Below are 56,639 nucleotides of genomic sequence, written 5' to 3' on the forward strand. Positions count from 1 at the left end.
CCCGATGTGTTCAGTTCGTATGAGGGTGGCACATTCATCCGCGATAGTCCGCCGCACCTGCTGCGAGAAGCGCGCAAGGCGATGCTGAACCAGGACCCACCCGAACACGCGACGATGCGGCGGATCGTGGGCAAGGCGTTCACTCCCAGGGTGGTGCGCGACATGGCCGCGTCGATGGAGACACACGCCCGGAATATCGTGGAGTCGCTTGAGCCCGACCGCGAGTTCGATCTCGTCGACCGGTTCTCGGCCGAGATGCCGATCTTGGTACTGGCCGATTTACTCGGTGTGCCGTCCAGTGATCGCCGGCTGCTGTACGAGTGGACAAACCAGATGGTCGGCGGCGGTGACCCGGCAGCGATCACCAATCCGGCGTCGTACGCCAAAGCGTTTGTTGAACTGTTCGCCTACGCGGAGGAGTTGACTGCACAGAAACGCGCCAATCCTGGCGAGGACCTGTGGAGCACTGTGGTCAACGCGGAGGTCGACGGTGAACGCCTCGATGATGAGTCACTGCGCAGGTTCTTCCAGCTGCTCGTGATCGCCGGCAACGAGACGACACGGAATCTGCTGACGGGTTTTGTCCTGCTCATGGCCCAGCACCCCGATCAACTTCGGTTGCTGCGGGAGGATAAAGAGCTGTGGCCCAACGCAATTGAAGAAGTGTTGCGGTACCACTCACCGGTGACACAATTCCGCCGTACGGCCATTGCCGATTTCGAGCTCAGCGGCCGGCAGATCAAGGCCGGTGACAAAGTCGTTCTGAGCTTCGCCTCGGCGAACCGTGACGAGGACGTCTTTGAGGACGCGCAAAAGTTCGATATCACCCGTGCCGATAATCCGCATCTGGCATTCGGTGCGGGCCAACATTTCTGTCTTGGCAATGCGGTCGCGCGTGCTGAAGCGAGGACGATCTTGCCGGTGCTGTACCAGCGCTTCGGACAGATTCAGATCACGGGCGAGCCCGTACTACAGCGTTCCAGCTTCATCAACGGCATCGAGGCTTTGCCTGTACAGGTTTCGGTCAATGCAGAGGTATCTGCATAGCGCCCTGGACCACCGCAGAGCGATGCCGCACATCGCCGCCGCCGGAGAATCGGAGCGGATCGAACGCCAGATCAGCTCCGCCCGTGCAGCATTCGGGTGTACTGGGATACTGCTTCGGCTCGGTTGGCGGCTTTGAGCTTTCGCAAGACCTGGCGTACATGAGCTTTGACGGTGCCTTCGGAAACGATGAGGCGATCAGCGATCTGCTTGTTTGTGTCCCCGTGTGCCATCAGTTCGATGATCTCGATTTCGCGGCGAGTGAGCAGCTCGTGGATCGCTGAGAGTGGTGCGGCGAAAGTGGCCACTCGGGGTACCCGGGCAGTCGATAGTTCGCCGCCGTAAGCGCTGATGATCTGCAGGTCCGCCTCGCGCAACTGTTCGAGGACGGCGTCAGTGGAGCGCATGAGCTCGCGCATTCGCTCGCCATGTTCGTAGAGACGTTCCACCAGGATGGTACGTTCCAGCGCGTACCCGTAGCCCTCGGCAAAGGCCCACAGAATGTCACGGTCGACGATGTCCACGGTGGATCCATGTGAGGCGTGCAGAAACCCGATGACCCTGCCTTCGGGCATGATCGGTGCTGCGACATACGAGGGAGCACCGGCCATCCGCAAGTGCTCGCTGGTGACCCGTGGGTCGTTGTACGCGTCGTGCACGATCAATGCCGAGCGGCGCCGCACCATCTCGGTCTCGATGAGTGACGCGTCCAGGTGCACGGGCATGCTGTTGAGCATGATGTCTTTGAATGTTTGTTCCCAGTCCGGTTTTTCGGCGTGGAAGCCACTTACCGGCAGAACTCTGCCGCCTTCGTCGACTCTCATCAGCGTGGCGATCTTGAAGCCGCATTGTTCGCAAAGCGTGCGAGGTGCGCGTGCCATCATCTCGTCTGTCGACCGCACCGCACGCAACTTGCCGAGTGCGAGTTGGACATTGCTCAGTCCGTTGAGTCGGCGGTCAAGGGTTCCGGTGACCATTTCCTGGCGGATCTCGGAAAGCTCGAAGGCTCGCAGCGCGAGTCCGCCGACGTCGTCGGAGGGCTGCCGCTCGGCCAGTGCATCCCGCAGCAGGTTCAGGGTGTCATCGACAAGCTGCTCGACAACGGCGTCGTCCAACTCTCCGTTGGGCAGCTCGACTGCTGCATCCAGCTCGCGGTGGGCGGCTGTGATTGCAGTGATCGCCCTGCCTGTGATGGTTCTGGCTCTCTGGTGCTGAGCATTCACTGCGGTGCCTTTCATGGTCGCCACGCCTCATTGAGCGATCCGTGCCCGGTGCTTGCAGAAGCAGGATGCAACAAAAGGGGATCGAGCGTGTCCGATATGTCTAATCGCCTCTGTCGTTCGGCCAATCATGGCGCTGGCGACCTTGGCTGGGTGAGGGTTGTCGTCGCACACTTGGGAGCGTGAACGTCGGCTGGTCTCACGTCATGGGCAACGATTCCATATCTCGTTCGCGCAAGGCAATTTCTGGTCTGGTGCAATGCGATTGAGTTGCCTTACATGAGTAGACGACCCGCGCATGCCGGCAAGGTTTCTGACATCGGATCCTGGACGTGGCGGATCATTGGTTGGCGCAACACCGCGATGAAGTTTGGAATCGGAATCCGTTGTGCGACTCACGATATGTTGGCGGCGACCGGTGTCAAGGAGCTGGAGACCGAGGTATGGCCCATTGCGAGCCTGCGGGAATTCGTCGGGAGACTCGGTCGGCCTGACCACGTGCGCGAGATTCCAGCCCGGGTGAGCTTGGATCTCGAGGCAAATCTCCCGGTCAAACGTGGCTGTCTACCTGCGGCCGGGTGTCGGGGCGGTCCCCGCAGTTGGGCCGCAGGCCTGCTCGGAACCTGTGTGGGTCCGGGGCCGAACAACACACGACGTCACACTTGATACGAAACGAAAGGGCGCTATGGACGCCGATGAAGTTCTTGTAGAACATCCTTGTGACGGCGTGGCCGTCATCAAGTTCAACCGTCCCGAACGATTGAACGCTGTTCGCCCGTCGACGGTTTCGGCTTTTGCTGAGACCGTGGCTCGCATCGCTGCCGATACGTCGATCCGAGCGGTGATTCTCACAGGTGCCGGACGTGGATTCTGTTCGGGCGTGGACTTGTCCGCCACGGCGGAATTCCCACCGCAGGATGTTCTTGTCGCGACGGAATGGATGCGGGAGCTGTTTGCCGGCGCGCTCGCTTGGAGCCGCCTACCGCAGCCCACAATCGCCGTGGTCAACGGTCCCGCGATCGGCGGCGGCTTCGGCTTCGCCATGGCCTGTGACATCCGTATCGCGTCGCCGCAGGCGCGATTCGCCGCGACCTTCGTCAATATCGCGATGGGCGCTGATGCCGGCTTGTCGCATACTCTGCCGCTCATCGTCGGTCACGCCACAGCGCTGGAGCTCTTGCTCACCGCTCAAACGGTGGACGCCGACGAAGCGCTACAGCTGGGCATGGTGTCCCAGGTTACTGACGATCCGATGACCATGGCGATCGCGTTGGCGCAGCGCTTCGCCGCTGTGCCGGGACACCTGAGCCGCGGAATAAAGGCCACACTTCAGCGATCGGCAGAGGTGGACCTGCCTACTGCGATTTCCGACGTTGAAGTGCGCGCGCAGGCCGAATTCTTCTGTCACCCTGACTTTTTCGCCAATGCAGCACGCTGGCTCAACGCCCACGCCTAGGAGGCACGTTACCGTTTGAATCATGGGGCGACGGCGTTGATCACGCTATCGCGCCCGCGGCTGGCGCGCCGGGTGCCGCGTTCAACGACGTTGCGGCCCTTGCCTGGCAGCCCAAACGAGTCCCTCAAACCGGCGACCAGACCGCCTTAGCTTGGATCGCTCTCGCGTACCGCCGTCGCGGCAGCCCAACGATAGTCGGGTTTGCCGTTGGCGTGCCGACGCACAGCGTCGACCTCGATGAACTGCTTGGGCACCTTGTAGCCGGCCAGGCTCACTCGGCACAGCGCCTTCAGGTCTGCAGACTCGACGTTGTCGGCCGTCTGCACGAGTGCGACGACTTCTTGCCCCCAGACGTCGCTGTGCCGACCGACAACCAGGGCGTCGAGCACTCCTGGTAACGAGCGGACGACGGCTTCGACTTCGTCGGCGTAGACCTTTTCGCCGCCGGTATTGATCGTCGTGGCGTCACGACCCAGAAACTCGATGTCACCGTCGGGTAGGAGTCGAGCCCGGTCTCCAGGAACCGAGTAGCGCTTACCGTCCACGGTGACAAAGGTGCCTGCGGTCTTTTCTGCGTCATCGAGATACCCCAGGGGAATCGCACCGCCCGATGCCAGCCAGCCGATCTCATCGTTTCCGGGCGCCAACAGATGGGTCCGATCTTCCGACAACACGACCGCTCCGCGACCCGAACCGATTCGAGTGCCTGTGTCGCCGCCTTTGCTGCCAACCATGCCTTCGGAGGACGCCACCAGATCAGTGACGCGCACCTGAGGCACCAGCTCGCGTAGCCGGTCTTTGAGCTGTGGACGAAGTGCGGCACCGGCGCTCACGATCAGCTGCAAATCCGGCAGGTTGACGCCACGTTCTTCGAGATCGGCGACGATCGGAGCAGCGAACGCGTCGCCGACGATGCACAGCGACGTTACGCGTTGGCACGCAAGGGTATCCACCAATACGCGGGCATTGAACCGTTCCGGCTCAGGCTGAATGACCACAGTCGCTCCGCCTAGCCAGCCTCCCATAGCCACTGCCATGCCGGCACCGTGCATCAGGGGCGGCGCGGGAAGGACTCGACCGCGAAGCGTCTTGGCCCTCGCGACCGCGTCAGCCAGATTCAGCGGACGTCCGTCTTTGGCTCGAACGCCGAACGGTCCGCTCACCATGTCGCCGCTGCGCCAGATCACGCCTTTGGGCTTGCCGGTGGTCCCACCTGTGTAGAGCAGGTTCCGATCATCCGGTGACGGGGCGAATACTTCCGGTTCCGTGGTTTCGATCGCCGCCGTGTAATCGAGAGCGCCATCGAGCAGTTTGCCGCCGACTTGCACCAACAGCGGTCGGTGAGAAAGCGAAGGCAGGACCTCCGCGACGATCGGGGCGAAGTCAGCTCCATATATGAGTGCCTTCGGGTTCGCGTCGCGGAGCAGGTAGGTCAATTCGTCTGCTGTGTACCGGTAGTTGATATTGAACGGCACTGCCGATGCCTTGAACGCGCCGAGAAGTGACTCCAGATACTCAGTGCTGTTGTACAGGAGGATCCCGACGTGGTCCTGCCCCGTTTGCCATGGCGGACAGGGCGACGAGGCGCGCGGCCCTCCAATGCCGTTGTTGCGCAATACAGCAGCTAAACGGCGGGTGCGATCGGTCGTTTGTTCCCAGGTCCAAGTGCGGTCGGCGATGATGCACGGAGCGTCGGCGAACTCGGCAGCGAGGCCTTCGTGCAGCGTGGCGATGTCCAGTTGTATCGTCATGCCGCGCCATCGAGTGGGTAGCGGCGGTCAGATTCGAGCGCACCGACCGGACAATCGTGGTGAGCTGCCCGGTTGTCATCGACGTTGTCGCCGGTGTGCGTACCGGTCGCGCTTGCGTTCATCAGGTCTAGCTGAACAAGGTCGCCTCCCGAGATCAATGTTCAAGAGCGACCGATGGCCAAACGGCCTAGATGATGTGGCAGGTCGGACATCACCAACAAGGCGATGGTAGTCACGCCGCCGAGGGTATCGATCTCCTTCGGGGAGCCGCCATTTTCATGCCGATTGCACGGATGTCGGCGCCGTCGACCGCCCTAGGCGGCACAGGCCCGGTCTGGACAGCCGGCAGCCACAAGTCGAAGACTATGGATATCGGCACAAGGCGCAACAATCGACCAGGGAGTGATGATGACGAGATACACCAGCGCATCCAGAACTTGGGATGGCGGTTGCGCCGAAGCTGAACGTGCGGGCGATCGGATGGGACCGGCCGTTTCTGCGTTTCCCGATAGCGACCTGGACGTACCGGTTCCGGCCAATCGATGAGGCGACGACCGCGGTCAGTGAGACCTGGGCGGTTGGCCCCCGGCCACGACCGGTAGTCGATGCAGTCAATCACTGGTCGGCGAACGGCCTGACGGGAGCTGAGATTCAGAGCAGGAACTTGGCCATCACATTGCGGAATCTGAAACAGCGACTCGAAGCCGACGACTAGATCTCGTTGTCCGGTTAGCCTGACGCCATGACCGTCAACTCGAAGGTTTCGCGCTCCTGGCAGCTCGTCAATCCGTCCCGCGAGCCCGATCTCGGGGCGCTCCTGTCGACGACGAAATCCGACGAGGTGATCCTCGATCTCGAGGACGCCGTCGCGCCCGACGAGAAAGAAGCGGCCCGGGACCGGGTCGTCGAATTCCTGAACTCCGGTGCCCAGACGTGGGTCCGGGTCAATGACGCGTCGAGTGATTTCTGGTCTGCCGACTGCCGCGCCCTGGCAGAGTGCCGCGGGCTCAAGGGCGTCGTGCTGGCCAAGACCGAGGGCGGAAATCACATGTGGGATACCGCGAACCGGCTCGGTGGCGAATCGCCGGTTATCGCGTTGATCGAAACCGCGCGCGGGCTGGCGCGTGTGCATGACATCGCCGCGGCGCGCCCGTGCTTCCGCATCGCGTTCGGCGTCAATGACTACACGCTGGACATCGGCGTCGAGCAGGACCCGTTGGCTCTGGCCTACAGCCGTTCCCAGCTGGTCGTCGCGTCGCGCGCAGCGCACATCCCGGGTCCGATCGACGGGCCCACCCGCGACCCGGATCAGCTCGCCGAGGGCGTTGCGCTCACCCGGCAGATGGGTATGACGGGCAAGCTCGCGCTGCGTTCGTCCGACGCCGACGTCATCAATTCCGGGCTGAGCCCGTCCGAATCGGACATCAGCTGGGCACGCGAGTTCGTCGAGCAGTTCAACGCCCGGGGCGGAAAACCCAAGGACGGCAGCGACTTACCCCGATTGAACCGCGCCAGGATCATCCTCGAGAGGGCACGCCAACTGCGGCTGATACCGAGCTGAACGTCAGGTCAGTGGTACCCATCCCCGCGGGTCGACGTCCGTGGGAACGGCACGGACGTAGAAGCAGTTGCTGAACCCGAGCGCACCTTCGCAATGGTTGAAGATGCCGTTGCCGTCGGCTTGCCCGTCGCAGTATCCACCCCAGGGGGTGTTGAAGCACTGTCCTGGTGTGGCGTTGGCTGCGCCGATGGGGCTGAGTGCGAGCGCCGCGGCGGCGACTGCGAATGCGAGTGCGATTTTCATCAGCCCATCCCTCCTTCTGCCATGAGGTTTGATCTGTCGCGAGGCGCTGGTCCGTTGCCGTCACCAGGCCCATATAGATTCCGATGGTAGGCCGACTTCCGGAGCGCTGGCACCGTTATGTGTGCAGGCGAACAGCCATCCCCAGCGGACTTCCGAGACGGGTGTGACACGTGAGGTCTATGGGGATTTTGTGAGTGCGCCAGCGAGCAATTGTTGGCGGCACCAACAGGTTTCGATGCGGCGGCATCTGCCGCACCATCCGCGGAGAGCTTGGGTCACGTCGCCCGCCAAGACCTACGCGGAACCCGTTCCGACGGGGTCGCGTACGTTCTTAGCGAAGAAGAATCCGTCAGCATTCAACGAAAGTGATCATGTCCGAGGACCAGAACACAGACGTTCCACCGAATCACCTCTCGATCGACCCGCGCAGCCCCTACTTCAACGAAGAGGCGCTCCTGCGCGACGTGGGTATCCGCTTCAATGGCGTCGAGCGAACCAACGTCGTCGAATACAACGTGGCCGAGGGCTGGGTGCGTGTGGAAGTTCCCACCGCCAAGGACCGCCGCGGAAACCCGATGGTCGTCAAGCAGAGCGGCACGGTTGAACCGTATTTCCGCATAGCGAAGTAGCGGACGCCCGTGGACACCACCGGCGCGCCCACGATCACCGCAGCGGTGCCGGGGTCCTTCGAGTGGGATGTGTTCCATGAGCGCCATCCGAAACTGATTCGGCAGGTACTGGACACCACGCCCTACACCTCGGCCGAGGAGGCGATGCTGCAGCGGCTCCTCGTCGAGAGCACCACCGGCGTCCTGGAGCCGTTGCCCGAGCATGCTCATGACCGCGACGATTGGCTCGCCTGGGGCGAGCACCTCTACGGACGGCCCTGGGGTGAAGTGCCGTTCCTCTGGAGCGAAAGCTACTTCTACCGCCGGCTGCTCGAGGCCGTCGGCTACTTCGGGGTCGGTGCCTGGCGCGGAGTCGACCCGTTCGCTCCGGTCAAGAACGCCGAGCTGACGGGGCCGGAGGTCGACGAAGAACTGAGCGCGTTCGCCGACCTGGCGGACGCGTTAGAGGAGCAGCAGCGCAAGGCGCTGCTGGTCGCCGCAGTTTGGGGCAACCGCGCCGATCTCAGCTTCCAGCTCCAAAAGAGCGCGGGCGCCGCGGACATGGGCTCGGAGGGCATCCTCGTCGACGACAGCGCCATGCTGTGGTCCGCGCTCCGATCGCAGGACAATCCGACCGTCTGCCTCGTCGCCGACAATGCCGGACGCGAGTTGCTGGCGGATCTTGTCCTGGCCGACAGCCTGCTCACCCAGCACCTCGCGGCCGAGATCGTGCTGTACGTCAAGCCGTATCCCTACTACGTGTCGGATGCGACGACGGTCGACGTCCTGGCCGTCATCCGACGCTTGCGGACCGACACCCGTCCGGAGATCGGGAAGATCGGTGACCGGCTTTGGGACGCGGTGCGCGGCGGCCGGCTCGCGGTCCGCACCCACCGGTTCTTCTGTGCCCCGCTGTCGTTCCATGACATGCCCGACGATCTCGCGGCCGAATTCGCCACCGCCACAATGACTGTGATGAAGGGCGACCTCAACTACCGGCGCTTGGTCGGCGACCGGTACTGGCCCGCCACAACACCGTTCGACCAGACCGTCGACTACTTTCCGTCTTCGGTCACGGCACTGCGGACCCTCAAATCGGAAGTTGTCGTCGGCCTGACGTCCGAGCAGCTTGCCGAACTCGATGCCACTGGACGGCGATGGCGGACCAGCGGTGGGTACGCGGTGATCCAAGCCCGGGTGGAGTAAGGGATTCAGACGACCACCGGACTGGGCTGAGGAGCCAGTACGGATCCGCTGATGAGTCGGTCCCGCATCCACCGCGTGCCGCCCTCGAGCTCGAACGGCGCATAGTGCGGGTTCGGGTTACTGGCCAGGAACACCGCGCCGCTGATCATCGCCTCGATAACGGCGAACGCCTCGCTGAAGGGCGCATGGAGCGTGAACGCGATCTGCCCCGCGAGCGAGAACGGGTTGCTGATCCAGTCGTTCATCACCGCCTCGTAAACGGCGGCTTTGACCGCGCTCGCCTGGTCGTCGCTGTTCTCGGCGAAAATGTCGCCTTCGCGGTAGACGTCCATCCAGTTGTCGGGCTTGGCGGGGAAACCGGGTAGCCCGAACCGCCGAATCGGGTCCAGGCCATGGGTGCCGGTCGCTGTCACCCGGGGTGTGGCCCACGGCGCGATGGAATCGGTCTGCCGGCACGGGTTGGCATATGCCAGAACGCCTTTGAGGTCAGGTGTGCGCCAGGCCAGTGGTTGCCCGGGCTGCAGGTACCGGAAGTAGAAGTACGAACCCACGATCGCGCCCTGCGAGTAGATGCCGAGCGACCATGGCGTGCCCTCCGGGAACGGCACGCCGTTGTCCATCTGAGTGGCGCCGAGCAGACGGGCGAGCTCGTTGATCCCGCTCTCGTTGTCGAACGGGAGTGCTCCGTTGTTGTAGCCGACGGGCTGGTGGTGGCAAAGGCCTGCGTTCTCAAGGATTGTTGCCGTGTCTGCCGCCGGTCCGCGGAACATGTCCGACAGGTGGCCCTCGACCGTGAACATGATGGGGCGCAGGTTCCGTGGCGGCGGCACGTAGTGGGCCGCCTGGGCGGTCACGTCGTCGAAGATGCCGGTCTGCGGCAGCCCGAGGCGCCGTTGCATCTCGGTGACGGCGGCGACGTCACTGTCGCCGTAAACCCGGTCTTTTGCGGGCGCGTACGCGCGGTACACGCGCTGGAACCAGGCTTGCCAGTATTCGATTTCTGTTCAGTGGGCTCCGGGCCCGTATGGTAGTGGCATTGGTGTGCTCCCTCCAGAAGCTTGACGGCTCGTTTGCCATGAAAATGGTTGACAGACAACGTGATTCAGAAGGCGCGAGATACGCCCTGTGATCATCTCGACAACGGACGGCTCGCGGACCGCGCCCTTAGAGCCCGTGGTGTGGCGAGCGATACGTGGAAGCGCCGAACCGATTCCGGTGCAGGACACGCGTCATCGTTGCGCGTGAGCGGGTCGGCGACACGGGCGAGTGACGGTCTGCTGGAGTGCTGCCACATTCCCAGAGCAATGAGATATGCGCCTGTCCCGCCGGCGACTAACAGACCCAACAGTCCCACGAGGATCGAGCCCTGCAGCGCGGTTGCCGCGCTGACAATGAGAAGTATTGCGCCGAGAGTGAGAAGCGATGCGCCGAGAATGATGATCCGGTGCGCGTCGCCTTTGGCCCACCATACGGCGCGATACGCACCCACGGTCATCATCCGTGTGACGTTCAGTGGTGGCTTGAGAACGCCTGGTAGCTGTTCGACGGAACCGGCCGCCGCGGTCACGGTGGCCACGGCTTTGGCGATGGTGCACGACATGAGTGGGGAGCCACCATCAGTGGCGAATGTCTCCGCGGCAATGGGATTTTCGGGCAGCAATCCGTATTTGGTAGATGCCGAGGCGGCCCGGACCGATTCGGCCCAGCCGAGAGTCGTTTCGGGGCTCCAGTCCGGGGGTTCTCCCGCTCGCGGGTCGAGTACGGCATCAGCGAGCGCATCCAGTTCCTCGTCGAGGACACTTCTCTGCCACGACTGCGCCAGCCACATGGATGTGTGGGGAAGGCTGGTCGGCATCGGCTGGTCTGGGTTGTCGAGGAATCGGAGTTCTGTGAGGACCGCGGCAGGCGCCGAGTTCGCGCTCGGAATGTCGGGCGCCCCGATCGCTCCGAGCTTGTCCACGAACCACTGCGCCCGGCTGACTGCCCCGTTGGCTTCGGGTGTTGGAACGATCCACTGCACGCGTCGTGGGTCGAGAAGGGCGTGTACCAGCCATCCCGCGCCGTCGAGCCGACCCCACATCCAGTCGTTGGCACGCCATGACCGTTTGTAGAAGGCGCCGAAGTGGTGGAACTGCATGCCGGTGAGTTTCTCGGTGGCCGTCTGAAAATCGGGCGCGAGTTGACAGCGGGTATCGGCGCTGACCTGGATCAGTTCCAGCGACTGCTCGACGTCCGCGTCGGTGGGGAGCATCGCCCGCTGGGTCGCGGCGAGGTTGAACAGCTTGGTGGCCACGGTTCCCGATGTGGATTCCTCCCCAAGATAGGTGAGATAGGTCTTCAGCTGGTTGAGGTGCTGACTATCAGGCGGGCGGACGGCGTCGGCTGCCCGCCTGATAGTCAGTGACTGCTTGGCAATGTCGTCCAGAGTGTTCCGTCCGTCAGCGATGGCGGAACCCATTTGCGCCCAGGCTGTTTCGTCGATTTCGAGGTGTTCGAGATAGGCCTTGGCGATTTCCTTGGCTGCCTCGTCCAGTGATCGGTTCCGGGTCTGTGTGTTGGTGCAGACCCTGGTGATGAGGTCGCCGAGGTCGAACGGTTCGGGCGGCGGGCACGCGTTGGAGATGCCGGCGGCGATTGTTGAGATGGCGGCCATTTCCTCTGGGGTCGTCGCGAGCTGGTAGGCGGCCCGGACGATGACGATGGCGCACGCCTTGGCAAGGTCGAAGGCCGGCCGCCCGTACCGTGCGAGTTCGGCTGTGCTGGTCGGAAGCGATCCGCCAGGGGACAACCAATGAGCCTTGATGGACTCGGTGATCGTTGTGCGGCAGAGGTTTTCGGCGTCGCCCCCGATCTTCAGATTTGCTTCCCAGCTCATGGGGATGCTCTGCGGTGAGCCGTTCGCCGCGGGCCACGTGCTGAGCTGGCGAAGCAGGGCGGCGGTGACGGCCTGCGCGTGTCGGGTGGCTTCTTGCTGCGCGTAGTCCGTCAGCAGCCGCGGGGTCAGCAGCGGCCTGTCGGACCCCAGATTGATGGCGAGCTGTGCGAGATGCAGTCTTGTGTTGGCGCGCGCGTGCATCCGGTCTTGGTGGGTGCGGATGGCACGGAGGTCGACGGAGATCGATTGCGACGTCATTGCGGTGAGGTCTTTGAGGAGCGCGTCGACGAGTCCGAGAGGTTCGTCGAGTCGATCTTGCGGAGCTTCCTCCACGGTTGGTGTCGGTCCCGAGGACGGCACGACGAACAGGAGGACCCGGCGGACCGGTCGTTGGGCGGGCCGATCGAAGATTCGTTGCAGCACAACGTCAATGGGCTGGTTGTCCAGCAATCCACCATCGGCGACCCAGTGCGGCCGGGTGAAGTTGGTGAAGCGTGCCATCGGCGGTCGGGCGGGCACGTCTCCCGACCTGACGGTTCCTTCTGTGAAGGGGATGAAGGAGGGCTCGAACGCGGCGGGGAACGAGGCGCTGCTGCGCGCGGCCAACGCGAGTGCAGACGCGGCATTGCCATTCGTGAGGTTCTGCTCGGTGAAGGTAAAGACGCCGCGCCGGTCGACGTCTTGGACCTGAGTACCGAAGGAGTCGGTGAACCTGCTGGTCTCGCCGTTGAGCAGTGTCGTCGTGATGTAGAGCGTCGTAGACGGCAGATCACCACTGCTTTGGGTCTGGAACGGCCCGTGCGTGAATGTCGGAATCTCGGCGTCGAGGCTCTTGAACATGCGTTCGTCGCCGTAGAGGAGCGACGGCGTGCTGGCATCTGTGGGATCGCGTAAAAGGTCGGTCAGCGCACCCAGGTCGAGCCAGAGTTCGCGGAGATTGCCCAGGTCGGCGCCTTTGACTCGGGACCAGGCGAGGAATGCTGCATTGATGCCGCCGGCGCTGGTTCCCGACAGAATGTCGACGTCGGCAACGACGTCGAGCAGATCGATCAGCTCGGCGTAGAGCTTGAGGGATGTTTCCGCCGCCGTGGTCAGCGTCGAGGCGGGAAGGTCACCGCCCCTCAGTCGCCACTCCGACGCCTGGGCAAGCAGATTGATCTCACGTGTCACCCCGGCCATCCAGATCGCGAGGCTGACACCGCCGGTCATCGTCGTCGCGAGGCGTAGTTCCTGGGTGGACTCCGACGCCTTGGACGGACTCTGAAACGCCATCGCGCACCTCCCTTTTGCTGGATTCGAAGCTAATGACGGTGGCGGGTGGCTGTATCGAGTAGTCGACTACTCGAATATGCGAATTCAGATGTCAGGGCTCGGAATTCGCTACCGGGACGGCGGCATTACCCGTGCCCAGGAACGGTGTGAGGATCGTCATCATCAGTGCTCCGCCGACGGCAAGCGTGCCGGACAGCATCGTGAACGCGCCGTCGGGCACACTGTATTGCAGTGGTGACCCGGGCACTGTCAATCCGTATACGGCCATCGACAACATGGCTGCCGCGATCGGCAGGTACGGCGGGCGCATGACGCATAGCGCGCTCACACCGTCCCCGTGCTGCAACGTGTAATTCCGCTTGGCGCAATAGGTCGCGAGGATGATGGCACCGCAGGCGATCACCGAAAAGCCGTAGAGCACCCACCGGCCGGTGTTGTATGTAGGGCCTGAGTCGACGAACAATGCCAACAACGTCGTGTAGGCGACGAGTGCCTCGGCCGGGATCTGGGCGGCCAGCAACTGCGCAAATCCGGCAGCTGTATCGATCAGCGGTGCCGGCGGGGTCACTTGGGCGATATCAGTTGGCCGACGCAACGTCGCCGTCGGTCCGGGGGCCGGCATCTCCGGCTGCGCGTCCGGCACTCCGCCCGACGGCGCCGGTGACGGTGAAACCCCCTGTCCGGCGCCAATTGTCACGCTGTTCAGCGGCTGACCGACCGGTGCGAGGTCGCGCGCGACCGCGACCGACGCCATGGCAACCAGGCTCATGATGACCTCCTCGGTGCTGGCAAGGACCACCGAGTCGCCGTGTCAGCTTGCGATCCGGTTCGCCTATGCCCCAACGATGTTGCGCCGCCGGCGGCTCGAACACGCGCGTAGCCCGCTACTCGACCATTGCGGCGTCACCGCAATATCGGGTGCGCCGATGCGGAGCGATTCGAGTAGTGGGCTACTGGTGCGGCCCTGCATCTCTCGTCGCGACACTGGGTTCCCATCACTTCATCAAAGGAGGCACTGATGACCGTCACTCGAGGCGACGTGGAGTTCGCCAAACGCATATTCTTCGACCGGCTCGGCGACGACTACGTCTACGGCGGCACCTGGGATCCGAACGATCGCGGCGTGGGTTGTGACTGTTCGGGCCTGGTGACCGACGTACTCTCGGCGGTGTTCAACGGCGACCAGATGGTCTGGGGCAGGCAAGGTCTGTCCACCGAGTCGTATCGGTACCTGCCGTTCGGCGAGCAACACGTCGGACCATTCGATCTGATGCACGTCGCATCGTTGAGCGACGTGCCCGGCGACGCGCCGGTGGTGATCAACCTGCACCATGAAGGCGACGGCGGTCCCCACTCGCACATGAACTGTGTCGTCGACGGCGTCGCGATGGAATCGTCGGGCTCCTGGGGGTGCTGCACCACGCCCAAGGCCCTCCCTTCCGACAGCAACTACTGGAACGACCACTGGTACGTGGCCGGCCCGATCGTCGAGGACGGCACACCCCCGACTCAGGCTCACGTCGACAGCTTCTTCGCCGACGTGTCCGAATTCCAGGTGCCGGTCAGTGATTCCTACCCGTACAAGATTCTGTCCATCCGCGTATGCGACGGCACGCATCGGGATTCCAACTTCGCGCAGAACTATGCGTGGATGCGCAATGCGCTGGACACCGGCCGGCTGGATTGCGGCATCGTCTACACCTACGTGCGCCCGAACTGGCAGGACAACGCCAACACGGTGCGGCAGATGATCGACGCCAACGGGGGACTGCACCCCAGGGTCGTCCTGATGCTGGACGTCGAAAGCGGCGGGAACCCTGGCGGCGACGGATCCGCCTGGATCAACGCCCTGTACGACAACCTCGCCGAATACGCCGGCAATCCGGCGCGCATCATCGGTTATGCCAACCAGGGCGACTTCAACACCATGTGGGTATCGCGGCCCAAAGGACTTCGGGTGATCGCTGCGTCGTACGGCTCCAACCCACTGCTGCCCGGCCAGATCGCGCATCAGTACACAGACGGAGCATATGGCGCGAATCAAGGCCTGCCGATGGGCTGCAACCCGTTCGGCAATTGCGACATGAACGTCGCAGACGGCTTGTCGCCCAACGATTTTGCCGCCGCCTGTGGCATCGGAACTGCGGCCGGCGCAGGATCGGTAGCTGCCCGAGCGACAGGAGTGATCACGATGGCTCAGCCGCAGGACATCATGAACATGCTGAACGGCACCAACACCGACGGCTCGCCGCTGATCGGCCCCGACGGCGCGGACTACCGGGTGGTCGACCTGCTGGCCCCGGACACCGAGCCGCTCGACGAAAAGCAGAACACCACTCGCTCGGTCTTCGACCAAATTACGACATTGGCGAAAGTCCTTACCAGGACCCACAACAACAAGACGCTATTCGACATGGTGTCCGATCTGCATGACAAGATGTAACGCCCGTATTTCGGGCCGGACGTTAGCTACCGGCCCGAAAAGCGGACCGATATTTCACGGTCATAACGCCTTCAACAGCGAAAACCGGCCGGTAGAATTGTGCGCCGTGGCCCAGAACTGGCCGGTCGTTCACCGCGACAGTGAATTCTCGGTGATTCGCGGAGCATTGCTCGGGGAATCCGGCGATTGCGGCATCGTCCTGGTCGGTGATGCGGGCGTAGGCAAAACGACACTCGCCCGGCTGGTCACCCAGTCGTTGCCGGTGCGCGCGCACTGGGTTGCGGCGACCGAGTCGGCGCGCGGCATCCCGCTCGGCGTGTTCGCCCACCTTGTGCGCAGTGCGACGTCGCGTGATCCGGTGGCATTCCTGTCCGCGGCGCGCGAAACGATTCTGGCCGAAGGTCATTCGGTGATCGGTGTCGACGACGCGCATCTGTTGGACCAGCTGTCGGCGACGCTGCTGCACCAGCTGGCATTGGACGGGTCGGTGCGCATCGTGGCCACGGTCCGGGCCGGCGCGCCGGTCCCCGACGCGATCACGTCGCTGTGGAAGGACCGGTATCTGCAGCGGTTGCATCTGATGCCGTTCAGCCAGCAGCAGTGCGTCGGCCTCATCGAAGAGGCGTTGGGCGGACAGGTGGAGGGTCTGTCCGCCGAGCTGATGTGGCAGGCCTCGGGCGGAAATGCACTGTTCGTCCGCCACCTCGTGGAAGGCGCCATCGAGGCGGGAACTCTGCGGCAGGTTCGGGGCGTGTGGCAGCTGCGGGGCCGCGCCGCGGTCACCTCGGAGCTGGCGTCCTTGCTGGACTCCAGGGTCGACCAGTTGCCCGACCAGGTGCTGCACGCGCTGCGGTTGTTGACCTTCTGTGAGCCCCTCGACCTGGACACCTTGACCGCCATCGTCGGTGCGGAGGTCGTCGAAGAGGCGGAAAGCCGCGGTCTGGTGCGGGTCGGTGAGGAACCGGGTGGCATCGACGTGCGCTTCACCCACCCCTTGTTCGGTGAGGTGATCCGCCGCCGGCTGGGGATGGCCGCGGCCCGCCGACTTCGCGGCGAGCTCGTTCGTGCGATGCGGGACCGGCCGCTGAACAGTTCGGCGCACCGGATCCGGCTGGCGGAGCTGACGCTGGACAGCGACGAGGTCCCCGAACTGGACCTGCTCGTCACGGCGGCGAGGGAGGCGATCGCCCTCACGAACGTGACGTTGGGTGAGCGGCTGGCGCGCGCGGCGACCAACCGGGGCGGTGGTCTCGAGGCCGGCGAACTGCTGGCGCGTTCGCTGCTGTGGCAGGGCAAGGCGACCGAGGCCGAGGAGACGCTCAGCTCGTTCGACCCCGAGCAGATGACCGAACTTGAGTTGCTGCGGTGGGGATGGGCCCGCATCGCCAACCTGCACTGGGCAATGGGTGACGCCGAGGGCTCCGATGAAGTGCTCGCCCTGCTCCGCGAGCGCATCACGAGCCCCGAGCTGGTACCGATCATCGACGGCACGGCGTCGGCAACACTGGCTTTCGAGAACCGGCTGACCGAGGCCGTGGCGATGGCCAATCGAGTGCTGGCCGAGCCCATCGCGCATCCGGTCGCGTTGCAGTGGGCGGCCTTCGGTGGTGCGCTCGCACTGGCACTGATGGGACGCAGCGAAGAGGTGGCGGTATTGGCGCGCCGGGGCCGCATGGCCAGCGCGAAGGCGGACGGGTTGCTCCGTTATCTCACCGCGTTCGGGGAGGTGCGGGCGTTGGTGCTCGCCGGCGAATTCGACGCGGCGAGCAGCCGATCTGCCGTCATGATGCAGATCACCTCGTCGGGCCAGTATCTGGCGTGGGGGATGGCCAACGTGTTGGTCGGCACCATCGGTTTGGCCCGCGGCGATTTCGTCGAGACGGTGTCGCGGATGGAGCAGACGGTGGCGGCACTGACGGCAGAGTCGGCGGCTTCATGGAGCTTCCCGGCCCGGCTGCTGCTGGCGCAGTCGTACTGCGCATTGGGCCACGTGCAGCCTGGGGCCAAGATGGTCGCCGAGCTGAAAGTCCGCTCCGGCCGGCACGTCGCGGTGTTCGGCCCACAGCTCAGGATCGCCGAATCGTGGCTCGCGGCGGCAGAGGGAAACGTCAGCGCCGCAATCGAACTGGCATTGGATGCGGCCCGGTTGGCCGACAGTTCCGGCCAGTGTGCGGTGACCATGCTGGCGTTGCATGACGCAGTGCGATTCGGGGACCACAGCGCCGCGGACCGGCTGATCGAGGTCGCGTCCGGAGTCGGCGGCCGCATGGCGGCGGTGATCACGGCACATGCCCGGGCCGTCAGCGAGCGCGACGGTGCCGGATTATTCACTGCCGCAGAGCAATTCGAGCAGCTCGGCGCGCTGCTGTCCGCTCTCGACGCAGCCGCGCAGGCATCGGCGACATTCGCGGCGGCGGACGACCGGCGACGCAGCGCCGAGGCCGCCGCCGTCGCCAACCGTTTGGCCGCGCAGTGCGGGGGAGTGCGCACTCCCGCACTGGAATTGGCGGCGCACCCCCTGCCGTTGACGGTGCGCGAACGTGAGATTGCCAACCTGGTTGCCGCCGGGCTGAGCAATCGCGAGATCGCCGACCGACTGACGGTATCGGTCCGCACGGTCGAGGGCCACCTGTATCGGGCCTGTATCAAGCTCGACATCTCCGACCGTGAGGATCTCGCCAAGTTGATCCGCACCGGTGCGGCGGCCAGCTGAAACTCAGGTGAGCACCGGCTTCCCATACGCTGGCCGACGTGAACGAGAACGACAACCTGGACGACGACGGCGACCTCCAGATCAGCGGCCCGGTGCAACTTCGTCGCGACCGATGCGCTGCCACCACCGCTGATCAGCGCCTGCTGGATAGTCACCGTGACACCCAGTGGCTACACACGGACCCCTGGCGCGTGCTGCGGATCCAGGGCGAGTTCGTCGACGGTTTCGATGCCCTGTCGGAAATGCCCAGGGCAGTCACGGTTTTCGGCTCCGCCCGCACGGAACCACATTCGCTCGAATACCGGTTGGGTGAGGAGTTGGGCGCCGCGCTGGTACACGCGGGCTACGCCGTGATCACCGGAGGCGGTCCGGGAGCGATGGAGGCGGTCAACCGTGGGGCCAGCGAGTCCGGCGGCTATTCGGTCGGTCTGGGCATCGAGCTGCCGTTCGAACAGCGCCTCAACCACTGGGTCGATCTCGGGATCAACTTCCGCTACTTCTTCGTGCGCAAGACCATGTTCGTCAAATACGCGCAGGCGTTCGTGTGCCTGCCCGGCGGATTCGGCACCCTCGACGAGCTGTTCGAAGCCCTGACCCTGGTACAGACCCGCAAGGTCACCGCGTTTCCGATCATCATGCTGGGCGTCGACTACTGGTCGGGCCTCATCGGATGGATCCGCAACACGATGCTGGCCGAAGGAAAGATTTCCGAATCCGACCTTGACCTGATCCACTGCACCGACAGCGTGGCCGAGGCCGTGGACATCATCGTCGCGTCAGCGCGTTAGCCGGGCCGCCCTCAGTCGCGCTGCGCCTCGTACCGCAGCAGGACGGTGCCGCAGGGAAACGTGCGGTTCTCCAACAGTCGCAACGAGATCCATGACGGCAGCGTCGGGAAGAACGGGGTGCCGCCGCCGACTGCGATGGGCACGAGCACGATCCGGTACTCGTCCACCAGCCCGGCCTGCACGACGGGCGCGGCCAGTGTCGCGCCGGCTATCTCCAGATTGCCGTCGGTCTCGGCTTTGAGCTTCGACACCACCGCAACCGGGTCGGCGCGTTCCAGGCGGGAGTTCCAGTCGACGGAATCCAGCGTGCGCGAGAACACGACCTTCGGCATGTTCCGCCAGATGCGGGCGAAGTCCACGATCAGCGGGGTGGCATCCGGTTCCTGGTCGGCGGTCGGCCAGTACGCGGCCATCAGCTCGTAGAGCCGCCGGCCGTAGAACGACAGGGCCGTTTCCCACTCGAAGTCGTTCCAGTACTGATGCAGTTCGTCGCTCGGTTCGGACCAGTCGATGCTGCCCTGTGCGTCGGCGATGTATCCGTCCACCGACACGTTGAAGCCATAGATGAGTCTGCCCATGTAGATCAGACTGCACCCGACGGCGAAATTCATCGGTCGAGGGCCGCGTCTCGGCCGCGCCGCTCCGTCGGCGCGGCGCTCGCCTACCGGAGGGACTCGGCGCGCTTCTTGACGCCGTCGGTCATGCCACCGAAGCCCTTTTTCAGGGCGCGGCCCAGCAGGCCGGCGACGATCGGGGACACCGGGCCGAACAGCTGGAAGTGCGAGTCGTAGCGGGTGCGACCGTCGGGCAGCGGGGTCAGCCGGTGCGAGCGCTCGCTGCGCAGCAGTCCCAGCGGGGCGGGCTTCATGTTGTAGCTGAACTCGACGCCCGGGGTGAAGGTGTTGATGTATTCGCGCTGCTTCTTGGGCGGGCCGATCAGCACCACCTTCATGTCGATCGGGCTACCGGGCTCGAACGTCGACGAGCACTCGATGCAGAACGGATTCCACTCGCCGTAGCTGGCCCCGTCGGTGAGCACCTGCCAGACCACCTCGGCCGGTGCGTCGATCTCTACTGACCTGTCAATCGCGAAACTCACAGACACACCGTACGGGAGAGGGTGTACAGCTGCCGACAACTGTCCACTCATCGGCGACAGCTCCGCTTCCGCGATGCGAACCACTGAGGTTCAGGCCATCCGCGGGCGCGTCGGCTCCGAATCACGTTCGACGGAGTAGTCGAAACGGGAAGGCGTGCGATGTGCTGAGCCAGATGCGAACGTTCACGACGCAGTTGTTGGTACCGGTCACGTCGACGGTCGGGATCCGCGGCGGCGTCGAGGAGCCGCCGTACGATGCGGAGCCGTTGGCCGGCGCAGTGCAGATTCGCAGGTACGGACGACGAATCGCCGCTCAGATCACGGTGCACGGAGATGAGGAAGACGCACGTGGCGAGGGATTCCGGAGCTTGGCCGCCTACATTTTCGGGGGCAACCGGCAGGGCGATCGAATCGCGATGACGGCGCCGGTCGGGCAGCAGGGCAGCCATGACCGGGGTTGGGTTGTCCGGTTCTTCATGCCGGCGGGATCGACGCTGGAGGCGTTGCCCGTACCTGAGGACGCGCGCGTCGAGCTGGTTCAGATTCCGGCGGAAACCGTTGCGGTACTGCGCTTCAGCGGTGATCGTGGCGCGGACAGCATTGCCCGGCGCACCGCTGACCTGCGCGACACGCTCCGCGACTATGGATTCACCGCCATCGGCGACCCGTCGGCCTGGTTCTACGACCCGCCATGGACGCTGCCGTGCCGACGTCGCAACGAGATCGCGATTCCCGTTGAAACGTGACCGCTTTGCAGCCCGCCCGATCGACCACGTCCCCAATTCACCACAGGAGTACCGCACCATGAAGCTGAAAACGATCGGCGCCACGGCCGCCGCTGTAGCTGCCACTGCCATTGTGGGAGGGACGGCAACGGGCCCAGCAGTTGCCTCACCGTGGTACGCGCGTCTGCGCAAGCCGAACTATCAGCCGCCCCGGCAGGTGTTCCCCATCGTCTGGCCGCTGCTGTATGCGGACATCGCTGTCGTGTCCGCCGATACGGTCGACCGCCTAGTCGACGCAGGCGAAGTCCGCGCCGCCCGTCGCTTCGGTACGGCACTCGCGATCAATCTGGGGCTCAACGCCAGCTGGTCGTGGGTCTTCTTCAATCGTCACCGGCTCGGTGCTGCGGCACTGACCGCTGCCGCGCTGACTGTCAGCAGCGCCGACCTGACGCGACGCGCCCTCGAGGTACGACAACTACGTGCGGCGCCCCTGGCCGCCTATCCCGCCTGGTGTGCTTTCGCGACCGCACTGTCGACGCACATCTGGTGGATCAACCGGCGCCGCCGGACGTAGTGACGGTCACTGGGCGGCGATAGTTCCCTCCTTTGCCGCTTCGGCGCCGATGTTCTTGATCATGCCCGTGAAAATGATCCCGTGAAACGGCATCAGCGCATACCAATACAGCCGTCCGGCAAGACCTTTGGGAAAGAAGATGGCCCGCTGATGGAGTCGGGTGGTGCCATCGTCGCGGGATTGGAGTTCCCATTGCAGCCACGCTCGGCCCGGGGCGCGCATCTCGGCACGCAGCCGCAGCAGATGCGGCCGTTCGATGCGTTCCACGCGCCAGAAGTCGAGGGCGTCGCCGGTATAGAGGGTGTTCGGGTTGCGCCGGCCGCGTGCCAGGCCGACACCGCCGGTCAGTACGTCGAGCCAGCCGCGGACCGTCCAGGCGAGCGGAAACGAGTACCAGCCGCGTTCGCCGCCGATGCCCTCGACGACGCGCCACACCTGCTCGATGGCCGCGTCGCAGTCGATGCTTCGGTCGTCGGTATAGATGGCGTCGCCGGTCCAGCTGGGATCCGACGGCAGGGGGTCGGCGGGGGCGCCGGTCGGTGACGCGTTGGCCCAGGTGGTTTCTACCTCGCCGTCTTCGATGCGGCGCAGCGCCAACCTGACGGCGTCGCGGTATCCCGTGGTGCCCCCGGGCGGCGGCGGAATCACCTCATCGATGTCGTGCTCGGTCACCACAGAGTCGGTGCTCAGGGACTCGATCAGGGCGCGGCCGATGCGAGGTGGAACTGGAGTTACCAGCCCGATCCACAATCCGGCGAGTTTGGGCGTGAGGACGGGCAGGACCACGATCCTGCGCCTGGCCAGCCCCGCGACATCGGCATAGATCTGCATCATCTCTCCGTAGCGCAGGACGTCGGATCCACCGATGTCATAGGTGCGTGAACGCGGCACCTCGGCCGTGGCGGCGGCCAGCAGGTAGTAGAGGACGTCGCGTATCGCGATGGGCTGGATGCGGTTGTTGACCCAGCGCGGCGTCGTCATCACGGGCAGCCGGTTGGTCAGGTGGCGGATCATCTCGAAGGACGCCGAACCGGAACCGATGACGACGCCGGCCTGCAGCACGACGGTCGGGACGCCGGAATCGATCAAAATCTCTCCGACCTGGCTGCGCGACCGCAGGTGCGTCGACAGCCGGTCGGATTCGGTGTGTAGGCCGCCCAGGTAGACGATGCGCTTGACGTTGGCGGTGCGCGCGGCGGACGCGAGATTCTCTGCGCTCCGGCGTTCGGCCTCGGTGAACTCGCCAGGGTTGCCCATCGAGTGCACGAGGTAGTAGACGACGTCGATGTCTCGGCAGGCGTCGCCGAGCGTGGCCGCATCGGTGAGGTCACCCTGCACCACCTCCACATCAGCCGCCCAGGGCACGTCACTGATCTTGTCCGGGTTCCGCGCCATCACGCGCACTCGGTGGCCGGCTTCGATGACGCGTGGCACCAAACGACCGCCGATGTAACCGGTGGCCCCGGTAACCAGCACGCGCAATGAAGGCGCGGATTGCTTCACGTCTGTCACAGACTCTCCTCGGTAACGGCTTCAGCTCGACTGCCTAGGACATTTCCCAAAAATGCCCTGCTTTACCCAGTGATTCGGAGGCCTGCCGCGCGCGGATGGTTGGAAGTTTGGTTTAGTCCGAACGCCGAACGGGCATTCGGTGCGGACGCGCCGCATGTGCGGTGTCGTCTTGGAAAGGTCAGACCACGTGACGATCGATTACGACAGCCCGCAGCAGCTGGCTCGTACGCCGCAGCAGGTCAATGAATTCATTTGCATCCGTTGCATTCACGTCCGGGAAGTCAGCGAGCTGGCGGCTGACCGATCGCAGGGACACGTCTGTCGCGAGTGCGCGTGATCAAGACCGGCCGACTCGCGCCACCCGCGCTAGCCTGGCGATCATGTCCAGCACCTTTTTCGACAACCCGGTCACCCGCGCGATCAATAAGGCCGCGGTCGGTCTGACGACTGTGCCCGTCCTCGGCGACATCGTCGGCCGCAGCCTGGTCGAGATCCGCTACACGGGTCGCAAATCGGGGCGCAGCTTCCAGACCCCTGTCAACTACCGGCTGTCCGGCGACGACGTCATCGTCAGCGTGATGGCACCGGATTCCAAGAGCTGGTGGCGCAACTTCCTCGGCGAGGGCGCCCCCATCACTCTGCTCAACTTTCGCGGCGCCGACCGTTCTGGGCATGCGATCACGACGCGTGACGACAAGGGCCGGGTCACGGTGCGGGTCCAGCTCGACTAGACCTCAATCCGCGGCGGAAGTGGCATGATCCGGATGTCCACATCCGCAGGAGGCGAGAACGTGCCGCTGGCTCACCGTGAGGCCGAGGACCGGGTGTCCATTGCCTGACGAACTGAGGGTCGTCGATCTCGCCGCTGACCCGGCTGCCGCCGGTCTGGTGATCGGGGTTGGCGACCCGGCCGGTGATGACGCCGAGTTCTGGCTGCAGCAAGCGACTTTCACGCTGGTCGACCACCCGTGTGCGGACCGCAGGACCGTGCAGGTGCCCGATGTGGACGCGGCGCTGGCGCAGATCGCCGAACGCGTCGCCACGTGGCAGCAGACCGCTGCGGTGTGCGACGACGTGCTGCGCGCGTTCGACCCCGCGGCGCCGACGTTCGCCGGGGTGATCACCGAATCGCTCGCGTATTCGACGCTGCAGTCCGGTCGGGAGTTCGCGCGCTGGCTGGCCGCACGTGGACCGAAAACCGTTCCGCTGCTCCCGGATCCGGTGGTGTCACACCGGGATGGTGACACTCTGCACGTCGCGTTCAACCGCCCCCAGCGCCACAATGCGTTTTCCACCGACGCGCGGGCGGCACTGCTGGAGGCGCTGGAGGTCGCTCGTCTGGACACCTCGGTGACGGGTCTGGTGCTCACCGGCAACGGTCCGTCGTTCTGCAGCGGCGGGGACCTCGCAGAATTCGGGACGTTCGACGATCCGGCGTCGGCGCACCTGGCCCGCACGCGCTTCAGCCCGGCCCTGGTGCTCGACGAGATCACCGCGCGATTGGGTGCGGCGTGCCGGGCCGTCGTCCACGGCCAGGTATTGGGCAGCGGGCTGGAGATGGCCGCGTTCTGCGGGCAGGTGACCTGTCACCCCGATGCCATGCTCGGCCTGCCGGAGCTGGCGCTGGGCCTGATCCCCGGAGCCGGTGGCACGGTGAGCATCACGCGACGGATCGGTCGCTGGCGCACAGCGTATTTGGTGCTGTCCGGGGCGACGCTTGGCGCGGCGACGGCGCAGGACTGGGGCTTGGTCGATGCGGTCTGCGCGTGAGTGATGAGGTGGCGCGGGACTGGTCGGTCAGTGGGCTGGCCGCGCTGACGGGCATGCCGGACGGACCACCGGACGTCAGCCGCGCCGCGATGTTGACTCGGGCACGGGCGGTCGCATCCGAGTTGTCCGGCCAGCTCGGCATCGAGGTCGACGCCGCGGAACTCCTCGCGGGGCGGGCCGCGCTGTCGGGGCTGCACCGGCAAGGCCGGACCAGCGCCGGCGGCGCCACGCGGCTGATCGCCGGGCGGGACGGATGGTTCGCCCTCACCCTGGCGCGGCCCGATGACGTCGCCGCGGTACCGGCGCTGCTCGAATCCGATGTGCCGATCGATCATCTGTGGCCGGCGATCACCGAGTGGGCCGGTCGCCGTCAGGTCGCCGCTGCTGCGGAGCGTGCGCGTCTGCTCGGTCTTCCCGTTGGCGTGCTGGGGGAGACCGCTGCGGCCGCACCCGTGGTCCGTCGGCACGGCAACCGAAAACGGTTCTGGGACTATGCCAGGGTGTTGGTGGTCGACCTGTCCTCGATGTGGGCCGGTCCGCTGTGCGGACAGCTGCTGGCCCGAGCCGGCGCGACGGTGATCAAGGTGGAGAGCCCGTTGCGGCCGGACGGCACCCGGCAGGGGGAACGACGGTTCTTCGACTGGATGAACGCCGGAAAGCTTTGTTACGCCGCCGATTTCGGCCAGCATGACGAGCTGCGTCAGTTGTTGTCGGTGGCCGATGTGGTGATCGAGTCGTCACGCCCGGATGCTCTCGTCAACCGGGGCCTGGGGCCGGACGATGTTCCGGCGCGCGACGGCCGGGTGTGGCTGCGGGTCACCGGGCACGGCACCGCGGGGGCCCACGCCCACTGGGTCGGGTTCGGTGATGATGCCGCGGTTTCCGGTGGCCTGGTCGGCTCCGACCCGGCGGGCAGCGGACCGGTGTTCTGCGGTGACGCGATCGCCGATCCGCTGACCGGGATGCACGCCGCGCTTGCGGTGGCGGCATCGCTGCGGCGCGGTGGTGGTGAGGTCGTCGAAGTCGCCCTGGCAGCCGTGGCGGCCGAATACGCCGCGTTACCGCTCACGGCCGGGGGCAGCGTTGGTCCGGTAGCCGGCCCGGTGGCGCCCGTGCTGTCGTCGCGGGCCGGCGAGTTGGGTGCCGACAACGCGCGGGTGCGGGACATCGTGCGTGAAAGGGATTCCGGGACATGCTGATTCAACGAGCCACGCTGCTCGACGGTCGGGCCGTCGATATTCGGCTGGGCCGGCGCATCGAGGCCATTGCCGACAACCTCGAGCCGGTCGCTGGGGAGGACGTTCTCGACGCGGCCGGTGGCACCGTCATCCCGGGACTACACGACCATCACGTCCACTTGCGTTCGGCGGCAGCGGCGTTGACGTCGGTGCGGGTCGGTCCGGGGGAGGTGCGCAGCCGCGACGCGCTGCGTGCGGTCCTGGCGCAGGCCGCCATCGGCGTGGACGGCTGGATTCGGGCCGTCGGCTACCACGAGGCCGTCGCGGGACCGCTGGATCGCACAGTGCTCGACGAGGTTTCCCCGAATGTGCCGGTGCGCGTCCAGCATCGCAGCGGGGTCCTGTGGACACTGAACTCCGCGGGGTTGGCGGCCGTCGGCCTGCCCGGCCATCCCGACGGCCGGCTGCGCAGCGCGGACCGCGGCTGGACGCATGCATTGCAGCGCAGCGACGCCGGGCTCGGCGAGATCAGTTGGCGCCTCTCGGCGTTCGGTGTCACCGGTGTCACCGACGCGACCCCCGACCTGACTGCCGAGGATGTGATGGACTTCGCCGAGGCGCGCCGGCATGGCGAACTGCGCCAGCGCGTCGAAGTCCTGGCGCCGGCCAAGCGCATCCTGCACGACGACGATCTGGACCTCGATGCGCTGGCCGATTGGATCGGCACCCGGCACAGGCAGGGCGGAATCGTTGCGCTGCACTGTGTTACGGCCATGCAGCTGGTCGTCGCGATCGCCGCGCTGCGGCAGGCGGGGTCGCTTGCGGGGGATCGCATCGAGCACGGCGCCGTCATTCCCGACGACTGCCTGGCCGACCTGCGGGACCTCGGCGTGCTGGTGGTGACCCAGCCGAATTTCGTCGCCGAGCGCGGCGCGCAGTACCTCACCGACGTGCCCGCTGACGAGCATGGTCAGCTGTGGCGGGTGGCGTCGCTGTGTGGTGCGCAGATACCCGTCGCGCTGTCGACCGATATGCCGTTCGGGGACGCCGATCCGTGGGCGGCGATGCGCGCCGCGGTGCACCGCACGACGCCCGCCGGCAGCGTGCTGGGAGCGGATGAAAGGATCGACGCCGCAACGGCATTGGGTATGTTTCTCGGCGCACCTGAGCAGCCGGATGTGCCGCGGGAGCTGGCGGTGGGCCTGCCGGCGGACGTGTGCCTGCTGGCAGCGCCACCGCGAGACGTCGTGGCTGCGCTGGACGCCTCGCTGGTGGCTGCGACCGTGTACGACGGTGCGGTGGTGTATCAGGCGGGCTAGTGCACCGGCTCGAGAACCTCGTCGTCGAGCACTCGGCTCAGCAGGTCCTGTCGAGCCTCGACGTACTGCGTCTTCAAGGTCTCGACCAGTTGCGCGACCGTGAGGCGTTCCTTGATGCTGCCCACGCCCTGACCGGCGCCCCAGATGTCCTTCCACGCCTTGGCGTCCGTGTTCCCACCCGAGCCGAAATTCATTGCCGAGGCATCGGATTCGGGCAGGTTGTCCGGGTCGAGGCCCTGGGCGACGATGCTGCCGCGCAGGTAGTTGCCGTGCACGCCGGTGAAGAGGTTGCTGTACACGATCTGGGACGCGGTGGAGTCGACGATCATCTGCTTGTACTCGGGCACCGCGTTGGCTTCGTCGGTGGAGAGGAATGCCGAACCGACGTAGGCGAAGTCGGCTCCCGCGGCGAGCGCGGCAAGGATGGACCGGCCGTGGGCGATGGCGCCGGACAGCAGCAGCGGACCGTCGAACCACTCGCGGATCTCACGGACCAGCGCGAACGGGGACTGGGTGCCGGCATGGCCGCCGGCGCCGGCTGCGACGGCGATGATGCCGTCGGCGCCCTTGTCGATGGCCTTGTGCGCGAACTCGTTGTTGATGATGTCGTGCAGGACGATGCCGCCGTAGGAGTGCACCGCATCGTTGATCTCGGGTCGTGCGCCCAGCGAGGTGATCACGATCGGGACCTTGTGCTCGACGATCACGCTCATGTCGTGTTCGAGACGGTCGTTGGAGCGGTGCACGATCTGGTTGACGGCGAACGGCGCGACGATGGCGTCGGGATTGGCGAGGGCGTAGGCGGCGTTCGACTCCTGGATCTCATCCAGCCAATCGCCGAGCAGGCTGGACGGCCGGGCGTTGAGCGCGGGGAACGAGCCGATGACGCCGGCCTGGCACTCCGCCTTCACCAGGTCGGGACCGGAGCAGAGGAACAACGGCGATGCGACCACCGGCAGGGATAGGCGCTGTGCGAGGACGGGAGGCAGACCCATGGTGGTGATAGCCCTTCGAATCGGAGACCGTGTTTGAACGGGACTCTAGTGGCGCTGGAGTGATTATGCAACTAGTCGCATAATCGGGATTGGGCGGCCGCTGACGTGTAGCTGCATGGTTTCGAACATGTTGGCAGTTGGTCGTATTTGGGTAGCGTCGATCATCAGTTTTGGCTGCCGTCGCGCTTTTATGCAACAGATTGGATAACGGGCATGACAGGACTGCTGCCGCTGCGCTCCACCGACGAAAACCTCACGGGACTTACGATCACGCCATGTCGTTGCAATTCGCCATCCTGACCGCGCTCACGGAGCGGGCATCGACCGGTATCGAGCTCACTCGCCGGTTCGATCGGGCATTCGGCTACTTCTGGCCGGCGACACACCAGCAGATCTACCGGGAACTCGACAAGCTCAAGACCTCAGGGCTGGCTGAGGCCTCGACTCCCGATCGCCCCGAGCGGGGCCAGCCCAAGCGCTTCAGCATTACACCGGCCGGCCGGGCGGCTTTGGGTGAATGGCTCTGTGGCATCGATGATCCCGCGCCGGAGCGGATGTCCATCGCCGTGCGGGTGCGCGCCGCCGCGGCGCTCGGCGAGACCGGGGCCGTGCGCGCCGTGATCGCGCATCACCTCGTCGCGCACGAAGCGATGTTGGCCAACTACCGCGAGATCGATGCCCGTGATTTCGCTGCGCCGGTCGCCGACGCCGACGTCCTCCGCCACCTCGTGTTGAAGGCGGGGTTGCGTACCGAGCAGGCCTGGGTGGACTGGTGCCGCGAGGCGCTGGACGTGCTCGACAGGCTCACGTCTTCCGGCGACCGCACCTGAGCCCGGGTGCGTTGGTCCCGCCGCTCTACAGGTACATGCCTTCCGGCGGCTCGGCGCGGTAGCGGCCGGTGCCCAGTTCGGCGAGCAGCGCCGCCGTACTGATCGCTTCGCCATTGCCGGCGAGCAGGGCACGGCGGACGATCTCGCGGATGTCGCTGCCGCTGGTGCGCTCGGGCAGGGCCGCGGCCACCGCCGCCGTGTTCACATCGGCGCCGCCGGGCAGGTCGCTGAGCAACACCGACAGGATGCGGGCCGCGCCGACGCGGTCGGGATAACCGACCTCGACGACCGAATCGAACCGGCCGGTGCGGATCGCCGCCTTGTCCAGCGTCGCGACGTCGTTGGTGGATGCCAGCGTCAAGATGCGGGCGTCGGGGGCGATATCCATGGCCTGCAGCAGCTCTGACAGCCCGCCGCCGCCGACGGAGCGATCCCGGCACCACAGATCGACGTCCTCGAGAACCAGCAGCACCGGGCCGCCCAGGCGTTGGGCCTCCTCGACGACCACCGTCAGCAGGTCCGCTCCGGCGCGGGCCTCGACATAGATCACGGTGAAGTCGCCGACCACCTCACTGGCTGCGACCGCGCTCACCGCGGACTTGCCGGTGCCGGGTGGACCGCACAACAGCACGCCGCGGCGGGCGCCCAGGCCGTGCGCGTTCAGCAGGCCGTGACGATCGCGGACTGCTGCGATACCGAGGTCGACTTCGGTCCACACTGATTGGGGCACAATCACATTCGATCGGCTGACGGCCGGCGGCAGCTCGATCACCGTGAGCTGCAAACCGTGGGCATCGGTGGCGCGCAGCGCCCGGCCCCGGTACGGGTTGAGCGCGTTGGCACGCTCAGCGAGCCTGTCGAGCAGGACGCGGGCCTCGGCCTGATGCTCGGGCGTCACGTAGACGCTGACCTCGGCCGAGTGGTTGAACGACTCGCGGGTTTCGATCTTGATGACGCACCCGGCCTCGGGCAACAGGGACCCCGCGGGGAAGTGCACGCGCAAGCTCAGCGGGTGGCGGTACTGCCGTCCGCCGATCTCGGTTTGCGTCCACATCGGGGGATGCGAGTACTCGCCGGGGCCGACCAGGCACACATCCTCGTGCTCAGTGATCCACTCACCGAGTGCCAATGCCGTGGTCAAGCGGGCCACCGGATTCAGATCGCGGGTTTCATCGATCAGCTGACCGCAGTCGGTCACCCCGAGCGCACGGGCGGTGAACCGGTCGGCGGTCTCGGCCCTGTCGAGGTCGGAGACGCCGGCCAGCAACTCACCGAGTGCATGCAGGGTCACACGCGCCATCGGGTGCACGTCGTTCAGCCACGCCGTGACATCGCTGATCGGCCGGCGACCCGTGCGGTCGTCGTCGGCGAATTCGGTTGCGAGTTCGGTTATTTCGTCGTTCGTCAGAGTCATGGTGTGTGATGTGGGTCGGAAACAGGGCAGTCGGACAGAATGGCACGCTGCCGAGATACCGTCAACGCCTTTTCGGCGTGGCTACGTGGCCGGCTTCTGCCAGACGAGCAGGTAGCGCCAGAAGAGCAGGCGCCGCACGTGGGCGCCCGGAAGCAGAGCCGCGGCTTGTGCGGCGACTTCGCGCGTCGTCAGCGGTGGATCCAGAACCACCGGCATCACGTCGTGGTCCGGCGTCTTCGCGAACCCGGAGCCGGTTCCCAGTAGCCGCTCTGCGCGGAACCGGACACCGAGCGCGCGGTGTGCGAGCGCGGCGCCGAGCTCGTGTGGCCACTCACGCCGCAGGTCTGTCCTGGGTAGCGCGATCGCCGCCAGGACACCGCCGGGCCGAAGAGCGTCGGCCAGCTGCGGCAGCACTGTGTCGAGCGGCATGTGGTGCAGTGCGCTGATCGACACGATCGCGTCGTAGTCGGTTGCCGGCAGGCCGTCGGTCAGCACGTCGGCCTGAACGCAGTTCACATTCGCCGGGACTCGGCGCCGCGCCTCGGCGATCATCACCGCCGAGCGGTCGACCGCGTCGACGTGGTCACTGCGCTGGGCGAGTTGGACGGCGAATCCGCCGGCTCCGCAGCCGACGTCCAAGACCCGCTGGCATCGCGGCGGCAGCTGCCGTAGCAGCAGGCGCTGATAGTAGGCGTTGTGGTCCCAGTCGAGCAGGCTCCGCGCGTTGGCCACCGCCGGCATCACACCCGCGCGGCGACCCGAACCGGGATGGGGCCTTTCGCCACGGTCGTGTACGGCGATTCGAGAGGGAAGTCGTCGTGCAGCGACTCGATGCGGTTCGACCGCACGATGGTGGCCAGCGCGAGCGTCGTCACCAGCATCGCGAAGTGTTCACCGATGCAGGACCGCGGACCGGCGGCGAACGGGATGAACTGCCACCGGTCGCGGGTCTTGGCGTTGTCCGGGCTGAACCGGTCGGGGTCGAAGGCCAGCGGGTGGTCCCACAACGTCGGGTCCCGGTGCACGGCACTGATGCCGATGGCCACGATGCTGCCGGCTTCGACGCGGTGGCCGTCCACCACGATGTCCTGCATCGCCGTCCGGCCGACACCCGCCGCCGGCGGGCACAGCCGCAGCGACTCGTTGAGCACCTGGGCGGTGTAGGTGAGCCGGGAAACGTCGTCGGGGGTCAGTTCCCGATCACCGATCGCGGCGACCTCGGCCGCGACCCGGTCCTGCATCTCGGGATTACGCCCGAGCTGCCACAACGCGTACGTCAGCGTCGTCGCCGTCGTGTCGTGGCCCGCCAGCATGAAGATGAGCAGGTCGTTGCAGATGTCGTCGTCGGAGAGCTTCTGGCCGGTGTCGGGGTCCGAGGCCGCCAGCAGCGCCTTGACCAGCGGCGCATCGCGGTCCGGGTTGGCGCGGCAGTCCTGCAGGACCGCCATGGTCATCTTGCGCATCCGGGCGACCGCGGCGCGCGCCCGACGGCGTCCCAGCGTCGGGAGCCACTGCGGCGCCTTGACCGGTCGCAGGGCGCGGTCAGCCGTGTAGCGCGAGGCCACGTGCATGTTCTCGGCGATGGTGTTGCTGTGCTCGTTGATGTCGAGCCCGAGAATCGAGTAGCCGAGGGACCGCATCGCGAGCCGGCGGCATTCGATGTCGAGGTCGACGTCACGAGCGTCGCGCCAGCGGTCGGCGCTCGCCTGTGCGGCCTGGGACATGTGTCCGCCGAAGCGGTCGACATGCTGCTTGGTGAACACCGGCTGCAGCGCGCGCCGGCGCGGTGGCCAGGCCTTGTTGGGCAGGACGAACAGATTGTCGCCGACCACGTTGCGCACTTCTTCGTGGATCGTGGAGCGCTCGGCGAGGTTGTCGGTGCGGCCCAGCACGTCGCGGATCCCGGCCGGAGACGTGACGAGCACGATGGGCGGCGCGACGCGCTTGGGTACGACGGCGATGCGACTGACGGGCCCGCCGGCTTCGCTCAGCAGAACCAGCCCGGTGTGCAGTTGCCGGGTGGCGAACAACTGCCGTAACGGCAGCGGATTCTTCGGCGCGAGCGGCAGCGTGCCCACGTCGCGGGCGTCGATGGTTGCAGTCATGTCAATAAAGAATTATGCCGCGCCAGGGGCGCGCGGTCGAGTGATTCGGCCGGCCGTTATCGCTGTCGCGGGTATGAATCAGTCATGACCAACCACGTGAACCTCACCCCGCAGGAAAACGAGCTGATCGCCGAGAGCCATCCCGAGGCGTTGGCCAGGATGGATTCGAAAGCACTCAAGGAACTGCAGCGCAGGCTTCGGCAAGCGCGGGAGAAGAACTTCAGCTTGTTGCGGCGGCAGGGCGCGGCTCGGGTGGAATCCGAGGGTGGCCGGGGCGCCGCGCAGCCCGCCAACGAAAAGCGTGGCGAGAAGGTCGATGTGTTCGACGAGGCGCTCGCGCGGGTGGGTGAGCGCCTCGAAGCGGTCGGCGACACCGAGTAGTCACCGGAAACGCGCCTCGGCGCGAAGCCTTAGTCCTGGGCTCGGCCGGCGAGTGACTTTTGGCCATAGCACCGGGCAGTCGACGCCCGTACCGTTGAAGGTGTCGGGATTTGCACCTTCGTCTGGAGCGGACATCATGACCGAATTATCTCCTCGCCCATACATTTTGGTCGGCATCGACGGATCAAGATCGTCGCTGGAGGCGTTGCTGTGGGCCATCGGCGAGGCGCAGTTGCGTAACCTGCCGCTGCGGCTGGTCCATGCCGTCGATTACGGCAACTTCGTGATGGGATTCAACCCGGGCGCGTCCGAGAGCTTCTTCAAGTTCGTGGAGACGTCGGGGCAGAACTTCCTCAACGAAGCCAGAGAGCGGGTGCAGGCGCTCGCACCCGAGGTGGAGGTGTCCATCCATAACCTCGTCGGCCGGCCCGCGCAGCTGCTGGAGGAGCAGTCCAAGGACGCCTTCCTCACGGTTGTCGGATCGAGTGGGCTGCACGGATTCACGGGGCTCCTGGCGGGGTCGGTGGCGGTGTCGCTGACCGCGCACGGCCACAGCCCCGTTGTCGTGGTGCGCGCGCCGGGCCTCCATGCCGGTGGACCTGTCGTTGTTGGCGTCAGTGGTGCCCCCGACAGTGAGGAGGCGATCGGCTGGGCCTTCCAGGAGGCGTCACTGCGCGGTGCGAATCTGCTCGCCGTTCTGGTATCGAGTTATGTGCCAGCCTATTTCGACTACATCGAACCGACGTGGGAAGAGCTGCCGGGGCCGGCCCGTGAGGACCAGCAGGCGATGCTGTTGGCGGAGCGCTTGGCCGGATGGCAGGAGAAGTTCCCTGACGTTGCGGTCCGCCGAGTCATCGCCGCCGGTCATCCGGGGCACGTCCTGCTGGGCTATGCCAAGCGCGCACAGCTGATCGTCACCGGGACTCACGGGCATGGAAACGCGGCCGGCTGGTTCCTCGGGTCGACGAGCCACCGGCTGGTTCAGCATGCCGAGTGCCCGGTGCTGGTTGCCCGGCCGCAGGCCCGATAGTCAGATCGTTGACGAGGTGCAGGTGGCCGTTCGCGGCCACCTGCACCTCAGGTATTTCAGGCCCGTGCGACGAGCACAGAGGGGTTGTCGGAGTTCGCGTCGGCGTGTGAGCCAATAATTTTGACGAGCTTGGCAGCCTCGCGGGCACCGACAACGACGAGGCTGATCGGTTCGGACGTCGTCTGCAGGAACCGTACGAAACTGGTGGTGATGGGTACCGCCGTGATGTACACGTCGGGGTAGAGGTCCTGCCACACCGCACAACGGCGCAGCAGCTCCTGGCGGCCGCTCATTCCGGTCTCGGGCGGACACACGCCGACCGCCACAACGGGCCGTCCACGCAGTTGCGCTTCGGCGACCGCCGCGGCGAACACATCGTGGTTCTCTTCCCAGTCATTGACCTCGACGAGGATCGACCCCGCCGGCGACCGCCGGTGCGGTGCGTAACTGCGGACCACTGCCGCCGGACACGCTGCGCTCTCAGCCACGCCCGCGGCGGTGGAACCCAGCAGCGCTTTTGCGAAACGGCCGATCCCGACGGAGCCGACGCACACCATCGCGGCGTGGCGGGACTCGCTGATCAAAGCTGCCGTCGGGTCTCCGACTACGACGGCGGTCTCGACCTTGACGTGCGCGGCGGTGTCGTCGATGGCGGCGTGAGCCGCACGCAGGGAGGTCCTGGCGTATTCGATGACCATTCGATCCGAGCGTTGCGGTCCTTGTACGCAACTCACCAGCCGCAGCGGGACATCTCGGGCGATGGCTTCGGCGACCGCCCAGTGGGCGGCGTACACGGCAGCTGTCGAACCATCGATGCCGACCACGACAGAGTCACCAGTGTGTATTTCGATCATCTTGTCTCCCGGCACTTTTCGCGTGTTCCGCAGTGGTTTGGCTTGGCGTGCGGAACCGTAGATGTGTCATCGAATCCTCACGCGGGTACGTAGCCGGAGTCGAGGGCACAAAGGCCTTTGGGGCGGCGCATGAGTCACCACGGATCGAAGGTTCCCGAGCAGTGGCGAGTGATCACTCAACGAGTGACTTTCGGCCATAGCAGCGGAGGGAGCGCGCTCGTACCGTCGTGAGCATCGGACAGTCAGAGCCATCGGAGGATATTGTGACCGAATTATCGCCCCGCCCTTACATTTTGGTCGGCATCGACGGATCGAGCTCATCGCTGATCGCGCTGACCTGGGCCGTCAACGAAGCGCAGTTGCGCAACCTTCCGCTCCGGTTGGCGCACGCCGTCGACTTCGAGAGTTTTGCGATGGGGTTCAATCCGGGGGCCTCGGAGAGCTTCTTCAAGTATCTGGAGACCACCGGCCAGCGTTTCCTTGACGAGGCCCTGGATCGGGTCAAGACGTTGGACCCTGATCTGGAGGTGACGTTGACCAGAAAGGCGGGCCGTCCAGCGCGGGTGTTGATCGACCTGTCGAAGGGCGCATTTCTGACCGTCGTGGGTTCAAGTGGACTGAACGCGTTCACCGGCCTGTTGGCCGGCTCGGTGGCCGTGGCGCTTACCGCGCACGGGCACAGCCCGGTGGTCGTGGTCCGCGCGCCGGGGGTACCGGTGACAGGTCCGGTTGTGGTCGGGATCAGTGGGGCTCCGGACAGTGAGGACGCGATTGGCTGGGCGTTCGAGGAAGCCGCCATGCGCGGGACAGGACTGACCGCGGTCCTGGTCTGGGGCTACTTGCCGGCGCATTTCTACGATGCCCAAGGTCCCTGGAATGACCTGACCGGCCAGGCGCGTGAGGAGCAGCAGGAGATGCTGCTGGCTGAGCGACTGGCTGGGTGGCAGGAGAAATTCCCCGAGGTGGCGGTCCGCCGCGTCGCCGCAATCGGCAATCCTGGGCACGTCCTGCTGAGCCATGCTCAGCGCGCCCAGCTGGTTGTCACGGGAAGTCATGGTCGTGGCGACGCCACCGGACTGCTGCTCGGTTCCACCAGCCACAAACTGATTCACCAGGCGAATTGCCCGGTACTCGTTGCTCGGCCGCATGCTCGCGAGTCCACCCGATGACGAGCGCAACTCGCGAGGTGCGTGAGCCCTTGACGGCGGCGCGGTTGCGGTCCGTGGACGCGTACTGGCGGGCTGCCAACTATCTCACGGCCGGCCAGATCTATCTGATGGGCAACCCGCTGCTGCGAACACCGTTGGAGCGTCAGCACATCAAGCCCCGCCCGTTGGGTCACTGGGGCACCTCGCCGGGGCTGAACTTCATCTACGCGCACCTGAATCGCGCCATCATTGATCATGATCTCGACGCGATGTATGTCATCGGTCCCGGTCATGGCGGGCCGGCGCTGTTCGCGAACGCCTGGCTCGAGGGCAGCTACAGCCGAACACGTCCCGATATCACCCGTGATGAACGCGGGATGGCGACGTTGTTCCGCGAATTCTCCTTTCCCGGGGGCGTTCCCAGCCATGTCGCACCGGAAGTTCCAGGCTCCATCCACGAGGGCGGCGAGCTCGGGTATTCCCTGGCGCACGCCTACGGCGCAGCTCTCGACAATCCGAACCTCTTGGTGGCGTGCGTAATCGGTGACGGCGAAGCCGAGACCGGTCCGCTCGCGGCCAGTTGGCACTCCAACAAGTTCGTCAACCCGGCGACCGACGGGGCGGTTCTGCCCATACTGCACCTCAACGGGTACAAGATCGCCAATCCGACGGTCCTGGCGCGGATCACCGACGCCGAACTCGATTGTCTGCTAAGGGGATACGGACACTATCCGGTCTACGTCAGCGGTGACGATCCGCAACAGTTGCATCAGGACATGGCCGCGGCGATGGATCGCGTCGTGGCGATGATCGACGAAATCCAGACTGCCGCGCGTGCCGCCGCATCCCCAGCAGCGCGCCCGCAGTGGCCCATGATCGTGTTGCGAACACCGAAAGGCTGGACCGGACCGCAGTGGGTCGACGGTCTGCCCGTGGAGGGCACGTGGCGCGCCCATCAGGTGCCCATCGCCGATGTGCGGACTGATCCGGAACATCGTCGACAGTTCATCGATTGGCTGGACTCATATCGCCCCGATGAGCTGTTCGACGAAATGGGTTGCCCCACAGCGCTGGTGACCGACAATGTTCCGTCACCTGACTACCAGATGGGACTGAACCCGAATGCCAACGGCGGCCTGCTGCTCACGCCATTGCATCTGCCCGGTGCCAAGGAATTCGCTGTGTCAACCGTCAAACCGGGGGACACCACCGCAGAGCCGACCAGGGTGCTCGGGCAGTATCTCCGCGAAGTGATGGTGCGTAACGCCTGTTACCGCAATTTCAGACTGTTCGGACCTGATGAGACGGCGTCGAATCGGCTCGGTGCGGTGTACGACGTCACTGACAAGCAGTGGAACGCGGCAGTTCTGCCGAGCGACGAGCACCTGGCCCGCGACGGGCGCGTGCTCGAAGTCCTGTCGGAACATATGTGCCAGGGCTGGCTGGAAGGCTATCTGCTCACCGGGCGACACGGTCTGCTCAACAGCTATGAGGCCTTCGCCCATGTCGTCGATTCGATGGTGAACCAGCATGCCAAGTGGCTCAAGGTGAGTCGCGAACTGCCGTGGCGCGCACCGATCGCGTCCCTGAACTACCTGATCACGTCACACGTGTGGCGCCAGGACCACAACGGCTTCTCGCACCAGGATCCGGGTTTCATCGACCATGTTGCCAACAAGCGCGCCGATATCGCCCGCATTTACTTGCCGCCGGACGCCAACACGCTGCTGTCGGTAGCGGCGCACTGCCTCGCGAGCCGGAACTACATCAACGTGATTGTCGCCGGGAAGAACGACGCCCCGGTATGGCTCACCGCGGAGCAAGCTGCGGTGCACTGCGCACGCGGCGCGGACATCTTCGAGTGGGCCAGCACCGACAGGGGTTCAGAACCTGATGTGGTGCTGGCCTGTGCCGGCGACGTGCCCACCATCGAGGTGCTGGCTGCCGCGTCGATACTGCGAGAGCACCTGCCGGAGATAAAGATCCGCGTCGTCAACGTCGTCGACCTGTTCCGGCTGCAATCCGACTCGCAACATCCGCACGGCATGACCGATGCGGAGTACGACACGTTGTTCACCACCGACCGACCCGTGATCTTCGCCTACCACGGCTACCCGTCGTTGATTCACCGGTTGACCTACCGCCGACGCAATCACAGGAATATGCATGTGCGCGGATATCTGGAAGAGGGTTCGACGACAACGCCTTTCGACATGCTGGTGCTGAACAAGATGGACCGCTTCCAGCTGGTGATCGACGCCATCGACCTGATGCCCGGACTCGATGGTCCCGCGGTACGCGCACTGCGCGCAGACATGGTTGCGGCTCATGATCGCCACCGTGAATGGATCCGGACGCACGGTGAGGATCTGCCCGAGGTCACGGACTGGCGTTGGGTGTCGGCCGATGACTGACGATGTCGATGGCCGCAGGCCGAATCGGATTACCAGAAAGGATCTTTCGCCATGATCAGGTATGTCAAGGGTGGTCACGGCTACCGCCCTGTGGCCACCTCATGAGATGCCCATGCAGGGCGGAATGATGTCCGGTATGAGCATGCCCGGCATGACGGGCCAGTGATCGCGCGGGGCCGCCGCCCGGCCCCTGGCGACTCGCCATTCAACGCGGAAACGAACTGACTACGGATCGTCGTGTGGCCGGGTTCGTGGTGCGCGCGACAGCGTAGGTCAGCATCAGGAGAAACGTGCCGATGACGGCCACGTGGATGCGCTCGAACAGCCCCGTCCAACCTGTGTCCGCAAGAGCAGTCACGATTTCGATGCCGCCGAGCAACGATCCGATCGCCGCACAGGCGAGCGCCACCAATCCGAGATGGCGCGTGTCCGGCCGACTGCCCAGCGCGGCACCGTAGGACGCCATCGCGATCAGGACCGCGGTGAAACCGACCACGCCGGAGATGGTGTGCAACTGGGGCAGCTGGGTCCACACGGAGGCGTGATCGGCTGCCCAGCATCGGGGGTCGACGGACGGGGCGCAGCTCATGGGTGACAGGGCGTCGACTATCGAGGTGGCGGCACCAACCGCCAGCGCCGCGCTCCCGAAACGCATTCGTGAGGACGGCCGCCAGATGGCGAGAACGCCGGCGAGTATCGCGAGACCCATGCCGGCGGCGAGATCTCCGATCCGGAAAACCTGGTGGTACGGCTGGCCCGCGACGGCCAGTTCACTGATGTAGGACCGTGTCGGGCTGAGCGTGGACCCGACGACCCATTGAAGCGGGAAGTCGCAGTAACCGATGAGTCCGATGAATACCGCGGCAGTCCAGGGGCGCAGTGCCGGGTGGAACCTGATGTAGGTCACCGTCGGAGCCATACCCTCGGCCTGATCTCGAGAAACCTGGTCAGGCCGCGGGTTCCGGGGTGCGGGCGGCCACATGCGTCGCCTCGGCCCGCTCTTTGATCCCGAGCAGCATTCCGCGCACGGTCAGCGATACCACCGGACCGGCCGCTTCGGTGACGAAGACCTGGCCAGGGTGGCGGAGTCCCGCCCTGGTGCGCACGAGCAGGCGGCATTGGTCATCCCAATGGGGTTCGAGATGGAATGACCACACCGCGTCCCACGGGAATTCCGGTGGTGTCCCACGCAGCACGATCGACCGCTTGTCGACGACGCTCGCAACACGCAGCAGGACACCGTCGCTCCGGCCGAGCCAGCCTGGCGGTGCCAGGCGTATCGGGTCGCCGAGTTCGAGTCGCTGCCATTCCGGGCGGATGGCATGGTCGCCGTGGTAGTCGCGACTGAGCAGGCCCTCAAGCCCCGCATAGGTATAGAAACCGGCGCGGTCTTCGCCGAGTTGCATCAGCCAGGGCCAGACCACACAGACCGGTGCGTCGATCAGCACTCCCTCGGTCGACTGCAGAGCCGGTGACCCCACGAGCTCGTCGCCCGGCAATTGTCTTCTGCATTCTTCCTTCGTCGTACCCCAGTTGCGGTAGTACCGGCGTGCCGCGGACAGCAGTGCCGCACCGCCCGCCGCAGCTGCGGCGATATGTGTCCTCGTCATATGACGACTGTGCACTCAGGGGGCTTCGGCGACTAGGGTCTAGGGTCCTCAGATTGACCGCCACCGGTGATCCACGCCGTGGCGTCCTCGACCTGAGCCGCCGGAAACTTGCGGATCTCCGCCGCGATGAAGTGGGACACCAGGTGCTGTGCAACGCCCGCCATCGGCGAATCAGTGACGATGGCAATCTTTTTCACGTGTTGGTGATGGTCATGGACGAATCGCAGGTGCGTCACCATCGCCCCGAAACTGTCCCATCCCGGAAAATGCGGAGCATCGATGATGAGGCCGGCAAGGTCGCCGCCCTGCTCGATTTTCGGGTCGACAGCCTGGGTGAGGGCGGCAAAATCGTCGGTACTCAACGGGGATTCCGGATGAATGGTGAGAATCGAATTGTCCGAGTCCCATTGTTGATCGATCATGGTTCACTCCTGTGCTGTCAGTCTGGGCGCAAAGTTGTTGTGCGGCAGCGGGTAATGGTGGTTCTAGCCGCTGAGCAACATGAGGTTGCCCAGCCGGCGGGTGTGCGTCGCAGCCGATGCGACAGTTACCAGGTGAGCGAGCCCGTGCTCGATGCCACGGGCGAGGTCGTCCGCGACGAGCTCGGCGTCGTAGTCGCCGATGACGCCGAATGTCAGGCGGTCGGCGTAGCTCATGATGGCGATGCCCGTGCGCATGCCCATCGCAATCGGGGGCACCGGCACGAGCGCAGCGATCTGCCGACCCATCAAGCGCATTCGCCGGCTCGGGCCCGGGACGTTCGTCGTCACGGCAACGACGCCGTGTTGCGGAAGCCGGCCCAGTAGCCGCACGGCCGACGCCATGATCGGAAACGGAATGAGGTTGGCCGCGGCGACCACCAGAGAGCCGGCTTGGCGCTGCCCACTGCCTTTCGCGGTTGTCAGCCTCTTGTGGACCAGCCGGAGCTGTTCGAGCGGATCGGGCCGATCGACGGGGAGGTCCGGCAGCAGTACGGAAACCCGGTTGTCGGGCACGTGGAGTAGTTCGGCCGGACGAACGGAGACCGGCACCACGGTGCGGATCGGCCCGGCCGAAGGTTCCATATCGTGCTGCAGCATCGCTGACCGGAAACCGTCGGTGATGGCTGCCAGGGCCACATCGTTGACCGTGACGCCGAACCGCTTGGCGACCATCTGGACATCCTGTAACGAGACCTCGACCGCGCTGAACCGGCGCATGTCGCTGAGCTGCCCATTGAGGGGTTGATTCGATGTGGTGAGCACGCCGGCCACGAGTTGAGCAGCTCCGAACGCCATGCGCACCCCACTGCGCGCGGTCGATCTCACCATCCGCCACGCATCGGTGCCGAGCGTGATCGGATTGAAACCACGCAGCGATTGCCGACCTGATCCCGAAGGGAGGCAGGGGATTTCGTCGCGCGCTGCCCACTGGTTGTCGCAGATGCCGGCGAGCATCGCTGTCGCCGCGACGCCGTCGGCGATGCAGTGGTGCAGCTTCACCACGATCGCCCAACGGCCATCGGCCAGGCCGTCCAGCATCCAGGCTTCCCACAAGGGACGCGACCGATCGAGCCGGCGCTCCATCAATTCCGCCACTGCGCGATGAACCGCCGGGTCATCTCCCGGAGCCGTCACGGTGAGCCTGCGAACGTGGTGACTGATATCGAAATTGTGCGCCGGCACCCATTCTGGAGCGCTGAGGTCGAGCGGATACGAATGCAACACTTGCCGGCAGCGGGGGAGGGTCGCCGACCGCTCGTCGAGCACAGTCTGGAGTTCGGCGAAGTCCGGCGCCGGGCCTTCCATGATGGCCAGCACAGCGACAGCAAGATTGGCATGACTGTCGGAATCCTCAGCCTGCAGGAAACCGGCATCGAGAGCGGTGAGCTGGTTGTCGTTCATCGGTGTCCTTTACGGGCCGGCCTGCCAATGGTGCGGTGTTCGCGAATGATGTTGCGCCTATCGGCAGTTCACGAGCAGAGCTGATGGACCGCGGTCGTAGGGACCTTCGGCACCTGCTGCGCCCGCCGTGACCGGGCCTGTGGCCTTCCGGCTGTCTGCCAGAGGACTTTTGGCCCGTGTGGGCCTGAGCCCAGTGACGCACCATCGAGGGGCTGCCCGCTGAAGTCGTGATTCATAGGGAGGATTTCCCGATGGCCGTATCCACCGATGAGGACGTCCCGTCGTCAGAAGGTCTGGGAAGTGCGTCCCAAGGGCGGTTTCTCGCTCTGATCACCGCTGTCCTGATCGTGGCGGCGACGCTCATCGGTTGGATGTTCGGCGGATTCTCTCTGGTCCGCCTGGTGCTGCCGGATGACGCGGTAGCGCCGGCGAAAGTTGCTACGGCACAACAACAGGCGCCGCCCACATCGCAACAACTGCATGCGTGGCTTGCGCAACTTGAATCACCGCTGGACGCGTTACTGATTCAGCGGGACAACATCGCCACCGCGGCTGCCAAGTCTGACATGGTGGGAATTCAGCGGGCCTGCGAAGCCGGCCAGATGGTCCTGCCTCAGCTACAGACGTTGTTGCCGAGCCCGGAAGCGACACTGACAACCGCCCTGCGGCAGACTCTCGAGGATTTCGGCTCCGGATTCAGCGAGTGCCTGACCGGCATTCGGAGTCAGGACGTCGCAGACATCGAGATGGCCTCGGTCTATCTGTACCGCGCGAACAACGACCTTCGAACGCTGATGGCATTGATCGCGCGTGAACTGAATGACGTCGACTCCGGGAATCAGGACGTCGTACCGATCTGACGTTGCCGCCCGAGTCGAATGCCGTTGGAGCTCATCAAGAGTCGGCGGACACGGTGACGGATGGGGCTGATCGGCGATCTGGGGACCACCCGACCGCGGTGAGATACAGCCCGGCCAGCCCGGTGACGATCACGACGGCCTGCCACCACGGTGCGGCGGCCAGAATGTCGTGCCCCGTCGCCAGGTACGCCCCGGGGAACATCATCAAAGCCACGCCCTTGAGCACAGTCAACCATCCCAACACCGATACGGTGGCGGCGGCAGCGCCGTGCCAATAGGGGTGCAGTGTGACGACGACCAGTCCCATCGGTAAGACGAATGCGCCTGTGATCCAGGGCCACACAGAGTTGTCACCGAACGTGTGCATCAGTGTCCTGACGTAGTCGGCCCGCGTGACGAGCGAGGCGGCCGCGATGACGAGGTAGGGCCCGAGCACCCGAGCGAACATCCTGGTTCGGTGCTGAATGTGCGGTCTTGCGTTCATGATGCGAACTCCATTTCATCGAATCGAGGCGCGGGTCGCTGACCGGACCGGTGCCGGATCATCGATCCGGCACCGCGTGGTCGCCGGCACGTGAACCCGGCACCGGGTCCTCGTCGTGCAGAAGGGAAACGACGTCCGTCAGCGCGCGGCGCGGCGTCGCGGGCAGAGGGTCTGCGTTGAGGGGTGCCCAGCCGACGCGGATGAGCATCTGCGGAAACAGTTCGTCGCCGAAAACGTCCGATCGGACGATGGCGCGGCACGCTGGATTTTCCAGTGCCTCCGTGACGGGGCAGGTGGACAGTCCCTGTGCGGTGGCGGTGAGCAGGACTGCGCTGGTTGCCTCGCCGGCCCGCAGCCGATCAATCGGAGTGTCGGTCGAGGTGCCGAGCGCCAGCAGCGAACCGTTGTCATCGGTCGCCGTCGTGCCTGCGGCCTGGCCGAGCACGGGTCCGGCGAAGATGCGGCCGGGGAGGGCGGCGCTGTGGTCGGGAGTGGGTGTACTACGGGCAGGTACTCCGGCGACCGATGCGTAGCGCCCGCTCCAGACTGTCAGTTCGGTGAGGTAGTCCAGATCATGCACATGCTGTGAAACCGCTTGCCGCAGTGCGCTTGTGAGGACGTCGTTGAGCTTTACCCGGCGCAGGCCGATGCCGAGGCGCGCCGCGCGGGCGGTCATCAGAGCGATGTCCCCGAGCGGGACGGGCCAGCCGCTGTAGTACCGCCGGTCGGTGCGGCGCCGCGGAATCGCCGCGGCTAGCGCGATATCGGCCTGGTCGGGGATGCAGGGTGTCAATTCGATCGCGGCGAGATGATCAGGCTCGGCCGGGTTGGGGAACCTGCGCACGGTCGCCTGCCAGCCCAGCGCGTGGAAGGCCACGGTCGCGTGGTGCAGCGCCGCACCACAACTGATCAGCAGGTCGCGGCCGTCGGGGTCGGTGTGAATCAGGTGCAGTGACGATTCGGCGTACAAGTGCACACTGTTGGCGCCAATCCGCCACCGCCACGGTTGCGTGTTGTGCACCGAAGGAGCACGCGTTGCCAGCGCCAAGGCCGCGCAAATCGTCTGATGGTCGGGGAACGTCTCGGGCATCTGATTCACCTCACTGGACCTGTGATCGAGGTCGACGCGGTGCGATTCAGATCGCGCACACTGCTCGTTTCTCATACAACGATCCTGCAGGTGATCGGGCACGATCGACAGAGCACTACGTCACTTGCTGAAGAGTTCTGTCCCAGACCACGTGCCGGCGGAAGCGGTGTCTATCGTCATTGGTGGCCAAAGACATTGGACCCGCATCTTGAGTCGCCCCGTCAGGGCAGCGGCGCCCACCACCGCAGGACGGTGCCGGCGTCGACGCCAGGTTCGACGGTCATGTCACCGCCGGCGTCTTGCGCCCGTCGGCGGAGGTTCGCCAAGCCACTTTCGGTGATGCCTTCAGGCAATCCCTGGCCGTTGTCGCTGACCTCGATACGCAAGTCGTTGTCGACGTTGACGGTGACGCCGACTGCGCTGGCCTTGCCATGACGGACCGCGTTGCTCACCGCTTCGCGGACGACGGCCTCGGCGTGATCGGCCAAGTCGGGCTCGATGACCGAGAGCGGGCCGTCGTAGCGGACCGTGGTGTGCAGTTCGTGGCTGGAGAAAGAGGCGACAGCGGCATCGAGTCGCTGTCGTAACCGGGTGGTGGAGGCGGTGCTGCCGTGCAGATCGAAGATCGCGGTGCGGATTTCGGTGATCACTTCCTGGAGGTCGTCGACGCAGTCGGTGATGCGGCGCTGCACATCGCTGGACTTGGCGCGCGGGATCGCGCCCTGGAGCGTCAGACCAACCGCGAACAGCCGCTGGATGACGTGGTCGTGCAAGTCGCGGGCGATGCGGTCGCGATCGGCCAGCACCGCCAGCTCACGCTTCTGACGCTGGCTGGCGGCAAGCTGCCAGGCGAGCGCGGCCTGGTCGGCGAACGCGGCCATCGTGTCCAGCTGATCCGCGGTGAATTCCTGGCGTCCCGCATTCCGCAGCACGACCAGGACTCCGATGACGCTCTCGGTGGTGCGCAGTGGCAGCACCAGTGCTGACGCCACGTCGGCCGCTATGGCTTCAGGTAGCTCCGCTGCCCGGCAGATCGAGGGCGTTCGATCGTGAAAAGCCCGGCCGATGGGTCCGCCGGCCGCCGGCGCCTCCAGCGCTGATGCGTGGGCATCGCCGACGACGTCGATCACCTGGAGTTCGGTGATCTCGCTGGTCGGCGCATCGTCGTCCTCGGGAACCGCGATCAGCGTCGCGTCCGCGTCCGTCAGCGAACGTGCCTCCTCTGCGATCTGGCGGAACACCAGCGACGGCTCCGTGCCGGACAACAGGGCGGTACCGATATCGCGGGTGGCCTCGATCCAGGCCTGGCGTTGCTGCGACTGACGGTAGAGCCGGGCGTTGTCGATGGCGATGCCGGCTGCCGCGGCCAGGGCCTGTGCGAGCACTTCGTCGTCTTCGCTGAAGGGCTGCCCGGATACTTTTTCGGTCAGGTACAGATTGCCGAAGACTTCGTCGCGGATACGCACCGGCACACCGAGGAAAGTTCGCATGGGAGGGTGATGCTGGGGAAAGCCAACCGAGGCGGGGTGGGTGCGAATATCTTCCAGCCGAATGGGTTTCGGCTCGTCGATCAGGGCTCCGAGCACGCCGCGCCCTTGGGGCAGTGGGCCGATCTTGCAACGGGTCTCCTCGTCTATGCCTTCATAGACGAATTGGACGAGCTCATGGTCGGTGCCCCGGACCCCGAGGGCGCCGTACCGGGCGTCGATCAGCTCGATCGCGGTGCGCACGATGGTGCGCAGTGTCTCGTCCAGTTCGAGGCCGGACGTGACGGTGAGCATTGCCTCGACCAGGCCATCGAGCCGGTCACGGCCCTCGATGATCTGTTCGACGCGGTCCTGAACTTCACTGAGAAGTTCCCGCAGCCGTAGTCCCGATAGCGGCGCTCGCAGCGGATGCTCGGCGCTGCTGTCTTGACGTCTCACATCGGTGATTCTGCCATCGGAGTCGCGGTGCGCCAGGAATTTGACGCCGAGGGCAGATCAGTCGTCCGAGCGCCGCGGCCGGTCCAGTTTCGACACGAACACCGCGGCCTGCGTCCGTCGTTCCATACCGAGCTTGGCGAGCAGACGCGACACGTAGTTCTTGACCGTCTTCTCGGCCAGGAACATTCGCGCGGCGATCTGCTTGTTGGTCAATCCTTCGCCGAGCAGATCCAGCAGCACCCGTTCCTGATCGGTCAGCCCCGAAAGCGGGTCCGATCGCTCGGCTTCATTGCGGAGCTTCGCCATCAACGCCGCGGCGGCACGGTTGTCCAGGAGGGACCGTCCGGCGCCCACGGCCTTGATCGCCTCGGCGAGTTCCATGCCTTTGATGTCCTTGATGACATAGCCGCTCGCGCCGGCCAGGACCGCGTCGAGCATGGCCTCGTCAGAGGTGAACGACGTCAACATCAGGCACCGTAGGTCGGGTAGGCGCGACAGTAGATCGCGGCACAGTTCGATGCCGTTGCCGTCCGGCAGACGCACATCGAGGACGGCGACATCGGGCCTGAGCGCAGGAATCTGGGCCATGGCATGCGCCACGGTTCCAGCCTCGCCGATGACTTCCAGATCCGGGTCCGCACTCAGCAGGTCGATGAGTCCGCGGCGCACGACTTCATGGTCATCGACGAGGAATACTGTGACCATTCGCGTGCCCTTCTGCACGCCGGCGGCGTGCTGGTAAACGTTGACGTCCTGCTCATGACGATAGGCCAGGCTTCGGCTACAAGCGCTGATTATTCTGGCAAATCAGCGCCGTGCAGTTCATCTGGGGCGAGGCCGAGCGCGCCGTGCCCACGATCTCGCCCATCCCAGGCCGCCGATGCCTGCCGATCACCAGCAGTTGAATCGAATCAGACTGCCGATCAAGGTAATTCATCGTCGAACCACGGATTGCGACAGGATTGAACTCGACGTCCGGGTTGGACAGGCGGTGCCGGGCGAGACGTTTCTCGAGGCGTGCCCGCACGCTTTCGTCCGGTACTTTGTCGCGACCGTCCGACAGTGTGGTCGGCCGCGTTGCGAGCACCGTCAGGGGCGCTCCGCGCAGCCGGGCTTCGCTGATCCCGGCCTCGAGAACGACGGCGCTGTCCGGACTTTCATCGACTTCCACGACGACATGGCGGGTGCCCGTCGCCCCGTGGTGGTTTCCGCTGCGGACGATTGCCACCGGGCACGGCGCAGAAGTGGCCAATGTGGCCGAGGTGGAACCGAGCCGGTATCCCGTCGCATGCGCGATGCCGAGTGAGCCGAGACACAGCAGGTCGGCGGATCGGCTGGCGTCCAGCAGGACCCGAGACGGATGCCCCTGCAGTACTTCCCATTCCACCTTGACCGGCTTCTCGGTGGATTCGATGGCGACCAACGCGCGCCGCACGGAAACATCGGCGCACGCCAGATCTTGGGCTTCCTGCTGAGGATCGACATCACCGTGGCCGCGTGGCTCGACGACGTAGAGCAGGCGCAGAGGCACATCGCGACTGACGGCTTCATCAACCGCCCACAAGGCAGCGTCGACCGACCATCGCGAGCCGTCGATGCCGACCACGACGGCCGGCGACGGTGAAGCTGACTTGTACATCTCCGCACCCTCCTGACATCACCGAGCTGAGTATTCGTCGACGGTAGGTGCGATGACCTCGTCCGCGGCAGAGCCATTGGTCCCTAGTCACCTGTCACAGTGACCTCTCGGGTCAGGTCGCTCGGCCGCAACCGTAGGCCCATGTGCCCTAGTGCACGGCTCTGGCGACTTGCCATCGTCGACGACATGAAGAAGGAGCTGGCAATCGGTATCGCGCTTGCGGCCGCGTTGTGTGGAACGGCCAGACTGACGGCGAAGTGGGCTGTCGCCAGACGCAAATCCAGCGCTCCGCCCTCAATTCCGATCGTCCGCGCGATGTGGCCGGAAGCGGAAGACATCCGCCAGCTGGCGTCGCGGTGTGGGTGGCGGGATGTCCTCCAGGGCTGGGGCGGTGCCGATGCGGGCCAACACCTGCGGCAGAGGGTGGCCGGTGAGCGTGCTGATGATGTCGCAGGTGGCCGGGTGCTCGGTCAGATGGGTGAGCGTGCAACTGGCCAGGCCCGCGATGGTGGCCTCCAGCAGCACCGCGGATAACGTCTCGCCGCACGTCAAGATGTCCTCGCGGGTATCGGCGAGCGCGGAGATCACCACCACGGTGGCCTGGTCGTCGCCGGCGTGCTGACGCCGTTCGTGACCATGGGTCACCGGGAACGTGCGTCCGATGTCAACCCGGTCACTTTCCGCAGCCGACGCCAAAGCGCTGCGTGGGATGCCGGTGGTGCTATCAAAAGGTGAAGTCCACCAGTCCAATTCGGCGTGATAGGTGGCGTCGTACATCCGTAGCGCGTCGGTGAGATGCGAGGCCTCGGACAGTTGAGTTCGCTGTTGGGCAGCCAGGACGTCCATCCGGGCCGGGCGATTGCCCACTGCCAACCGCAGCAGTTCGATCAGTGCCGGCTCGTCATCCACGGCGCCGAACGGAAGCCGGTCGGTGCGTCGGCACAGGATCGCGTCTGCTGCCTGTCGTTGCGCCGGAGTGACGCGGCCGGCCGGCTGGAAGTTGATGTCGGCGAGGAGCCGGTGGTTCTCCGGATCGGGAAAACGATCGACCGTGGTGGTCCAGCCGGCCGCGGCCATCGCCACCCGGAGATGATCCAATGCTGCGCCGCAACTCAACAATGCCTGGCGCCCTGAACCGTCGGTAGTCACCAGCCAGTCGGCATCGAGATACAGCTTCAGCGTGGCGGATTCGAGAACCCATTTCCACGGCTGGCTGTTGTGGATCGATGGCGCTCTGCAGGCCAGAAGTACCGCTCGTTCGATTTCCGCAAGGGGAATGGTGGTTTTCGCCATGACGTGTCCTTCTCGGCAGCAACGAGGGTGCAACTCGAAGACTGCGACGGTCTGGACGCTTGGCCCAGGGTCGGAAGTCATCAGTACCGCAGCCGTTGGCCGTCGGGTCAGTCACAGCCTGCTCGACAGAGCACTTCGGGGCCTCTCGAAGGACCTTCGACACTATGCCCGGCTCGTGCGGCGAGGTCAGATGTCATCGGAGAGCTGCACGACAACTACGGCACAAGGACTTCCGATGAACATCCAAGCCCCGGTCGACCCGGTCGTGGTCGGCATCGACGGTTCCAAACATGCGCTGCGCGCTGCGCGCTGGGCTGCACTCGAGGCGGCGAGCCGGGACACCACGTTGCGGCTGGTCTACATCATCGACTCGGAAGCTGCGGATCGTCAGGAGAGCATCGACCGCGCGCAGCACGCATTGCACAAGGCATGGAAAGCGGTGACCGACACGCACATCGACGTCAAGCTCGAGACGGAGATTCTTTCGGGCAGTCCGGTTGAATGCCTTGCCGAAGAGTCCCGGCACGCAGCGGTGGTCTGCGTCGGCGACCGCGGAACGCACGATGCGCCGGATGCTCCGCGCGGCTCGACGGCTGTCGAGGTGGCCCGGAGCGCGCCAGGCTCGGTCGCAATCATCCGGCGTAAACACCTCGAGTTCGACCATCGCAAGTGGATCGTCGCCGTCCTGGACGAATCAGCCTCTGCTACGGCCGTGTTGGCCGCAGCCGAGGCTGATTCGGCATGGCGCGATGCACCGATTCTGATGCTGGAGCCCTGGTCGCATTCGGGTGCGCCGGTCGATGCCAGACATCCGGTGCACGCCGCCCTGGAGCGGTACCTGAGGGCCGCGGACAACAGTCACCTCGAGTCGGTCACCCTGGCGATGCCGGGGCATCTGAGCAACTTGCTGCGGCAGAGTGCGTGCATCGACCAGCTGGTCATCGTGCCGGGAGACGACCGGGAACTGGTTGCGGAACTGACCGGCCACGAAATGCGCAAAACCTTGAACGGCTCGGACTGCACCCTGTTGTTCGTCCGGCCCTGCCCCCGCGCATCGACTGGCAATGGAGTTGCCTGCCAACAGAGTTCGATCGAGCCGTTGATGGTGGGGCAGCCGTGACCCAGATCCTGCACGAGCCGACCCGGTCCGGCCGTTCGGCGGCAGGTTGGGTCGACGAGGTCGCAGGGAAACTGGCCCGTCGCGAGGGACGCAACGATAGTGCGCGCGACACGGAGATCCTGGGATGGTGTCGGGAGGCCGCGACGCAGTTCGTGGACGCCCGCGTTCAAGCATTTGTTCCGCTACTGGTCGAGCGCATCGTCGGCGACCGCATGCGGCGTAGTCGTGATGAACGAGGTTGTGCGCCGGCGGTTACGGAATGCGCCGGTCGCGAGGTGTCGCGGTGACGAGGCCCCGGAGCCGGGTCCTTTCGATCACGTCGAGCAACCGCCGCAGCAGCGGCCGGAACAAGAAGTATCCGGCCCAGCTGACGACGACGCCGAGGACCAAGCCGGCAACGACATCGCTCGGATAGTGGGCACCGACGTAGACACGCGCGAAGGCCATGACAACCGCTGCCACGGCGGCCACCACGCCGAGGTAGCGGTTCGTCAGCCACAACCCCGCTGCGACAGCTGCCGCGATCACGGCATGGATGCTGGGAAACCCGCCGTCGGTATTGCAGTGCAAGACGACGATGTCACGTAAGGCGTTGCAGGGACGGGTCTCATTGACGGACACGGCGATCGGGTCATAGACGAGCAGAGCGGCAAAAACGCCCAATGGCGTCCACAGCACGCTCGTCATCGCCATCGGGTTCTCGCTCGAGCGCGCGAGCCACCACCCGCCCAGCAACAACGCGACAAAAAGGAGCACGCCATCGTTGGCATACGCGGCCATCAATGGATGCAGCCACGGAGTGTTGCGAGCGAAATCGTTGATGGCGTGAAAGATTCGCACATCGAGGTTCATGGCCTGTGCTCTCGGATCGCTAGTCGGTATCCCGGACGGTCAGCAGCACCTTTCCCACGGTCTTGTCGGAGTCGAGCAGCCGGTGTGCCTCGGGGGCGTCGGTGATCGGCACCTCGGCCGCGACGACCGGCGCCACGGCACCGGCGTCGATCAGTGGCCACAGCTGCTGCCGCAGCTCGCCGATGATCTCGGCTTTGGAACCGGGACCTTCCTCGGGGCGGCGCCGCAGGTTCGTCACATGCACTGATCCTCGTTTGAACAGCAGCGTAGCGAGATTCAGTTCGGCGACGGCCCCGCCTTGCAGCCCGATGATCGTCAGGTGGCCGTTCTCGGCGAGGGCGTCCACGTTCTTGCCGAGGTAACTGCCGCCCATGATGTCGAGAATGACATCGGCGCCGGAGTACTCGGCGTTGACCACCGCGGGGAAGTCCTGGTCGCGGTAGTTGATCAACGTCTGCGCGCCGAGTTCGCGGCAGGCATCGAGCTTGAACTGCGTGCCGGCCGTCACCGCCACGTTGGCGCCGAGTGCGCGGCCCACTTGTATTGCGTGCGTGCCGATTCCGCTGCCGCCGCCGTGGATCAGCAGCGTCTGCCCGCTCTGTAGACCGCCGGTCATCACCACGTTCGACCACACGGTGGCCGCGGTTTCCGGCAGCGCCGCCGCGGCCGTGACGCTCACGCCCTGAGGCACGGGCAGCACGTGGCTGGCGGCGACGTTGACGCGTTCGGCGTAGCCGCCACCGGCCAGCAGAGCACACACCGCGTCACCGGGTGCCCAATCCTGAACTCCGGCACCGACTTCGGCGATGTAACCGGAGACCTCGAGGCCCGGAATGTCGCTGGCGCCCGGCGGCGGCGGATAGAAGCCCATGCGCTGCATGACGTCGGCGCGGTTGACACCGGCCGCCACCACGTCGATGGCGACCTGACCGGGCGTGGGCGCGGGCAGGTCGTCGACCTCGGCCCACTCCATCACCTCGGGCTCACCGTGGCCGTTGAAAGTTGTCGCGTACATGCTTATTTGCCTCCGGGGATGGGGAATCGGGGAGCAGACGATCGTAAATCGATCCTAGAAGTGAGCCTCGTGCGGATGAGCGGCTACGCGCGCGGCGAAATCTCGATGGCGAACGAATTCTGCTGACGGCGGGTGAGCCAGACGCCGAACTCGCTGAGGGGCCCGAGGAGCCGGTACTTGCGGTTCATGACCTTGCGGACCTTTGGACTGTCGGCGAAGTCGAGGATGCGCGCCGTACCCTCGACGACCGGCGAACCCGGCGTGAGCTTTCCGCGAACATCGCAGGGCTGCAGCATCACCGACGGATTGCGGCGGATCCGCTTGACCTTGTAGGCCCCGACCTCCGAGAAGAAGTAGAGCTTGCCGTCGGCGGGGGCGATCCAGACTGGCGACGACACCGGGGTGCCGTCTTTGCGGTAGCTCGTGAACGAGACATAGTTCGACCGACCGACCAGGTCCCAATCCGGTGAATTCGCCATCAGCGCAGGGCCGTCCGAGATTCGCGGGGCGATCTGGCCTCGTTCATAAGGTTCTCCCTCTTCCTGCGCACATCGAGGCAATCGCCCCGTCTGACCGAATAGAGTTTCACCTCATGAAGGCGATGGCGCAACGTAGCTGGAACACCGGGGAACCGCTCGAGCTGATCGACCTCCCCACGCCGGAACCGCATCCGGGTGAGGTTCGGGTGCGCGTACAGAGCATCGGACTCAACCCCGCGGACTGCCAAATGCTCATCGCCCCGCCGATGCGGCTGCTCGGCAGGCTGCTCGGACCCAAGCCGCCGGTGGTCCTGGGCCTCGACTTCGCCGGAACCGTCGACGCGGTGGGCGCGAAGGTGAACGACTTCCGGCCCGGTGACCGCGTCGTCGGCAGCACGAACTTCTCGCGCGGCCAGCGAGGCTGCTTCGCGGATGCCGCGGTGGTGCGTACCGACCAGGTCTGTCATGTCCCGGACTCGGTGGACCTCGATACCGCCGTCGCACTGGCCATTCCGGGTGTCACGGCACATCGCACCGTGGTGGACATCGGCCGCGTCCGTCGCGTCGAGCCGGCGCAACGCCGGGTGCTCGTACTCGGCGCCTCTGGCGCGGTGGGGCAGCTCACCGTTCAGCTCGCGAAACACGAAGGCGCCGTCGTCGTCGGAGTGTGTTCGACGAAGAACGTTGAACTGGTCAAGGGGCTGGGCGCCGACGTCGCCCTGGACTACACCCGCGGTGATGTCCTCGAACAGGCCCGGCAGTACGGGCCGTTCCAGATCGTCGCCGACTGCGCCGACGCCTACTCGCGCCGAAAGTGCCTGTCCCTGCTGTCCGCGCAGGGCCGCTACGTCATGGTGTCGATGCATAATCTGGTCGACGCCGTGTACACGCTCATCCCGCCGTTTCAGGCACGGACGATCCTCGGGCGGCCGACTCGCGAACGACTCGCGCCCCTGATGGCCGCCGCGGAGGCCGGACAACTCACGGTGAACATCGCCCAACACCTGCCGTTGACCAGCTTGCAGAAAGCCGTCGATCTCAGCGAAAGCCACCGGATGACCGGAAAGCTGATCCTGCATCCCTGAGTGGAACACGTTGGATGCCAAGGCGTTCAACAGCCGGCATCCAGTACCGACGAGACTGAACTGGTGTGCCAAATTTCGCCAAGATGTGACACACAAGCTCAGTGTCGTCAGTGGAGAGCCGGCGCAGGTACATCAGGTACGGCCCGAGGAGACCGTCGACGTTGTGGTGGACGCGTTCTCGGATACGGGAGTTTCTTCTTGCGCCGAGGTCTACCGTCTTGGCTAACCGCCCACCGGAGGAGACCGCGATGCCACTGAACCCCAAGGACTCGTTCAACGCGGTGCGGGACGTTGCGGCGCATTCGGTCGAGAAGGCGTCGGACATCGTCGACAACGCTGCGGATATCATCAGAGGTGATGTAACAGAAGGTATTTCCGGGATTGTCCAGAACTCCGTCGACATCGGCCGGCACGCGGTCGACAAGCTCAAAGAGGTCGTCACCGGAGACAGTGCCGATAGTGACGCCGAAGCGTGATCCGGTTTTCCAGCGAATAACCGCGGGTCGGCGATAGGGTGCGGGCGGCGACGCGGCCCAGCGGCCATTGCAGGGTCGGCGCCATACCGACAATGGCCGACGAGTCCCTGGGAAGGACGGAAGATGAAGGTTCTGGTGACCGGGGGGACGGGCTTTGTCGGTGCGCATATCGTAACCGCGCTGATCCGTGACGGACACGATGTGCGGATGCTGGTTCGCCGGGCGGAGCAAGTACCGATATCTCTTGAACCGCTGGGTGTTTCGGTGCACGACATCGTCGTCGGTGATGTGCTGGACCCTGAGGTGGTAGCCGCCGGACTCGACGGTGTGGACGCCGTCGTGCACGCGGCTGCCGTGTTCAGCCTCGACGCGCGGCGAGCCGCCGAGATCACCCGAACCAATCTGCGCGCAACGGAATTGGTCGTGGGTGGTGCGGTGGAACGCGGTCTCGACCCCATCGTGCACATCTCGTCGACGGTGGCCCTCACGTGTCGCGACGGCGGCGGACCCGACCTGCCACTGGGTGACGTCGACCGGCCGTACGCCAGGTCGAAACGTGAATCAGAGGAACAGATTCGGGCGTTGCAGTCGACGGGTGCGCCCGTGGTGTCGGTGTATCCCGGTGGCGTGTTGGGGCCGCACGACCCGTACCTGGGGACGCAGGTCGAGCTGTTCACCTGGATCGTGAAGGGCTGGCTTCCCGTGTGGCCGACAGGTGGGGCCCACTACGTCGACGTCCGTGACGCCGCCGACGTCGTCGCCGCGTGCATGGTGCGGGGTAAAGGTCCGCGCCGCTATGTGGTGCCCGGTCATCATCTCACCGGAGACCTGATGCACGGCACGTTGCACAAGATCACCGGACGGTGGCTGCCGTTCGTGACCACGCCGTTCTTCGTGGCCAAGCCCTTCAGTCGCTTCGTGGAGCTGCTCAACAAGGCGTTGCCTGGCAGCGTCCATCTCCCCGCGGACGTCGAGACCGTCGAGCTCGCCGAGCGGGACACCCGCTTCGACACGTCGCCGACCACCGAGGACCTCGGCATCATCGCCCGGCCGTTCGAGGAAACCGCCCGCGACACCCTGCTGTGGCTCATCGAAATCGGCGCCCTGGCAAGCAGATACGCCGGAAACCTGCGTTGAGCTACGTTTTCGCGGCCGCGGCGGCCGCCCGGTCGGTGAGCAGGTCGTAGATGGGTCGCGAGCCGAGCGCGATGGCGACCAGCAGTGCCGTCGCGCACGCACCGAGCATGGGTGGCAGCTGATTCGTGCTGCCGGTGAGTTCGGTGGCGAGGATGAGGCCCGTCACCGGCGCCTGGACCGTGGCGGTGAAGAACGCCGCCATGCCGATGAGGGCGAGTGCGGCCGGGGCGGGCGCCGACTGCGGCGCGACGTGGGTCGCGATCAGTCCGACGATCAGCCCGACGTCGGCGCCGAGGACCAGCATCGGCGCGAACAGACCGCCCGGGGTGCCCGCGGCATACGACACCACACCCAGGACGAATCGCAGCACCAGCACCGCGGTGACGGCGCCGATGGCTCCGTGACCTAGCAGCGCCTCCTGGGTGAGGTGGTCCCCGCCGCCCGCGAGGTTGGGGGAGTACCACACCAGCACCCCGACGGCGGCGCCGATGAGAGCGGCGCGGACCTCGACGGGCCGGCGGCTGGTATCGGCGCTGCGCAGGCCGAACATGATGGCCTTGTTGTAGAGCACGCCCAGCACACCGGTGAGCACGCCGACGGCCAGTACCCACCCGGAGTCGGCCAGCTGCGGATCGGCCAGCGCCGGCACCTGGAATTCACTGCCCGAGCGGACGAACGGGTAGGCCGCCATGAACCCGGACGCGGAGGCGACCAGCGTGGCGACGGTGGTGCGCGGGTCGAAGCGCTTGACGAGCTCCTCCAGGACGAACACCCCGCCGGCGATCGGCGCGTTGAACGCGGTGGCCAGGCCGGCGGCCGCGCCGGCGGCGGCGAGGATGCGCAGATCAGCTTGCGGGCGCCGTGTCGCCGAGGCGACGATGATGGCGATCGACCCGCCCATCTGCACCGACGGCCCCTCGCGTCCGAGGGCGAGGCCGGAGCCGAGGGCCAGCAGTCCACCGACGTACTTGACCGGCAGGATTCTGAACCGGCCCGGCTCGGCGCGGCCGGCGACGACCGCCTCGACGCGCGGGATACCGCTGCCCTCGGCGAACGGTTCGACGCGGCGGACCAGCGATGCCGCCAGCGCGGTGCAGACGGCGCAGATGGCCACGACGACGACAGGGCCCCACCAACTTCCGTGGGACCAGTGCGACAGCGCG

General features: G+C 65.6%; 54 protein-coding genes (2 of these 54 only partly in view). 26 read left to right on the top strand and 28 right to left on the bottom strand.

Annotated elements, in window-relative coordinates; genetic code table 11:
- Positions 1–1,047, top strand: partial view of a cytochrome P450 gene (locus BR47_RS0104170; RefSeq protein WP_029118686.1) — the 3' portion only. The gene continues 186 nt to the left of window position 1, outside the view; only the last 1,047 of its 1,233 coding nucleotides appear in the window; its start codon lies beyond the left edge, outside the window; it ends in the stop codon at positions 1,045–1,047.
- A gap of 71 nt (positions 1,048–1,118) precedes the next feature.
- Here BR47_RS0104170 and BR47_RS29680 read toward each other — a convergent pair whose 3' ends face one another.
- Positions 1,119–2,282, bottom strand: coding sequence for a LuxR C-terminal-related transcriptional regulator (locus BR47_RS29680; RefSeq protein WP_141772178.1), 1,164 nt, complete (start codon positions 2,280–2,282; stop codon positions 1,119–1,121).
- A 667-nt stretch (positions 2,283–2,949) separates the two neighbouring features.
- On the opposite strand from BR47_RS29680, the gene BR47_RS29685 reads away from it, so the two are divergent.
- Positions 2,950–3,720, top strand: a complete 771-nt coding sequence (locus BR47_RS29685; RefSeq protein WP_081831195.1) for an enoyl-CoA hydratase/isomerase family protein — start codon at positions 2,950–2,952, stop codon at positions 3,718–3,720.
- Positions 3,721–3,866: 146 nt separating this feature from the next.
- Here the strand turns inward: BR47_RS29685 and BR47_RS0104185 are convergent, their stop codons facing one another.
- Positions 3,867–5,471 (bottom strand): AMP-binding protein, encoded by a 1,605-nt coding sequence (locus BR47_RS0104185; RefSeq protein ID WP_036426700.1) that lies wholly within the window; start codon positions 5,469–5,471, stop codon positions 3,867–3,869.
- A 742-nt stretch (positions 5,472–6,213) separates the two neighbouring features.
- On the opposite strand from BR47_RS0104185, the gene BR47_RS0104200 reads away from it, so the two are divergent.
- Complete coding sequence (locus tag BR47_RS0104200) at positions 6,214–7,032, top strand: HpcH/HpaI aldolase/citrate lyase family protein (RefSeq protein WP_029118688.1); 819 nt, start codon at positions 6,214–6,216, stop codon at positions 7,030–7,032.
- 3 nt (positions 7,033–7,035) lie between these two features.
- Here BR47_RS0104200 and BR47_RS0104205 read toward each other — a convergent pair whose 3' ends face one another.
- On the bottom strand, positions 7,036–7,275 hold the full coding sequence (locus tag BR47_RS0104205; RefSeq protein WP_020100043.1) for a hypothetical protein: 240 nt from the start codon (positions 7,273–7,275) through the stop codon (positions 7,036–7,038).
- 371 nt (positions 7,276–7,646) lie between these two features.
- On the opposite strand from BR47_RS0104205, the gene BR47_RS0104210 reads away from it, so the two are divergent.
- Positions 7,647–7,904 carry a DUF3297 family protein gene (locus tag BR47_RS0104210; protein ID WP_029104881.1) on the top strand — a complete coding sequence of 86 codons (258 nt, stop codon included), beginning with the start codon at positions 7,647–7,649 and terminating at the stop codon, positions 7,902–7,904.
- Between the two features lie 9 nt (positions 7,905–7,913).
- Entirely contained in the window at positions 7,914–9,089 is a 1,176-nt protein-coding gene (locus tag BR47_RS0104215) for a damage-control phosphatase ARMT1 family protein (RefSeq protein WP_029118689.1), read from the top strand.
- 5 nt (positions 9,090–9,094) lie between these two features.
- On the opposite strand, the gene BR47_RS0104220 is transcribed toward BR47_RS0104215, so the two are convergent.
- The 3 genes from BR47_RS0104220 to BR47_RS0104235 form a co-directional block, all read right to left on the bottom strand.
- Positions 9,095–10,087, bottom strand: a complete 993-nt coding sequence (locus tag BR47_RS0104220) for a peptidoglycan-binding domain-containing protein (protein WP_141772177.1) — start codon at positions 10,085–10,087, stop codon at positions 9,095–9,097.
- Positions 10,088–10,218: 131 nt separating this feature from the next.
- Positions 10,219–13,236, bottom strand: coding sequence for a patatin-like protein (locus tag BR47_RS0104230; protein WP_029118690.1), 3,018 nt, complete (start codon positions 13,234–13,236; stop codon positions 10,219–10,221).
- Between the two features lie 91 nt (positions 13,237–13,327).
- Positions 13,328–14,005: a hypothetical protein gene (locus BR47_RS0104235; RefSeq protein WP_141772176.1), complete on the bottom strand. Its 678-nt coding sequence runs from the start codon at positions 14,003–14,005 to the stop codon at positions 13,328–13,330.
- Positions 14,006–14,254: 249 nt separating this feature from the next.
- Between BR47_RS0104235 and BR47_RS34190 the strand changes: the two genes are divergently transcribed.
- From BR47_RS34190 to BR47_RS0104255, 3 genes are all read left to right on the top strand, one after another.
- Positions 14,255–15,679: a glycoside hydrolase family 25 domain-containing protein gene (locus tag BR47_RS34190; RefSeq protein ID WP_231506647.1), complete on the top strand. Its 1,425-nt coding sequence runs from the start codon at positions 14,255–14,257 to the stop codon at positions 15,677–15,679.
- Between the two features lie 106 nt (positions 15,680–15,785).
- The gene (locus tag BR47_RS0104250; protein ID WP_029118692.1) at positions 15,786–18,392 is read left to right on the top strand and encodes a helix-turn-helix transcriptional regulator; all 2,607 of its coding nucleotides are present in this window, start codon (positions 15,786–15,788) and stop codon (positions 18,390–18,392) included.
- Positions 18,393–18,430: 38 nt separating this feature from the next.
- Positions 18,431–19,180 carry an LOG family protein gene (locus BR47_RS0104255; protein ID WP_020100051.1) on the top strand — a complete coding sequence of 250 codons (750 nt, stop codon included), beginning with the start codon at positions 18,431–18,433 and terminating at the stop codon, positions 19,178–19,180.
- 11 nt (positions 19,181–19,191) lie between these two features.
- Here the strand turns inward: BR47_RS0104255 and BR47_RS0104260 are convergent, their stop codons facing one another.
- A complete protein-coding gene (locus tag BR47_RS0104260; protein WP_029118693.1) occupies positions 19,192–19,758 on the bottom strand; it encodes a dihydrofolate reductase family protein in 567 nt (188 codons plus the stop codon).
- Positions 19,759–19,841: 83 nt separating this feature from the next.
- Positions 19,842–20,279, bottom strand: a complete 438-nt coding sequence (locus tag BR47_RS0104265) for an SRPBCC domain-containing protein (protein WP_029118694.1) — start codon at positions 20,277–20,279, stop codon at positions 19,842–19,844.
- A gap of 173 nt (positions 20,280–20,452) precedes the next feature.
- Here BR47_RS0104265 and BR47_RS0104270 point away from each other — a divergent pair, with 173 nt between their 5' ends.
- Together BR47_RS0104270 and BR47_RS0104275 are read left to right on the top strand one after the other, a co-directional pair.
- The gene (locus tag BR47_RS0104270; protein WP_051128429.1) at positions 20,453–21,025 is read left to right on the top strand and encodes an SOUL family heme-binding protein; all 573 of its coding nucleotides are present in this window, start codon (positions 20,453–20,455) and stop codon (positions 21,023–21,025) included.
- Positions 21,026–21,083: 58 nt separating this feature from the next.
- Positions 21,084–21,578, top strand: coding sequence for a TspO/MBR family protein (locus BR47_RS0104275; protein WP_029118695.1), 495 nt, complete (start codon positions 21,084–21,086; stop codon positions 21,576–21,578).
- 6 nt (positions 21,579–21,584) lie between these two features.
- Here BR47_RS0104275 and BR47_RS0104280 read toward each other — a convergent pair whose 3' ends face one another.
- Positions 21,585–23,090 (bottom strand): SDR family oxidoreductase, encoded by a 1,506-nt coding sequence (locus BR47_RS0104280; protein ID WP_177127334.1) that lies wholly within the window; start codon positions 23,088–23,090, stop codon positions 21,585–21,587.
- Between the two features lie 154 nt (positions 23,091–23,244).
- On the opposite strand from BR47_RS0104280, the gene BR47_RS34100 reads away from it, so the two are divergent.
- The 5 genes from BR47_RS34100 to BR47_RS0104305 all read left to right on the top strand — a co-directional run bounded on the left by BR47_RS34100 (position 23,245) and on the right by BR47_RS0104305 (position 27,357).
- A complete protein-coding gene (locus BR47_RS34100) occupies positions 23,245–23,427 on the top strand; it encodes a DUF4193 family protein (RefSeq protein ID WP_029118697.1) in 183 nt (60 codons plus the stop codon).
- A 43-nt stretch (positions 23,428–23,470) separates the two neighbouring features.
- On the top strand, positions 23,471–23,821 hold the full coding sequence (locus tag BR47_RS0104290) for a PNPOx family protein (RefSeq protein WP_029118698.1): 351 nt from the start codon (positions 23,471–23,473) through the stop codon (positions 23,819–23,821).
- A 157-nt stretch (positions 23,822–23,978) separates the two neighbouring features.
- Positions 23,979–24,860 (top strand): enoyl-CoA hydratase/isomerase family protein, encoded by an 882-nt coding sequence (locus BR47_RS0104295; protein ID WP_177127343.1) that lies wholly within the window; start codon positions 23,979–23,981, stop codon positions 24,858–24,860.
- Complete coding sequence (locus BR47_RS0104300; RefSeq protein WP_029118700.1) at positions 24,857–26,059, top strand: CoA transferase; 1,203 nt, start codon at positions 24,857–24,859, stop codon at positions 26,057–26,059. The genes BR47_RS0104295 and BR47_RS0104300 overlap by 4 nt, the downstream gene beginning before the upstream one ends.
- Positions 26,053–27,357, top strand: coding sequence for an amidohydrolase family protein (locus tag BR47_RS0104305; RefSeq protein ID WP_029118701.1), 1,305 nt, complete (start codon positions 26,053–26,055; stop codon positions 27,355–27,357). Before BR47_RS0104300 ends, BR47_RS0104305 begins: the two co-directional genes overlap by 7 nt.
- On the opposite strand, the gene BR47_RS0104310 is transcribed toward BR47_RS0104305, so the two are convergent.
- A complete protein-coding gene (locus BR47_RS0104310) occupies positions 27,354–28,352 on the bottom strand; it encodes an NAD(P)H-dependent flavin oxidoreductase (RefSeq protein WP_020100062.1) in 999 nt (332 codons plus the stop codon). The two genes, BR47_RS0104305 and BR47_RS0104310, sit on opposite strands and share 4 nt — an antisense overlap.
- A gap of 275 nt (positions 28,353–28,627) precedes the next feature.
- Here BR47_RS0104310 and BR47_RS0104315 point away from each other — a divergent pair, with 275 nt between their 5' ends.
- Positions 28,628–29,182: a PadR family transcriptional regulator gene (locus BR47_RS0104315; protein ID WP_029118702.1), complete on the top strand. Its 555-nt coding sequence runs from the start codon at positions 28,628–28,630 to the stop codon at positions 29,180–29,182.
- Between the two features lie 25 nt (positions 29,183–29,207).
- Here the strand turns inward: BR47_RS0104315 and BR47_RS0104320 are convergent, their stop codons facing one another.
- The 3 genes from BR47_RS0104320 to BR47_RS0104330 form a co-directional block, all read right to left on the bottom strand.
- Positions 29,208–30,596: an AAA family ATPase gene (locus BR47_RS0104320; protein ID WP_029118703.1), complete on the bottom strand. Its 1,389-nt coding sequence runs from the start codon at positions 30,594–30,596 to the stop codon at positions 29,208–29,210.
- A gap of 81 nt (positions 30,597–30,677) precedes the next feature.
- Positions 30,678–31,337 carry a class I SAM-dependent methyltransferase gene (locus tag BR47_RS0104325; RefSeq protein ID WP_231506649.1) on the bottom strand — a complete coding sequence of 220 codons (660 nt, stop codon included), beginning with the start codon at positions 31,335–31,337 and terminating at the stop codon, positions 30,678–30,680.
- On the bottom strand, positions 31,337–32,701 hold the full coding sequence (locus BR47_RS0104330; RefSeq protein ID WP_020100066.1) for a cytochrome P450: 1,365 nt from the start codon (positions 32,699–32,701) through the stop codon (positions 31,337–31,339). Before BR47_RS0104330 ends, BR47_RS0104325 begins: the two co-directional genes overlap by 1 nt.
- A gap of 84 nt (positions 32,702–32,785) precedes the next feature.
- On the opposite strand from BR47_RS0104330, the gene BR47_RS0104335 reads away from it, so the two are divergent.
- Positions 32,786–33,082, top strand: a complete 297-nt coding sequence (locus BR47_RS0104335; RefSeq protein ID WP_020100067.1) for a hypothetical protein — start codon at positions 32,786–32,788, stop codon at positions 33,080–33,082.
- A gap of 136 nt (positions 33,083–33,218) precedes the next feature.
- A complete protein-coding gene (locus BR47_RS0104340) occupies positions 33,219–34,112 on the top strand; it encodes a universal stress protein (protein WP_029118705.1) in 894 nt (297 codons plus the stop codon).
- 56 nt (positions 34,113–34,168) lie between these two features.
- Here the strand turns inward: BR47_RS0104340 and BR47_RS0104345 are convergent, their stop codons facing one another.
- Positions 34,169–34,966, bottom strand: a complete 798-nt coding sequence (locus BR47_RS0104345; protein WP_029118706.1) for a universal stress protein — start codon at positions 34,964–34,966, stop codon at positions 34,169–34,171.
- A gap of 263 nt (positions 34,967–35,229) precedes the next feature.
- On the opposite strand from BR47_RS0104345, the gene BR47_RS0104350 reads away from it, so the two are divergent.
- Complete coding sequence (locus tag BR47_RS0104350; protein ID WP_029118707.1) at positions 35,230–36,135, top strand: universal stress protein; 906 nt, start codon at positions 35,230–35,232, stop codon at positions 36,133–36,135.
- Positions 36,132–38,528 carry a phosphoketolase family protein gene (locus tag BR47_RS0104355; RefSeq protein WP_036426704.1) on the top strand — a complete coding sequence of 799 codons (2,397 nt, stop codon included), beginning with the start codon at positions 36,132–36,134 and terminating at the stop codon, positions 38,526–38,528. Before BR47_RS0104350 ends, BR47_RS0104355 begins: the two co-directional genes overlap by 4 nt.
- A 205-nt stretch (positions 38,529–38,733) precedes the next feature.
- On the opposite strand, the gene BR47_RS31915 is transcribed toward BR47_RS0104355, so the two are convergent.
- From BR47_RS31915 to BR47_RS0104380, 4 genes are all read right to left on the bottom strand, one after another.
- Positions 38,734–39,435, bottom strand: coding sequence for a DUF998 domain-containing protein (locus tag BR47_RS31915; protein ID WP_177127333.1), 702 nt, complete (start codon positions 39,433–39,435; stop codon positions 38,734–38,736).
- A gap of 40 nt (positions 39,436–39,475) precedes the next feature.
- Positions 39,476–40,138, bottom strand: coding sequence for a hypothetical protein (locus BR47_RS0104370; RefSeq protein WP_029118709.1), 663 nt, complete (start codon positions 40,136–40,138; stop codon positions 39,476–39,478).
- Between the two features lie 32 nt (positions 40,139–40,170).
- Positions 40,171–40,560 (bottom strand): SpoIIAA family protein, encoded by a 390-nt coding sequence (locus BR47_RS0104375; RefSeq protein ID WP_029118710.1) that lies wholly within the window; start codon positions 40,558–40,560, stop codon positions 40,171–40,173.
- A 63-nt stretch (positions 40,561–40,623) separates the two neighbouring features.
- Entirely contained in the window at positions 40,624–42,021 is a 1,398-nt protein-coding gene (locus tag BR47_RS0104380; RefSeq protein ID WP_029118711.1) for a wax ester/triacylglycerol synthase family O-acyltransferase, read from the bottom strand.
- Positions 42,022–42,272: 251 nt separating this feature from the next.
- On the opposite strand from BR47_RS0104380, the gene BR47_RS0104385 reads away from it, so the two are divergent.
- Entirely contained in the window at positions 42,273–42,881 is a 609-nt protein-coding gene (locus BR47_RS0104385) for a hypothetical protein (protein ID WP_029118712.1), read from the top strand.
- Between the two features lie 34 nt (positions 42,882–42,915).
- On the opposite strand, the gene BR47_RS0104390 is transcribed toward BR47_RS0104385, so the two are convergent.
- From BR47_RS0104390 to BR47_RS0104415, 6 genes are all read right to left on the bottom strand, one after another.
- Positions 42,916–43,365 (bottom strand): hypothetical protein, encoded by a 450-nt coding sequence (locus BR47_RS0104390; RefSeq protein ID WP_029118713.1) that lies wholly within the window; start codon positions 43,363–43,365, stop codon positions 42,916–42,918.
- Between the two features lie 58 nt (positions 43,366–43,423).
- On the bottom strand, positions 43,424–44,455 hold the full coding sequence (locus tag BR47_RS29710) for an Acg family FMN-binding oxidoreductase (RefSeq protein ID WP_036426782.1): 1,032 nt from the start codon (positions 44,453–44,455) through the stop codon (positions 43,424–43,426).
- Between the two features lie 221 nt (positions 44,456–44,676).
- The gene (locus BR47_RS0104400) at positions 44,677–46,389 is read right to left on the bottom strand and encodes a GAF domain-containing sensor histidine kinase (protein ID WP_051634609.1); all 1,713 of its coding nucleotides are present in this window, start codon (positions 46,387–46,389) and stop codon (positions 44,677–44,679) included.
- A gap of 48 nt (positions 46,390–46,437) precedes the next feature.
- A complete protein-coding gene (gene dosR / locus BR47_RS0104405) occupies positions 46,438–47,085 on the bottom strand; it encodes a hypoxia response regulator transcription factor DosR/DevR (protein WP_029104893.1) in 648 nt (215 codons plus the stop codon).
- 76 nt (positions 47,086–47,161) lie between these two features.
- The gene (locus tag BR47_RS0104410; protein ID WP_029118715.1) at positions 47,162–48,019 is read right to left on the bottom strand and encodes a universal stress protein; all 858 of its coding nucleotides are present in this window, start codon (positions 48,017–48,019) and stop codon (positions 47,162–47,164) included.
- A gap of 294 nt (positions 48,020–48,313) precedes the next feature.
- Entirely contained in the window at positions 48,314–49,312 is a 999-nt protein-coding gene (locus tag BR47_RS0104415) for an Acg family FMN-binding oxidoreductase (RefSeq protein WP_029118716.1), read from the bottom strand.
- A gap of 265 nt (positions 49,313–49,577) precedes the next feature.
- Here BR47_RS0104415 and BR47_RS29715 point away from each other — a divergent pair, with 265 nt between their 5' ends.
- Together BR47_RS29715 and BR47_RS32935 are read left to right on the top strand one after the other, a co-directional pair.
- A complete protein-coding gene (locus BR47_RS29715) occupies positions 49,578–50,432 on the top strand; it encodes a universal stress protein (protein ID WP_231506650.1) in 855 nt (284 codons plus the stop codon).
- Complete coding sequence (locus BR47_RS32935) at positions 50,429–50,719, top strand: three-helix bundle dimerization domain-containing protein (RefSeq protein WP_141772175.1); 291 nt, start codon at positions 50,429–50,431, stop codon at positions 50,717–50,719. The genes BR47_RS29715 and BR47_RS32935 overlap by 4 nt, the downstream gene beginning before the upstream one ends.
- Here the strand turns inward: BR47_RS32935 and BR47_RS0104425 are convergent.
- From BR47_RS0104425 to BR47_RS0104435, 3 genes are all read right to left on the bottom strand, one after another.
- Entirely contained in the window at positions 50,685–51,284 is a 600-nt protein-coding gene (locus BR47_RS0104425; RefSeq protein ID WP_029118717.1) for a phosphatase PAP2 family protein, read from the bottom strand. The two genes, BR47_RS32935 and BR47_RS0104425, sit on opposite strands and share 35 nt — an antisense overlap.
- Positions 51,285–51,303: 19 nt before the next feature.
- Positions 51,304–52,299 carry an NAD(P)H-quinone oxidoreductase gene (locus tag BR47_RS0104430; protein WP_029118718.1) on the bottom strand — a complete coding sequence of 332 codons (996 nt, stop codon included), beginning with the start codon at positions 52,297–52,299 and terminating at the stop codon, positions 51,304–51,306.
- Between the two features lie 83 nt (positions 52,300–52,382).
- Positions 52,383–52,778, bottom strand: coding sequence for a PPOX class F420-dependent oxidoreductase (locus tag BR47_RS0104435; protein WP_029118719.1), 396 nt, complete (start codon positions 52,776–52,778; stop codon positions 52,383–52,385).
- Positions 52,779–52,891: 113 nt separating this feature from the next.
- Here BR47_RS0104435 and BR47_RS0104440 point away from each other — a divergent pair, with 113 nt between their 5' ends.
- The 3 genes from BR47_RS0104440 to BR47_RS0104450 all read left to right on the top strand — a co-directional run bounded on the left by BR47_RS0104440 (position 52,892) and on the right by BR47_RS0104450 (position 55,476).
- Positions 52,892–53,863 carry an NAD(P)-dependent alcohol dehydrogenase gene (locus tag BR47_RS0104440; RefSeq protein ID WP_020100087.1) on the top strand — a complete coding sequence of 324 codons (972 nt, stop codon included), beginning with the start codon at positions 52,892–52,894 and terminating at the stop codon, positions 53,861–53,863.
- 248 nt (positions 53,864–54,111) lie between these two features.
- The gene (locus BR47_RS0104445) at positions 54,112–54,339 is read left to right on the top strand and encodes an Rv1893 family protein (RefSeq protein ID WP_020100088.1); all 228 of its coding nucleotides are present in this window, start codon (positions 54,112–54,114) and stop codon (positions 54,337–54,339) included.
- Between the two features lie 123 nt (positions 54,340–54,462).
- On the top strand, positions 54,463–55,476 hold the full coding sequence (locus BR47_RS0104450) for an NAD-dependent epimerase/dehydratase family protein (protein ID WP_020100089.1): 1,014 nt from the start codon (positions 54,463–54,465) through the stop codon (positions 55,474–55,476).
- 1 nt (position 55,477) lies between these two features.
- Here the strand turns inward: BR47_RS0104450 and BR47_RS0104455 are convergent, their stop codons facing one another.
- A protein-coding gene (locus BR47_RS0104455; RefSeq protein WP_020100090.1) for a ClC family H(+)/Cl(-) exchange transporter crosses the window boundary here: on the bottom strand, positions 55,478–56,639 show its 3' portion. It continues 125 nt past the right edge of the window; the window shows 1,162 of its 1,287 coding nt (coding positions 126–1,287); its start codon lies beyond the right edge, outside the window; it ends in the stop codon at positions 55,478–55,480.

Origin of the sequence: Mycobacterium sp. UNC410CL29Cvi84, from assembly GCF_000686745.1 — a bacterium.
GTDB classification, from domain to species: domain Bacteria; phylum Actinomycetota; class Actinomycetes; order Mycobacteriales; family Mycobacteriaceae; genus Mycobacterium; species Mycobacterium mucogenicum_B.

Excerpts from the sequence above, each read along its gene's own strand:
- BR47_RS0104275 (WP_029118695.1), top strand. The coding sequence starts at position 21,084 with ATGAAGCTGAAAACGATCGGCGCCACGGCCGCCGCTGTAGCTGCCACT.
- BR47_RS0104290 (WP_029118698.1), top strand. The coding sequence starts at position 23,471 with ATGTCCAGCACCTTTTTCGACAACCCGGTCACCCGCGCGATCAATAAG.
- BR47_RS29680 (WP_141772178.1), bottom strand. The coding sequence starts at position 2,282 with ATGAAAGGCACCGCAGTGAATGCTCAGCACCAGAGAGCCAGAACCATC.
- BR47_RS0104385 (WP_029118712.1), top strand. The coding sequence starts at position 42,273 with ATGGCCGTATCCACCGATGAGGACGTCCCGTCGTCAGAAGGTCTGGGA.
- BR47_RS0104210 (WP_029104881.1), top strand. The coding sequence starts at position 7,647 with ATGTCCGAGGACCAGAACACAGACGTTCCACCGAATCACCTCTCGATC.
- BR47_RS0104340 (WP_029118705.1), top strand. The coding sequence starts at position 33,219 with ATGACCGAATTATCTCCTCGCCCATACATTTTGGTCGGCATCGACGGA.
- BR47_RS0104410 (WP_029118715.1), bottom strand. The coding sequence starts at position 48,019 with ATGTACAAGTCAGCTTCACCGTCGCCGGCCGTCGTGGTCGGCATCGAC.
- BR47_RS0104325 (WP_231506649.1), bottom strand. The coding sequence starts at position 31,337 with ATGCCGGCGGTGGCCAACGCGCGGAGCCTGCTCGACTGGGACCACAAC.
- BR47_RS0104415 (WP_029118716.1), bottom strand. The coding sequence starts at position 49,312 with ATGGCGAAAACCACCATTCCCCTTGCGGAAATCGAACGAGCGGTACTT.
- BR47_RS0104205 (WP_020100043.1), bottom strand. The coding sequence starts at position 7,275 with ATGAAAATCGCACTCGCATTCGCAGTCGCCGCCGCGGCGCTCGCACTC.
- BR47_RS0104335 (WP_020100067.1), top strand. The coding sequence starts at position 32,786 with ATGACCAACCACGTGAACCTCACCCCGCAGGAAAACGAGCTGATCGCC.
- BR47_RS0104435 (WP_029118719.1), bottom strand. The coding sequence starts at position 52,778 with ATGGCGAATTCACCGGATTGGGACCTGGTCGGTCGGTCGAACTATGTC.
- BR47_RS0104445 (WP_020100088.1), top strand. The coding sequence starts at position 54,112 with ATGCCACTGAACCCCAAGGACTCGTTCAACGCGGTGCGGGACGTTGCG.
- BR47_RS0104310 (WP_020100062.1), bottom strand. The coding sequence starts at position 28,352 with ATGGGTCTGCCTCCCGTCCTCGCACAGCGCCTATCCCTGCCGGTGGTC.
- dosR (WP_029104893.1), bottom strand. The coding sequence starts at position 47,085 with ATGGTCACAGTATTCCTCGTCGATGACCATGAAGTCGTGCGCCGCGGA.
- BR47_RS0104355 (WP_036426704.1), top strand. The coding sequence starts at position 36,132 with ATGACGAGCGCAACTCGCGAGGTGCGTGAGCCCTTGACGGCGGCGCGG.
- BR47_RS0104345 (WP_029118706.1), bottom strand. The coding sequence starts at position 34,966 with ATGATCGAAATACACACTGGTGACTCTGTCGTGGTCGGCATCGATGGT.
- BR47_RS34100 (WP_029118697.1), top strand. The coding sequence starts at position 23,245 with ATGTGCGGTGTCGTCTTGGAAAGGTCAGACCACGTGACGATCGATTAC.
- BR47_RS0104440 (WP_020100087.1), top strand. The coding sequence starts at position 52,892 with ATGAAGGCGATGGCGCAACGTAGCTGGAACACCGGGGAACCGCTCGAG.
- BR47_RS0104200 (WP_029118688.1), top strand. The coding sequence starts at position 6,214 with ATGACCGTCAACTCGAAGGTTTCGCGCTCCTGGCAGCTCGTCAATCCG.
- BR47_RS0104375 (WP_029118710.1), bottom strand. The coding sequence starts at position 40,560 with ATGATCGATCAACAATGGGACTCGGACAATTCGATTCTCACCATTCAT.
- BR47_RS0104380 (WP_029118711.1), bottom strand. The coding sequence starts at position 42,021 with ATGAACGACAACCAGCTCACCGCTCTCGATGCCGGTTTCCTGCAGGCT.
- BR47_RS0104260 (WP_029118693.1), bottom strand. The coding sequence starts at position 19,758 with ATGGGCAGACTCATCTATGGCTTCAACGTGTCGGTGGACGGATACATC.
- BR47_RS0104370 (WP_029118709.1), bottom strand. The coding sequence starts at position 40,138 with ATGACGAGGACACATATCGCCGCAGCTGCGGCGGGCGGTGCGGCACTG.
- BR47_RS0104305 (WP_029118701.1), top strand. The coding sequence starts at position 26,053 with ATGCTGATTCAACGAGCCACGCTGCTCGACGGTCGGGCCGTCGATATT.
- BR47_RS0104185 (WP_036426700.1), bottom strand. The coding sequence starts at position 5,471 with ATGACGATACAACTGGACATCGCCACGCTGCACGAAGGCCTCGCTGCC.
- BR47_RS0104425 (WP_029118717.1), bottom strand. The coding sequence starts at position 51,284 with ATGAACCTCGATGTGCGAATCTTTCACGCCATCAACGATTTCGCTCGC.
- BR47_RS0104450 (WP_020100089.1), top strand. The coding sequence starts at position 54,463 with ATGAAGGTTCTGGTGACCGGGGGGACGGGCTTTGTCGGTGCGCATATC.
- BR47_RS0104235 (WP_141772176.1), bottom strand. The coding sequence starts at position 14,005 with ATGAGCCTGGTTGCCATGGCGTCGGTCGCGGTCGCGCGCGACCTCGCA.
- BR47_RS0104230 (WP_029118690.1), bottom strand. The coding sequence starts at position 13,236 with ATGGCGTTTCAGAGTCCGTCCAAGGCGTCGGAGTCCACCCAGGAACTA.
- BR47_RS29710 (WP_036426782.1), bottom strand. The coding sequence starts at position 44,455 with ATGCCCGAGACGTTCCCCGACCATCAGACGATTTGCGCGGCCTTGGCG.
- BR47_RS0104430 (WP_029118718.1), bottom strand. The coding sequence starts at position 52,299 with ATGTACGCGACAACTTTCAACGGCCACGGTGAGCCCGAGGTGATGGAG.
- BR47_RS0104270 (WP_051128429.1), top strand. The coding sequence starts at position 20,453 with ATGCGAACGTTCACGACGCAGTTGTTGGTACCGGTCACGTCGACGGTC.
- BR47_RS34190 (WP_231506647.1), top strand. The coding sequence starts at position 14,255 with ATGACCGTCACTCGAGGCGACGTGGAGTTCGCCAAACGCATATTCTTC.
- BR47_RS29685 (WP_081831195.1), top strand. The coding sequence starts at position 2,950 with ATGGACGCCGATGAAGTTCTTGTAGAACATCCTTGTGACGGCGTGGCC.
- BR47_RS0104390 (WP_029118713.1), bottom strand. The coding sequence starts at position 43,365 with ATGAACGCAAGACCGCACATTCAGCACCGAACCAGGATGTTCGCTCGG.
- BR47_RS0104315 (WP_029118702.1), top strand. The coding sequence starts at position 28,628 with ATGTCGTTGCAATTCGCCATCCTGACCGCGCTCACGGAGCGGGCATCG.
- BR47_RS0104320 (WP_029118703.1), bottom strand. The coding sequence starts at position 30,596 with ATGACTCTGACGAACGACGAAATAACCGAACTCGCAACCGAATTCGCC.
- BR47_RS0104330 (WP_020100066.1), bottom strand. The coding sequence starts at position 32,701 with ATGACTGCAACCATCGACGCCCGCGACGTGGGCACGCTGCCGCTCGCG.